Source organism: Halomonas sp. AOP13-D3-9, assembly GCF_052379125.1.
Lineage (GTDB): Bacteria > Pseudomonadota > Gammaproteobacteria > Pseudomonadales > Halomonadaceae > Vreelandella.
Map to the genome: position 1 here is coordinate 1 of NZ_JBQSYH010000008.1, position 57,671 is coordinate 57,671.

The following is a 57,671-nucleotide window of genomic DNA, read 5'->3' on the forward strand; positions in this document are numbered from 1 at the left end:
AAAAGCCTGCATCCTAAGATGCAGGCTTACTTACACAAGAACTAAAGTGCCCAGTACTTAGTGTGAGCGCTTAAGCGACGTCAAAGCGATCTGCGTTCATCACTTTCGTCCAGGCGGCGACGAAGTCTTTAACGAACTTCTCGTCGTTATCGTCCTGAGCGTAGACTTCTGCGTAAGAGCGCAGCAACGAGTTAGAACCGAACACCAGGTCAACACGGGTAGCCGTCCACTTCACGGCATCTGTTTGACGGTCGCGGATCTCATAGGCATTTTTGCCCACTGGCTTCCAGCTGTTGCCCATATCGGTCAGGTTGACGAAGAAGTCATTGGTCAACTGGCCTTCACGGTCGGTGAATACACCGTGCTTGGTGCCGCCGTAGTTGGTGCCGAGCACACGCATACCGCCCAGTAGCACGACCGTTTCGGGCCCTGTCAGCCCCATCAGTTGAGCGCGATCCAGCAGCAGCTCTTCCGGCTTAACTACGTACTCTTTCTTCTGCCAGTTGCGGAAACCATCCGCCAGCGGCTCTAGCGGCTCGAACGACTCGCCGTCGGTCATCTCGGCAGAGGCATCGCCACGCCCTTTCACGAAAGGTACGCGAACGTCATAACCTGCCGCTTTGGCGGCTTTCTCAATGGCGAAACTACCGGCCAGAACGATCACGTCGGCAAGGCTGGCGCCGGTGTCGGCAGAGATCTTCTCATACACTGCTAATACACTGGAGAGACGCGCAGGCTCATTGCCTTCCCAATCCTTCTGGGGCGCCAAACGAATGCGGGCACCGTTGGCACCGCCGCGCATGTCGGAACCGCGGTAAGTGCGTGCGCTGTCCCAGGCAGTGCTGACCATGTCACTGATGCTCAGGCCTGCTTCGGCGATTTTCTGCTTAACGACTTCTTCGCTGTAGTCGGTGCTGCCAGCCGGGATGGGATCCTGCCAGATCAGGTCTTCAGCGGGCACTTCCGGGCCGATGTAGCGCGATTTCGGGCCCAGGTCACGGTGGGTCAGTTTGAACCATGCTTTAGCGAAGGTTTGCTTGAAGTACTCCGGATCCGCCATGAATTTTTCACAAATGGCGCGGTAGGTCGGATCCATTTTCATGGCCATATCCGCATCGGTCATGATCGGATTGTGACGGATAGAGGGGTCGCTAGCGTCAACCGGCTTGTCCTCTTCCTTAATGTTCACCGGCTCCCACTGGTGAGCGCCTGCGGGGCTCTTGCGCAGTTCCCACTCGTGTCCAAACAGCAGGTCGAAATAGCCCATGTCGAACTGAGTCGGATTGGTGGTCCAGGCGCCTTCAATGCCGGATGTCACCGCATTGCTCGCTTTGCCACCCATGGTGGGGTTGCCCCAACCGAAGCCCTGATTTTCAACGTCAGAGGCTTCTGGTTCAGCAGCCAGCGCAGCCGCGTCGCCGTTACCGTGACACTTACCCACGGTGTGTCCACCGGCGGTTAGCGCAGCCGTTTCTTCGTCGTTCATAGCCATGCGTGCGAAGGTTTCGCGTACATGCTGAGCCGTCAGCAGCGGGTCAGGGACACCGTTAACGCCTTCGGGGTTAACGTAGATAAGCCCCATCTGTACGGCGGCTAACGGGTTTTCCATGGTTTCGGCATTTTTAACGTCACCGTAGCGCTCGTCAGAAGGCGCCAACCACTCTTTCTCATCGCCCCAGTAGATGTCTTTTTCTGGGTGCCAAATATCTTCGCGACCAAAGGAGAAGCCATAAGCGGGTAGCCCCATGGATTCATAGGCAACGGTACCTGCCAGGATCATCAGGTCGGCCCAGCTGATCTTGTTGCCATACTTTTTCTTGATAGGCCACAGCAGGCGACGCGCTTTATCCAGGCTGACGTTATCGGGCCAGGAGTTGAGCGGTGCAAAACGCTGGCTACCGGTACCACCGCCACCACGGCCGTCAGCAAGACGATAAGTACCCGCGGAGTGCCACGCCATACGGATCATCAAACCACCGTAGTGACCCCAATCGGCAGGCCACCAGGCTTGGCTGTCGGTCATCAGCGCATGGACGTCTTGCTTGAGCGCGTCAAAATCAAGCTTTCTGACCTCTTCCCGATAGTCGAAATCAGTATCCATCGGGTTTGTTTTGTGGTCATGCTGGTGCAAGATATCCAGGTTGATCCCTTCCGGCCACCAGTCTTTGTTCGACGTGCCCGTGGAGGTATTACCACCATGCATTACAGGACATTTACCACTCATAGCTCTCTCCCTTTTTTGCTTTTGTCTTGGTTGCACTCATCTTAAGCTACCAAGTCAACTGACGGTGAGCGCCCTTACGATAGTGCTATCGCTCTGCCTGCTGTGCAGGGAAAGGGCGTTTCACTCACTTGGTACTGTTTTAAAGCAGATCCTTCATAGGCACAATTTGCTTTTAGTGACCGATCTAATAGCTTTTATACATCGGCAGTCTGCTAGCGCTACAGTGGTTAAAATTCTTCGGTGTCGATATCTGCCTGCTGGGCCTCGCTGTAGCGGGCGCCTGCTACTTGGTCTGGCGTCATCATGGCATTCAACTGAGACAAGCTGGTGACATCAAGGTGCAGCGTTTCCGCTGCTAAGTTCTCGCGCATATGTTCAGGCGAGCGGGTACCTGGAATAGGGATAATATCCTCCCCTTGAGCCTTCAACCACGCCAGTGCCAGTTGCCCTGGCGTGACGCTTAAGGCCTGCGCCAGCGCCACCAGGCGGGCAAATAGCGTTAGGTTGTGTGGGTAGTTCTCGGCACTAAAGCGCGGCATATGTCGGCGCATATCGCCCTCTTCTAGGCGCGCCGGGTCTTTGATAGCGCCAGTTAAGAAACCTCGCCCCAGCGGGCTAAACGCTACCAGAGCAACATCCAATTCTCGACACGCATGAATCAACGCAATTTCAGGATTGCGCGTCCACAGCGAGTATTCCGACTGCACCGCGGCAATGGGATATTCGGTGACCGCGCGGCGCAGCGTTAGCGCAGAAATTTCAGATAACCCCACGCCACCAATTTTGCCTTCTTCCACCAGGCGCCCCAGCGCACCCACGCTCTCTTCAATGGGGACTTGGCGATCCATGCGGTGCAGGTAGTAGAGATCTAAATGGTCGGTACGCAGGCGCGCAAGGCTTGCTTCGCACTGCTTGCGCAGGGTTTCCGGGCGGCCATCAATGACCCGCTTGCCTGACTCAGGGTCCATCGCCATGCCGCATTTACTGGCCAGAAAGAGTTGGTGCCGCTTTCCCTCCAGGGCGCGCCCGACCACTTTCTCATTGGCCGTGGCGCCATACAGCGTGGCGGTATCGAAGTGGCGATAGCCCATATCAAAGGCCTCATCCAACGCCCGTAGGGCTGCGCTTTCCGGCACAATGCTGCCGTAACCGTGGGAGAGGTTCATACAGCCCAGACCAATCGAAGGGGCATTTACGGCATTAAGGCGCTGAAAGAAGCTCGACATCGATATTCCCATCATTAAAAGAACCGTTTTATAACGTTTCACCGCCAAACTGCAGCGCGGCTAAATGACGATAGAGCGCGCTGGTGGTGAGCAATTCCGCGTGAGTGCCCGCCGCTACCAGTTTCCCACCCTCAAGCACCAGCAGGCGATCAGCGGCGATGACAGTCGCCAGCCGATGGGCGATCACGATGCTGGTGCGCCCGACCATCAGCCGATCCAGCGCGTGCTGCACCAGCCGCTCACTCTCCGCATCCAAGGCGCTGGTGGCTTCATCCAACAGCAGTACCGCAGGATTTTTGAGCAGCGCCCGAGCGATAGCGAGCCGCTGACGCTGGCCACCAGAGAGCTGCACGCCACCGGGGCCTAGGGGTGTATCAAAACCTTGGGGTAGCGCATCGATAAAGTCCAGGGCGCTGGCATCCTGGGCGGCAATGCGTAATCTATCGATATCAGCCTCGGGGTCTCCGTAGCGTAGATTCTCGGCCACCGAGCCGCTAAACAGCACCGGCTCTTGTGACACCAACCCCATGGCCCTGCGTAAGGCGGCAAGATCTAGCGCACGGACATCCTTATCATCCAAGGTAATGCGTCCCTGGCTGGGGTCATAAAAGCGTAGCAGCAGCGCCAACAAAGTGCTTTTACCTGCCCCGGAAGGCCCCACCACAGCCACTCGTTCTCCCGGCTTAATATGCAGATCAAACCCTTCAAGCGCTGGGGTTTCCCGGCCGGGGTAGGTAAAGGTGACGTTCTCCAGGGTAATCTCACCACGCGAAGGGCTTAGCAAGCTCTGCGGATTTACCGGCGACTGGATAGCGGGCTGCGTATCGAGCAGCTCCAATAAGCGCTCGGCAGCGCCTGCCGCGCGCTGCACATCCCCGGCCACCTCGGCCAGGGTGGCAATTGCCCCTGCTGCCAGCACGGCGTAAAAGATAAACGCCGATAGCTCACCCGCGCTCATGGTGCCGTCTAGCACCGCCTGACCGCCCTGCCAGAGCATTAAGCCAACCGCGGCAAACACCACTAGCATAGCGACGCCGGTTAACCAGGCGCGCTGCTGGGTGCGCTCTACGGCGCTGCCAAAGGCTTGCTCCACGCGCTGGCCATAGTGGGTTTTATCCACCGCCTCATGGGTAAACGCTTGAATCGTTTTAATACCGCTTAGCGCCTCTTCGGCATAGCGGCCAAGCTCCGCTACGCGATCCTGGCTGGTGCGCGAAAGCCGCCGCACCCGTCGGCCGTACCACACGATGGGCAGCAGAGTGGCGGGGATGCCAATCAGCACCATTGCCGAGAGCCACGGTTGAGTGACCAGCATTAGCACCACGGCGCCCACCAGCATGACCAGATTTCGCAGCGCCAGCGAGACTGAAGAGCCAAATAGGCTCTGTAGCACACTGGTATCGGCGGTTAATCGTGAGGCAATTTCCCCCGCGGCGCGGCCGTCGCTTGCGCTCTCGAAAAAGCTTGGCTCCAAGGTGAGTAAATGATCAAACACCCGCTGGCGCAGGTCGGCGGCCAAGCGCTCGCCAATCCAGGTAACTTGGTAGTAGCGCAGTGCGGAGGCAAACGCCAGCACCGTGACGACGGCTAGCATTAAACCCAGTGTTTGGGCCAACGTTTGCTCATCCGCCGCCAAAAATCCGCGGTCGATGACTAAGCGCAGCCCGTTACCCAGCAGCAGCACGCTTCCAGAGGCCAATAACAGTGCCAGGCCTGCTAGGCCTAGACGTATGCGGTAGGGACGCAGTAGACCCAACAGGCGCAGCAGCACCCGGGGATTGGGGCGTTGACTCATAGTAGAAGGTGCTCAACAAAAGAGGCGGTAGCCGACCATAGCAGGAGTAGTGAAAGCATGCAGCCAAGGATGTATATGCCTCGACAAAAAAGCCCGCGAAATAATCGCGGGCTTAGTGTTAAGGCTAGCTATATCGCATTAACCTAGTCAATCAACGGCAGCAGCGTATTTAAGCTATCCCGGGCATCGCCGTAGAACATGCGCGTGTTGTCTTTGAAGAACAGTGGGTTTTCGATACCGGAGTAGCCGGTACCCTGACCGCGCTTGCTGACAAACACCTGCTTGGCTTCCCATACCTTCAATACCGGCATGCCAGCGATAGGACTATTGGGGTCTTCCTCGGCCGCAGGGTTCACGATGTCGTTGGAGCCAATCACGATCACCACGTCGGTGGTGGCGAAATCGTCGTTGATCTCGTCCATTTCCAGCACGATATCGTAAGGCACCTTGGCTTCTGCCAGCAGCACGTTCATATGCCCTGGCAAGCGGCCCGCGACCGGGTGGATACCGAAACGCACGGTCTTGCCCGCTGCACGCAGTTTACGTACCAAATCGCTCACTGCGGTTTGCGCCTGGGCCACCGCCATGCCGTAGCCCGGCACAATGATCACGCTATCAGCATCGTTTAGGGCACTCGCTACACCGCCAGCGTCGATGGCCACCTGCTCACCTTCAATCTCCGCCGCAGGCCCTTGGCTGCCGCCAAAGCCGCCTAGAATCACATTGACGAAGTTGCGATTCATCGCCTTACACATGATGTAAGAAAGAATCGCACCCGATGACCCAACCAGCGCGCCGGTGACAATCAGCAGATCGTTAGAAAGCGTGAAGCCGATAGCAGCCGCTGCCCAGCCGGAGTAGCTGTTAAGCATGGAGACCACCACGGGCATATCGGCACCGCCAATCCCCATGATCAGGTGATAGCCGATAAAGAATGCCAGCGCTGCCAGCACAATCAGCGTCCAGAAGCCAGCACCGTTCAGGTAGAGAATCGCCAGCAGCAGCGAGAGTACCGCCGCTCCGGCGTTAAGCATATGCCCACCGGGCAACTGACGAGGCTTACCATCCACTTTACCCGCCAGCTTGCCAAAGGCGACCACCGAACCGGTGAAGGTGACGGCGCCAATAAAGATGCCTAGCACCACCTCCACCTGCAGGAACATCAGCTCGTCGGGGGCTTTAGTGGCGACCAGAGCGGCAAAGGCGGAGAACTGGTCCAACGACGCCTCGGCGGCACGCGCAGCCATTACCCTGCGGCGCTCTAGGTCTGCGCTCCAAGCCACAAACACTGCCGCCAAACCCACAAAGCTATGCAGCGCTGCGACCAGCTGGGGCATTTCGGTCATTTCGACCTTGCCCGCCACATAGGCGCCAATTCCAGCGCCAATCAGCATCATCGGGATTAGCCACCAGTAGCCGCCAATACCAGGGCCGAGGGCAGTAAAGAATACCGCCACCGCCATGCCCACGATGCCGTACCATACGGCCCGCTTGGCTTTTTCCTGGTTACTTAAGCCGCCTAGCGACAGAATAAACAGTACGCTCGCCGCGATTGCCGCGGCAGATACGAATCCTTGACCTAACATATCGTCTCTCCGCCGCTTAGGATTTTTGGAACATGGCCAGCATCCGGCGTGTCACCAGGAAGCCACCCACGATATTGATTGACGCAATCAGCACCGAGATCGCCGCCAGCACACCCACCACCACGCTGCCGGAGCCAATCTGCAAAACCGCCCCTAGAATAATGATGCCAGAGATCGCATTGGTCACCGCCATCAGCGGCGTATGCAGCGAGTGGCTCACTTTCCAAATCACTTGGAAGCCGATAAAGCAGGCCAGTACAAAGACAATAAAGTGCTGCATAAAGGACGCCGGCGCCACTTGGCCCAGCAGCAGCATCAGTACGCCGCCAACCGCCAGTAGACTCACCTGCCGCTTGGTTTGCGCTTTGAAGGCGGCCAGCTCAGTGGCCTTTTTCTCTTCTGGAGTGGGCTCTTTCTCTTTCTTCTTCGGCTTAGCAGCAGCAATCGCTTTTACTTTGGGCGGCGGTGGCGGGAAGGTTATTTCGCCCTGGTGAGTCACCGTCGCGCCACGAATCACATCGTCTTCCATATTGTGATTGATAACGCCCTCTTTCTCGGGGGTGAGATCGGTCAGCATATGGCGGATATTGGTGGCGTAAAGCAGCGATGACTGGGTGGCCATGCGCGAAGGGAAGTCAGTGTAGCCAACCACCACAACGCCGTTATCCGATACTACCCGCTCGTCAGGCTTGGTCAGGTCGCAGTTGCCGCCCTTCTCGGCGGCTAAGTCGATCACCACCGAACCCGGCTTCATCGCTGCAACCATATCTTCCAGCCACAGCTTGGGCGCGGGACGGCCAGGAATCAGCGCCGTAGTAATGACGATATCCACATCGGCTGCCTGCTCACGGAAGCACTCAAGCTGTTTCTCGCGAAACTCCGGGCTTGAGGGCGAGGCATAGCCACCGCTTTCGGAACCGTCCTGGCTATCTTCAAAATCGAGGAACAGAAACTCTGCGCCCATGGACTCGATCTGTTCAGAGACCTCGGGCCGTACGTCAAAAGCGCGTACCACGGCGCCCAGGCTGGTGGCGGTACCGATCGCCGCCAACCCCGCCACGCCAGCGCCAATCACCAGCACCTTGGCAGGGGGCACTTTACCTGCTGCCGTTACCTGGCCGGTAAAGAAGCGGCCAAAGTTGTTGCCCGCCTCAATCACGGCGCGGTAGCCCGCGATATTGGCCATGGAGGAGAGCGCATCCATCTTCTGGGCGCGCGAGATCCGCGGCACCATATCCATGGCAATAACGGTGGCGCCCTGCGCCTTACACTTTTCCAGCATCGCTTCGTTTTGCGCCGGCCAGAAGAAAGCGATCAAGGTTTGCCCTTCCCGCAGCCGCTCGGCCTCTTCATCAGAGGGCTCGCGGACTTTAATGACCACCTCAGCGTCGTTCCAGAGCGTATCAGCCCCGTCCACGACGGTAACGCCTGCATCACGATAAGTGTCGTCATTAAAGCCCGCTGCCAAGCCAGCGCCGGTTTCTACCAAGCACTCGTGGCCCAGTTTTTGGATCTGCTTAGCGCTCTCAGGGGTCAGCGCGACACGCGCTTCCCCCCGGGCACTCTCTTTCGGTGCGCCTATTTTCACTCTTGTTCTCCCTTGCTTAACCTTATTGCAGTGCCGCAGTTGCTCAATGGGCCCTGCACCTTTAACGGCGTCCGTGATAACGCCTTAATAGCAGTCTAGGATCTAACGGGGTGGCTGCCAGATACTATTCAACCTTTGATACAACAGCGTTGTTTAATTACAACATCCATTAGTGTGCATGATGGTTCCCTTAACGTCTAAAGTCGTTAGCAAACTCAGTAAGCACCTGGTAGAGCCACCTGTTAGCAGGATCATTGGCATAGAGCCCATGCTGAATCAACGTCATTTTTAGTGCGGGGAGCTCTTTAGGCGGCTCCACCAAACGCACCGGCAGCATAGCAACGAACCGTTCAGCCATTTGACGTGGGAGCGTCATGATCGCTTCCGTCAGCGCCACCACCCGCGCCGCGGCGATATAGTTGAGGTTTTTAGAGATTACCCGGCGGGTTAAGCCGTGTTGAACAAGACAGCTATCGATATTGCTGGGGCGCAGGCCGCTAATATCCGCCAGCTCCACATGGAGCGCACCCGCAAACTGACCAATATTTAGCACATCGCCCACGCGATCATTGTGGGTAGCAGCCAGGCAGACCAGTTCCTCATCCATCCAGGGAGTCTGAATCACGCCACTGGGCAGCGCGCTTTGGCTATCCAACCCTACCACCATATCAATTTGGCGCTGCTCCAGACCCTCATTCAGTACGTCCGGGGTTATAAGTTCAATGGAAAAACTAATGCCCGGCGCATAAGCCAACAGCTGACTTAAAAAGAGCGGGTACATGACCTCTTCAAAGTAATCCGTGGTGGCGAGTGTAAAGCGGCGCGTGCTGTTGGCAGGGGTAAACATTGCGGGGGGCGCAAGACCTTGTCGCAGCATCGCTAGCGCCTGTTGCACCACGGGCAGCAGCGCGAGTGCCCGGGGTGTCGGCTGCATACCGTTTTCGGTACGCACTAGTAGCGGATCATCCAGCGATTCCCGTAGCCGTTTTAAGGCATGGCTCAAGGCGGGTTGGCTTAAATGCAGCGTTTCTGCCGCGCGAGTGACATGGCGCTCGCGCATCAGCGCTTCAAATACCAGCAGAAGATTTAGGTCGAAATGGCGTAGCGAGCGCATAGATCCTCATCATTCATGTAACGAATGATTAAATTCTAAACATTCATTTAATTTATCACCAGGAATTGCTTATTGTCTGCCGCTCATTCGCCCACCAGCGACTATCAGCGATAATCCAGTACGCAAGGAGAAGCACACCGGTGACCCACCCACTAACTCAGACCATGCCCAGCCTTTATGGCGATGTGATTTCTACCTTTATGGGCGTAGCAAAAGCAACGGATCCCAAGGCGACCGACGCTGACGTTGTGGTGAGTGGCGTTCCTTTTGATTTGGCCTGCTCAGGCCGTTCAGGCACCCGTATGGGGCCGAATGCTATTCGTCAAAGTACCGCTAACCTGATCTGGGAAGGCAAACGCTGGCCATGGGACTTCGCCTTGGAAGACCGTCTCAAGGTTTGCGATGCGGGCAACGTTGATTACGCCTATGGCGAGCCCGAAAGCCTGGTCGATAACCTGGAAACCCACGCCAACCGCTGGTTAAAAGCGGGTAAAAAAATGCTTACCCTGGGCGGCGACCACTATATTAGCCTGCCGCTGCTGCGCGCCCACGCCCGAGAGCACGGCCCGCTGGCGCTGATCCATTTTGATGCCCACACCGACACTTACGAGCAAGGCACCCGCTTTGACCATGGCACCATTTTTCACCACGCCCTCAAAGAAGGCCTAGTAGTACCCGAGCACTCGCTGCAAATCGGTATTCGCACCAGCTATGACCGCCACAACCACCCTTACGAGGTGCTGGATGCAGACTGGGTCAATGACCACGGTGCCGCAGCTGTGCTTGAGCGCATTCGTGCCCGCGTGGGTTATCACACGGCCTACGTTACCTTGGATATTGACGGCCTCGACCCCGCCTACGCCCCAGGCACCGGCACACCGGTGTGCGGCGGTATGTCTACTGACCTGATGCTAAAAGTCATTCGCGGCATGGTGGGCATGGAGTTAGTTGGCATGGACGTGGTGGAAGTGAACCCCGCCTATGACCACGGAGACATTACTTCACTTGCCGCCGCAACGCTGGGTTTAGAGTTTTTGTATACCCTGGCAGCGTCCAAAGGCGTTTGATAGTTAGCCCCCGCCGTCTCTTGGCTCTTACGGCATTGAGATGGCGGGGGCGAAACAGACTACCCTTGAGAGGCCGACAGCGCTTGATCAATATCCGCCAGCAGATCGTCGATATGCTCGATGCCGATTGATAGGCGCACCATATCCGGCGTGACACCAGCGGCTTTTAGTTCCTGCTCGTTGAGTTGGCGGTGCGTGGTAGAGGCGGGAATGGAAGAGCAGCTTTTGGCATCGCCGATATTGACCAGCCGCAGAATCAGCGCCAGCGCATCGTAGAAGCGCTCACCAGCGGCCTGCCCACCTTCAATGCCAAAACTAAGAATCCCCGAGGCATGGCCGTTCATATAACGCTGGGCCAGCGCATGATCGGAATGGTTTTCCAAGCCAGCATAATGCACCCAGGTGACCAATGGATGGCTTTCCAGATGCTTGGCAACCGCTAAGGCATTGGCACAGATACGCTCAATCCGTAGTGACAGCGTTTCCAATCCCTGGAGCAGGTTCCAGGCCGCTTGAGCAGAAAGCGCCGCGCCCATATTACGTAGCGGCACCACCCGGGCGCGGGCAATAAAGGCCGCATCGCCCACATCACGGGTATAGCTCACACCGTGATAGGAGACATCAGGCTCGTTGAGTAGCGGAAAGCGGCTGGCATTCTCGGCCCAGGGAAAGGTGCCTGAATCAACAATCACACCGCCCACCGTGGTGCCGTGGCCGCCGATATATTTGGTCGCCGAGTGGACAACGATGTCCGCTCCGTGCTCAATCGGCCGACATAAGAACGGCGTCGCCGTAGTGTTATCGACAATCACCGGCACTCCATGACGATGCGCCGCCTCAGCAAGCTTTGTTAGGTCGACCACGCCACCCGAGGGGTTACCAATGCTTTCACAGAAAACCGCTTTGGTTCGTTCGTCGATCAGCGCTTCGATGCCGTCGATATCGTCTTTATCGGCAAACCGCACCTGAATGCCTTGGCGCGGCAAGGTGTGGGCAAACAGATTGTAGGTACCGCCATACAGCTCGCTGATCGAGACAATGTTATCGCCCGCTTCGGCAATGGTCTGGATCGCATAGGTGATCGCTGCCATTCCCGATGCCACCGCTAGCCCAGCGATACCGCCTTCCAACGCGGCTACCCGCTGCTCCAACACGGCGCAGGTCGGGTTCATAATGCGCGAGTAAATGTTTCCTTCGACTTTCAGATCAAAGAGATCCGCCGCGTGCTGCGCGTTATCGAATGAAAACGACGTGGTTTGATGAATCGGCACCGCCACGGCGTTTTGTGAATCAGGCGAATAGCCATGGTGAAGAGCAATGGTTTCTGGCTTCATGAGGACGGCTCGCTATATTTTTATTGAGATCAGCTATTGATCCTAAACAAGCGCTGCACGGAAGGCCAATAATCGTTCGTCCTCTCCTACGCCAAGCAAGCCCATGCACGTTCACCAATTCCACTCACTGCACGCCACTGCGTTGTGGGCATCCGCCCTCGACATACACGACTTTAACTATGCATTGATGCCATGCCGCGTCTGAGGGTATTTCATAGCTGTACGTTATGTGTTGAGTTAAGGTTAAAAGTATCGTGGCTCTGACCATTTGATCTGCAATCCGGAAAGCTCAGGAGGGCTTTTGAATATTTAAGTAGGTAGAAATCACCATGATTAACCGTAAAAGCACTCATCAGCGATCAGACCAAGTGATAGACATCACTGGTTGGGATGTTCATGAAGATTACGACGTTTTCCCAGTAGGCGCTCGTGACAAATCACTTCGCGTTTGTCCCAACCCAACCCCCTATGATTTCTGTGTGCCTGGGCATCGCTATTTATTCAAGGAAGCTATTAAGAGCGCAAAGAGCTCTGAACCACGATATCCCGATCAATACTGGGCAGAAGTGATCGCATTTCAGATCGGTAGATTAATGGGGCTTACGCTACCACCGGTTTTTGTTGCCATTGACTCTGCTCGAAACGAGCCAGGTACCGTCAATGAGTGGTTCATTGGCTATGCCGATAGTAAGGAAGATCGCTATGTTGCTGGCGGGGATTACTTACAGAGGCTCATACCAGCGTTCGATATAGATAAAGGTAGGCAGCACAACTTAACAACCATTATCGAGCTCAGCCGTGTATTAGAAAGAGGCGGTTGGCTTGCTCATGACTGGAGGCAATACTGGGGGCTATGCCTGTGTTTTGATGCACTAATCGGCAATACTGACCGCCATCAGGAGAACTGGGGAGTGATTTGGGCAGAAAATGGCCCAAAGGCCCGTTACACGCCCTACTTTGATAATGGCACCAGCCTCGGACATGAGTTGCAGCCCCAGAAAATGCAGCGCATGATGCGCGACCATAACGAATTCAACGCCTACCTTAAAAGGGGACGGCACCACATGCGCATGACCAAAGACGACCAAAAGCGCCTGCCGCTTATTCAGGGCGTTACTCAGTATTGCCAGCAATTCCCTGCTATTCGACCAATACTGATAGAACGCTTACAACGTTGGTGCGATGATGATCTTAGAGAGCTACTTAGCCATTTGACCTTTTTTGATATCCCACACCCCTTTACCCAGCAACGTGCTGAGTTCGTTGCGTTTTTGACTCTGACAAGGAGAGAGCGCCTGTTACAGGCTCTGGAGAATTGATATGACCCGCTTAATCGAACACTTGGTGGAACCAGACCGGCTACTGCTTTATTGGCAGGCGCGCGAGAGCAAATTGCGCTCCCGCTACCTAGTGGCTGAGCTGGTCAAGCGGGACGATAAAGTGGTTCTGGTGTATGACCTAGACAGCCTGGAACTAGCAGAAGCAAAGCGCTTGGGCTTTCGAGGCTACCCGGCGTTTCCTATGAGGCAAGCTGAGCACAGCCACCAGGTACTAGAGGCATTTACTCGCCGCTTGCCACCACGTAGCCGTCGTGATTTTGGGCGCTACCTGGCGCTTCGAGCGCTTCCGGATAAAACTAAGATCAGTGATTTCGCCTTGCTGGGCTATAGCGGTGCCAAGCTGCCTAACGACGGTTTTGAACTTGTTCATCCTTTCGACAACCCACCTGAGGTCTTCGAAGTATTGATTGAGATAGCAGGCTTCCGTCATGAGTCACAGCTTGAAGTAACCGATTTACAGGCAGGCAGCAATGTGCAATTTGTACCTGAACCTGAAAACCCTGTCGATGCCAGTGCCATCCGATTAGAAAGCGGCGGGCGTAAATTAGGCTATGTACCTAGAGGACACCTAGACATGCTGCATCGCATGTTGGATGAAGGCGCCACTCTCGAAGGCGAAGTGTTCCGCATAAACGGAACAACAGAACGCCCGCTTGTTTATGTTTTGACGCGTATCTTAAAGGGCGACCTTCCCGTTCGCGCGCTGAAAATCCAGGCTTAGTTTTGGTCATGCCTTAAACCTACTCCCCCTTACCAACGTTTTGCATTGGCAAGGGGGCTCAACGTATTCTGCCTACCTATGCCACTCACTGCGCGCCACTGCGTCATGGGCATGCAGGCTCTCGGCATGCACGACCTTGAGCTGAAAACCGGCGACCCCCGGCGCTTGCCGCAAGGCTTTGTCTACCCGTCTTGCCGCATCTTCACAGAACATCAAATTCTGGCCGTTGGCGAGGGCAAAGGCCTGCTCATCAATGCGCTTCACGGCGGTTTGCAGTGCGGTGCCTAGCGCCTTTTCGATACGATCAATCGAACTCTCCAACCAAGCTGCAATGGGCAGTTCATCGTTTTCACCCTCGGCTAAACGCAGCGAGCACTCGACACTGCTGCGCTGGCTGTGGGGCGTGGCCAATATACCCTCTTCGCTGCCCAGCCATGCCGATACCGCCGATTGGGTTAGCGGGATTTCTGCAAAATCCTCTTCAAAGGCTTGCTGGATAGACTGCCGCGCTAGCGCCGCCGAGCAGGGGCAGGTGGACGAGTACCCTACCGTCAGCCCTAGTTCCGCCTGAAAACCCTCAGGGGTTAACTGGCAGCGCAGTGTAAAGGGGTAGCTTTTCCACCCAGCCAGTGGGCTGATCAGCGCTTCCCGCTTGAGTGGGAGCTCACCTTCCACATTAAGGTACGCATGCTGGGATAACCCTTCCTGGCTGGTTAAAAACGCATCCAATATTTCTTTAACCTTCGGTAAGGTGAGCGATGCGTCCTCAAGCGGTGCCAGTGCCAGGTAAAGCCGGGACATATGAATGCCGCGTGCCTCGGCGTCATCGAGGCTAACGCCCGCGTCCAGTTTGGCTGTCACGCTGCGAGTGCCCAGCTGGACAGGTAGCGCGATGCCCTCCATCCCCACCCAGGTCAACGTACTCGTTAAGCGAGTGGTTTGGCTGGCGACATCGGGTAAGGTTAAAACGGTCATTGGGCTACCTCTTGAGAGGAGTGGAAGAAGTTGTAGAGCTCGGCCACGGTTTCAGGCGCCACGTTTTGAGTAATAAACACAAAGCGTGATACCCGGTCGCTCACACTGTTGGCTGGCAGTGGCGCTGGGGGATGAAAAATATGCTGTACGCCATGTAGCGCGAGTGGCGTATCCCGATCAGTGAGATGCACAATAGCTTTAATGCGCAGCATTTTGTCGCCCATTAACGACATCAAAATGTCCAGCCACCCCTCCAGGGCATCAGGCTCAATAAGCTCGCTCACACTAAAACAGAAGGCATTAATGTTAGCGCCGTGATGAGAAAGCGCATCGGGCTGATGTGGGCTCAATGGCGAATTTTTCAGCGGAGCGGCAAAAGCAGACGGCTGACTATCGGCCTTGTGCAAGGCGTAGCTATCGGCTTTGAGCCACCGCTCCACCTGGAAACCCTTGGTATCGCCAACATGCAACCCCGCTCCCACCAGCAGATCCGCCGAGAGTTCGCCGTTAAGCACCTGCCACTGCTCCGCCGCCGGATTCAGCTTGGCCAGTTGATTGGCTAGTCGGGAAACGCCCTCTTCGCTCGCCAGGTCGGTTTTGGTGATTAATAGCTTGTCGGCAACCGCGACCTGCTGTTGCGACTCCTGGTGGGCATCCAGAGTCGCCAAGCCATTCGCCGCATCGACACAGCACACCACGCTGTCCAGCTTAAAGCGATGCGCAAGCCAGTGATCGGTCATCAGTAGGTGCAGCAGCGAGGTGGGTGCCGCCAGTCCCGTGGTCTCAATCACCACCCGGGAGGGCAACGCTTTCCCTTGTGCTTCCAAGTCTTCCATGGCTTGTTGCAGCGTACGGCTAAGATCGCCACGCAGTGTGCAACATAAACAGCCGCTACTCATTTCGATCACTGCTTGCTCATCGCTGTGGGTAATCAACTGGTGATCCAACCCAATGGCACCAAACTCATTGATTACCACCAGAGTGTTGTGCATGGAAGTTTGGTGAACCCAGCGGTTGAGTAGCGTGGTTTTGCCGCTGCCTAAGAAGCCGGTCAGTAGATTGACCGGTATTAATGACGGTTCCTGCATAACGCCTTACTCCCACCTCGCTTTGCGATAGTGATGCTCTTGTTGCTCCTGACGCTCTTTTGCCTCAATGCAGAGCTTCGCGGTGGGCCTAAACATCAGCCGGGCTAGGCCAATAGGCTCGCCGGTCTCTTCGCAGTAGCCATAGTCGCCTTTCTCAATGCGTTTTAAGGCTGACGCTATGTTGTTAAGCAGGCGGCTCTCGCGATCCGCTTGCCGCAATGCCAGGCGCAACTCCTCCTCAAAAGAGGCTTGATCCGATTCGTCGCTATCGCGCTCATGAGAAGCGATGACGTCCTTCATCTCTTTTAAGTGCGTTTCAATCTCGTCACGTTCGGCCAACAGGCGCTGCTGGAAAAACCTCAGTTGCTCGTCATTCATATAGTCGCTGGCGGGCATGCCCAGTAGCTTCTCTGCCCACGCTTTATCAGCAGCAACACGCTGTTCTTTGGCTTTTATGCCTAGGTCTTGCATAGATTGATCTCGCCCTAAATTTCACGTTATAACGTAACATAAAAGTCAGCAATGTCGCCCGTTATGCTCAACAGTTGTCAGCCGTTCAAGCAGACGCTGTTGAGCAGCACGGCACTCAAAGGCGTCCGGCGTTTGAACATGCTCTAACAGTAGCGCTACGGCTTGCTTAATAGGCAGTACGCCCAGGTCTTCGCCTTCTCGAGTGCGCAGGGCAATACTGCCTGCCTCACGCTCTTTGGCACCCGCTACCAGCAAAAAGGGAATACGCTGGAGGGTCTGTTCGCGAATTTTGTAACCTATCTTCTCGTTGCGTACATCCACCTCGGTGCGCACGCCTGCCCCGTTGAGTAGCTGCGCCACATCCTGGGCATAGGCAGCATGCTCGTCGGTGATCGACAGCACCACCGCCTGAACCGGCGACAACCAGACCGGTAGCTTGCCCGCGTAGTGTTCAATCAGAATGCCGATAAAGCGCTCCAGCGAGCCAAACAGCGCGCGGTGCAGCATTACGGGGCGCTTGCGCTGGCCGTCTTCAGCCACATACTCAATGCCGAAGCGCTCGGGCAGGTTCATATCCACCTGAAGCGTGCCGCACTGCCAGTCGCGGCCAATGGCGTCGCATAGCACAAACTCCAGTTTAGGGCCGTAGAAGGCCCCTTCTCCTGGGTTGAGCTGATAGGCTAGGCCCATACCCGTCAACGACTGCTCCAGCGCGCCTTCCAGCAGATCCCAGCTGGCATCATCGCCCATGCGGTTTTCCGGCCGGGTAGAGAGCTTGATGCGCACGTCCTCAAAGCCGAACTGGCGGTAGATATCCAGCACCAGGGCCACTACGTCCCGGCACTCGGCATCCATCTGGCCGGGGGTGCAGTAGATATGGGCGTCGTCCTGGGTAAATTGGCGCACCCGGAGCAACCCGTGGAGCGCACCGGAGGGTTCGTAGCGGTGCACCTTGCCAAACTCGCCCATGCGAATGGGCAGGTCGCGGTAGCTCTTTAAACCGTGGCGGTAGAGCAGCACGCTGCCGGGGCAGTTCATCGGTTTGAGCGCCAGGGAGCGGCCATCCTCGGTCTCGGTGGTGAACATATGCTCGCGATAATTGTGCCAGTGGCCGGAGATTTCCCACAGGCTTCGGTCCATCACATCGGGGGAGTTAACCTCCACGTAGCCCGCCGCCTGCTGGCGACGGCGCATATAGGCAATCAGCTCCTGGAAAACAGCCCAGCCACGGGGGTGCCAGAACACCGCGCCGGGGGCATCCTCCTGAAAGTGGAACAGGTCTAGGCCACGGCCTAAACGCCGGTGGTCGCGTTTTTCTGCCTCTTCAAGGCGCTGCAAGTACACCTTTAGCTGCTTTTTATCCGCCCAGGCGGTGCCGTAAATACGCTGCAACTGCTCGTTGTTGGCATCGCCCCGCCAGTAGGCACCGGCCAGCTTGGTCAGTTTGAACGCTTTCAGAAAACGCGTGTTGGGCACATGGGGGCCACGGCACATATCCACATACTCTTGGTGGATATACAGCCCCACACTGGTGACCTCCGCAGGCATCTCTTCGATAAGACGCTGCTTGTAGGTCTCACCGCGCGCCTTAAACAGCTCGGCCGCCTCATCCCGAGGTGTCATGCGCTTGACAACGTCATACTGCTGATCGATCAACTCGCTCATGCGCGCTTCAATGGCGGCGAGATCGCTGGGGGTAAAAGGCCGCTCATAGGCGATATCGTAGTAAAAACCATCGTCGATAACCGGGCCAATCACCATCATGGCGCTGGGGTAAAGCTGCTTAACCGCATGACCCACCAGGTGAGCGCAGGAGTGGCGGATGATCGCCAGCCCTTCATCATCCTTAGGGGTAATGATCTGCAGTTGGGCATCGTGATCAATCACTTCACAGGCATCGACCAGGCGACCATCGAGCCTACCGGCCAGGGTCTGTTTGGCAAGACCAGGGCCAATGGCGAGCGCCACTTCGGCGACACTAACCGGGTGGTTAAAGTCGCGCTTGGCGCCATCCGGCAGGGTGATAGTCACTGCCTGTTCTAAGGCGGCGGTAGTCATATCGTCTCCAGGGTGGGAATAAGCAAATCGCTATATCAACGACTAAGCGGGATCAATGCTCATCAGCAGCCGCTTACCTTCGCCATCTAACGCGGGACTTCTATGCACTAACCCCCGCTCTTCGCAGCCTACCCAGCCGCTTCCTTTGATTAACGCGATGTCCCCTGGTGAAAGGCGTTGAATAGCGCGGGTGTCCGTTACGATATCGGGTCGGTCAGGGTGCGGCGCGCCCAGGCCTTCACGGTTAATAGCGTACTCTGGCAGCCATTCACTGCCCGGGCCGAAATAGGTAGTTACCATGCGCACGGGGAGGTTATCGCAGTGAAAGCGCGGGCACATGGCACTATTAAGCAGGCGCAAGCGAATACCGACGGTTTGGGTATCGAACAGAAAGGCGACCGCTTCGGCAATCGTCGCCATATCCTCAACCAGCGGGGTTGCCGCCTCCGGGGCGGGCAGGTGGCGAAGCAGATCAGCGGCGAAGGCTTCATCAGGATGACCAAGCCAACTATATTGCCAGGCGCGATCCGTTTGGCACTGAGCCTGTGCGCTGAAGGCGGTATCGGCAGGCAAAGGGCGCTGGAAAATCGCGATATTAATGGCGTCTTCAAAGATGCGCGGCAACACGCTGATGTCATTATCACAAGCAGCATGCTCTGGCAGCGTCAATTGAGTAGTGGGGAGTAGTGAAGACATACGTGAAGACATAAATGACTCCATAAGCGTTCTTGAGATAGCCGTCATTGGATGCGCTGACGAAAGAGGCGCCAGCCTTGTGTCGTGATCGTCGCCAGGGTAAACAGCGCAGCGGCCAGCGTGACAATCGTCGGGCCGGTCGGCGTATCCATCACATAAGCGGTTCTGAGCCCCGCCGTCACCGCCAGCATGGCGACCCCGGCGGCGACAATCGCCATAACTTCTGGCGTGCGGCAAAACGGGCGCGCCGTGGCCGCTGGAATGATCAACAAGGCGGCGATCAGCAGCACGCCCACCACTTTTAGCGCCACGGCAACGACCATCGCCAGCGCTAGGGTGAGTACCAGCTGTTCGCGGCGCGGCTGGATGCCGCTGGCATGGGCAAGCTCATCGCTTAATGTCGCGGTCAATAGAGATGACCAGCGCCAGAAAAGCAGTATCAGCACCAGGGCTACACCGCCACCGATGATCCAGAGGTCGTTTTTGCCGACGGCCAAAATATCGCCAAATAGATAAGCATTGAGATCAATGCGCACCCCGGCAAGAAACGACACCGCCACCAGGCCGACGGCCAAGGCAGAGTGCGCCATCACACCCAGCAGGGTATCCATGGCATAGCCACGCCCACTGAGCAGTGACACACAGCTTGCCATCACCAGGGCAACTGTCAGCACCCCCAAGAAGATGGAGACGTTCAGTAACAGCGCTAAAGCGACGCCCAGAATGGCGGCATGCGCTGTCGCATCACCGAAGTAGGCCATGCGCCGCCACACCACGAAACACCCCAACGGTGCGGCAGCCATCGCCACCAGCACTCCGGCGAACATGGCGCGCCACATAAAATCATCCAGCATTGGCGGCCTCCTGATGCTGATGGCGGTAGAGGGCTAAGGTCTGGGCAGTCTGATCGCCAAACAGCGCCTGATAATCCGGTGATGAGGCAACATGTTCGGGCTTACCTTCGCAACAAATAACGCGATTAAGGCACAGCACGTGGTCGGCGGTGCGCATAACAACGTGGAGATCATGACTAACCATCAACACAGCGCAGCCGTAAGAGCGACGGACGGTTTCGATATGCTGATAGAACTCAGCGGTGCCCCGGTAGTCCAGCCCTTGCGTCGCCTCATCGAGAATCAAAATATCGGGCTTTACCAGCAGCGACCGGGCGAGCAGCACGCGCTGAAACTGGCCGCCCGACAGTTCGCTCATGGCCGCATGAATCAGCGCCTCGGCACCGGCATCTTCCAGCGCCTTGTGTACATCGCGATTCGCATGGCGATGCGGCAAGTTGATAAAGCGTTTGACCGTCATGGGCAAGGTGGGATCCAAGTGAAGCCGCTGCGGCACATAGCCGATGCGCTGCTGGGGTGAGATGGTCACCTGCCCCGAGGTCGGCGTGACCGCACCGATCAGCGTTTTCACCAGCGTGGATTTTCCCGATCCATTGGGGCCAATCAGGGTCACAACCTGTTCTCGATACAAGTCGAGATTGATGTTCTCAAGAATCTGCTGTCCACCGAAGCGAACGTTCAGTTGGCGAACGCTCAGGATCGCATCGCTCTCAGGAGGGTGAGCAAGCCGCATAGTTAACATTCACTCTTGACGTATCTGTTATGTTATAACATATGAGAGAAATGTAGGCGAGCCTCGGCTCACTGTTACGTTTATTCACCGTCACTTTTATCAGGAGAACCCATGAACAACCGTTTAGCTCGTTTATCATGGCCGCTACTGGCGGCTTTCCCCCTTGTGGCCGCCGCTGATGTGCCACGTGTTGCGGTGGATATTCCGCCCGTCTATTCGCTTGTCGCCAAGGTGATGGGTGAGCGCGGCAATCCTGAGCTATTTATTCAGCCCGGTGCTTCACCGCATGGCTATTCGCTACGGCCCTCTGAAGCGCAATCACTCGATGAGGCCGACCTGGTCATATGGGTAAGCGACGCGCTCACACCCTGGCTATCCGGCCCCATCGACAGCCTGGCCGGTGATGCACGCCATCTTGAGCTAATGGATGTGCCCGGGATCACCACATTGGAATACCGCGAAGGCGCGACCTTTGCGCTAAACGGCGCCGATGAACACGGCCACGACGGACATGACCACGACCATGGACATGATCACGGCGATCACGACCACCACGGCCATGAAGACAGCCATGACGAAAGTGGGCACGATCATGACCACCACGGCCATGATCATAGTCATACCGGCATGAATCCTCATGCTTGGCTGGATCCTGCCAATGCACGCCGTTGGCTTGATGCCATCGCCGAGCAGCTAAGTGAGATCGACCCTGATAACGCAGCGTACTATCGCGAAAATGCCGCCCAGGGCAAAGAGGAGTTAACTAGTCTTCAGGCGCATATCCAGGGTCGCTTGGCCAACAGCGCCGACACACGCTTTATTGTCTTCCATGATGCTTACCAGTATTTCGAGGAGGCCTTTGACGTGCACGCAGCAGGCGCCATTTCCATTGGCGATGCCTCTTCACCGAGCCCCGCGCGTATTGAGGAGCTGCAAACGCTGGTGAATGATGAAAATATCCAGTGTGTCTTTAGTGAACCCCAGTTCAATCCGCAGATGGTCAATAATGTCTTTGGAGATACGTCGGCTTATATCGGCGTCATGGATCCTTTGGGTGTGGGTCTGACGGTGGATGCTGGCCTTTACGATGCGCTACTGGAACAGCTGGCTAATGAGATTGCGCGCTGCACCGATGCCTAAACAGCTTTTTTCTTAAACAGCTTTCCAAGTTGATAAAGGTCGTGCATATACATATCAAACTTTGAAACAAGCAGCGACATAAAGATAAAGGCATAAATAACCAGCATGATGATCAGGGGGTCGTTAAGCCAGGCCAGAAAAGGAGTCGATATCGGATAGCTAATCGTGTAGACAGTCATGGCTGCTAATAGCTGAACCAGAAAACAATTAACAATCACCAGGGTAATCAACGCTGCTCGTATATTCACATTCGGCAGCGTTGTTTTCCAAAACGGCAAGTGGCGTACTTTTATGCGGTTTCTCTCCGCTCCTTCTCTAACGCCGTTAAAACTCAATCTTTTTTTACGCCGCAGTAAGGGGATTGCATAGCTGCCTGCCTCCTCTTCAGAAAACGCTGCCAAGGCGATATCCCGATTGAATTCAGAGCCCAAGGCATTGGCCGCCACTTGATCGAAATCTGCCCACGCATGGTTTTGTTGAGTGGTTTTAGCTTGGTCAGAAAGCGTTTTTAAGCGGTTTTTATCGGCCTTAGACAACTTCTTATCATTACCGACGTTTATATTGTAATGAATTTCGTACACCTGATATAAAGCAATGGTCACACCCACAAAAATCATCAAAAACACAATGTATATCAACATATTAACGGGCACCTCCTAAACAAAACCGAACCAGCTAGGCGACAAATAGCTTTGTTAGCGTTCAAACTAACTTAACGACTATGCCTGCGCACAGCTGACAAGTACAGGCTCAGAAAGCCTCAAAAAAGCCGGATCAGACTACGGATCGCAAAAATCAGCTACCCGTACCCACTACTCCCCTGAAGGCCCCAGGAAACGTGTTTCACTGACCTTCGTGATGGAAGGGTCATCTAATGCGATAAAGCGCAGCTCGATAGGATGGCTAGGCTGTGACAGATCATCCCCATCGGCGGTGAGTGCGAGGCGTAGGCTGCGTGTTTCAAACGCCGCCACCTCTAAGGTATCCACTCCCTGCAGACGAAGCCCTGGCATCCCCGCGGCTGATACCGCGTAATGATGGGTTTGGCCATCTTGATTGCGCAGCGTCACGTTGTAGTAATTGATAATGCGACCCTCTGCCGTGCTTTCAAACAACGCCTGACGGTCACGGGCAATCTCTACATCAATGGGTACCCGGGCGTTCAAGAAACCGACTAACAGCACCACCATGGAGAATAACGCCGCCGTATAAGCCAACAGCTGGGGGCGCCAGAAACGGGGCGCTTTACCTTCCAGAGCACGCTCGGTTGTGTAACGAATCAGGCCAAGCGGTTTATCGATCCGCGCCATAACGCTGTCGCAGGCATCGATACACGCCGCGCAGCCAATACACTCGTATTGCAGCCCATCGCGAATATCTATGCCGGTAGGGCATACCTGAACGCAGAGTTCACAGTCGATACAGTCACCGATCTGAGTTTCCTCAACGCCCTTTTGAGGAGAGTTCCGACGCGGCTCGCCGCGGGCGGCATCGTAGGAAACAATCAGCGTATTGGCGTCGAACATCGCCGACTGGAAGCGCGCATAAGGGCACATATGCAGGCATACCTGATGGCGGAGCCAACCGGCATTCAAGTAGGTAAACAGGGTAAAGAAACCGATCCAGAACAGCGCTAAAGGGTGCATGTCCAGGGTAAACATATCCACCACTAACGCTCTGATTGGCGTGAAGTAACCGACAAAGGCAACCCCCGTTGCCACCGCAATCAGCAGCCAAGCCGCATGTTTGGCGGTTTTGCGCCATAGCGTATCCAGTCTACCTGGCGCTTTATCACGCCGAATGCGCCGGTGCCGCGGCCCTTCCAGGCGATGCTCGAACCAGATAAACAGAAACGTCCACACGCTTTGCGGGCAGCTGTAGCCACACCACACTCGCCCAGCCACTACCGTGATCAAAAACAACCCAAAAGCGCACAGCACTAGAATCCAGGTGAGCAAGATAAAGTCCTGTGGATAAAACGTCGCCGCAAACAGGTGGAACTCCTGGGCTGAGAGGTCAAACCACACCAGCGGCCGATCACCCCAATTGATCCACGGCAAGCCGAAATAGAGCGCCATCAACAGCCAGTTAGAAAAGCGCCGGATACGCTGAAAAAAACCGCTTATTTCTCGCACATAAATATGTCCGAGCTTCGGTGGCTTGCTACTGGGAGACTGAGAATTGGGCGACTTAGACGGAGGAGTATGGTGTTCAACCGCCGCCTCAGTAGTCATGTCTTGCAGTGGAATGCGTTGCGTCATACCGATATCCAAAAAAGAAAGAATGGAGGCTTATGCGGTCGAGGGGCGTCGCGGGGCAGATGATTAAGCATTTGTTAGAAGGCGCGACTTTTAAGTTAGCCGCTACTATGCTCATACAGGGATGGCACAAACAGATGCAGTTTTAGAGAAATAAGGCGTATCAGTTAGCACTAGCCTCTCACACCGCTGCTTTCTGATATGCTGTTTATTACTATATTTGAGTCTGTTTTACGCTTCGCACATGCGGCACAGTGGTGCTTTCTATAAGCAGAGATCCGCGCTGTGCCAGCTAACACTGTGATGGAGCATTCGGGCGTTTTAATCAATACACCGACGGTTTATCCCATGAAACGCTACGAACAGTTTGCCGATGAGATAGCGACGCTGATTCGCCAAGGTGTGCTTGGCCCAGGGGAACGAATCCCCTCGGTGCGCCAGGCTAGCCGCCATCACGGCATTAGCCCTTCTACGGTGTTCCAGGCTTACTATTTACTTGAGAACCGTGGGCTTATCACTGCAAGGGCACGCTCGGGGTATTTTGTGCGTGAACACGCCCGGCGCCTGCTGGACGAACCGCGTGTAACGCTGCAGCCCACCGACCCAGCAGAGGTAGAAGTCAGCGAGTTGGTGTTCTCAGTGCTTGGCTCGCTTCAGGATGACCGCACGGTGCCCTTTGGATCGGCCTTTCCCAGTCCTGAGCTGTTTCCGCTTTCGCGCTTGAGTATCAGCATGACGCGGGGGTTGCGGGCGCTTTCGCCTCAACAGGTGGTGGCTGACATGACCACCGGGCATACCGATCTGTGTCGGCAGATTGCCCTGCGCTACATGCTGGGCGGCATTCAACTGCCGATGGAAGAGCTGGTGATTACCAATGGTGCTCTGGAGGGGCTTAATCTAGCGCTGCAGAGTGTTACCCAGCCGGGCGATCTGGTGGCGATTGAGTCGCCGGCGTTTTATGCCAGCCTGCAGGTATTGGAGCGACTAAAACTTCGCGCCGTAGAGGTTCCGGTTCACCCACGGGAGGGAATCGACCTCGACGTGTTGGCAGAGCGACTAGAGACACTGCCCATCAAAGCCTGCTGGTTTATGAGCCATTTACAGAACCCAATCGGCGCCAGCATGAGCAGAGAGCGCAAACAAGCCCTCTATCAGCTGATAAAACAGCACCAAGTGCCGATGCTAGAGGATGATGTATATGCCGAGCTGTACTTTGGCAGCACCCCACCCGCGCCCGTAAAAACCTTCGATGATGAGGGGTTGGTCATTCACTGCAGCTCCTTCTCAAAGTGCTTGGCACCCGGCTACCGGGTCGGTTGGGTAGCGGGCGGCCGCTATGCACAGGCCATCTCGCGGCTAAAACTGATGACCACAATCTCGCCCTCCGTGCCCGCTCAGGCAGCCATCGCTGACTATTTGCAGCACGGCGGTTATGACCGCCATTTGCGCAAACTCCGCCACGCCTTAGAAGCCCAGCAAGGCAGCATGTTAGCGGCGGCGGATCGCTACTTTCCTACCCATACTCGCATCACCCGCCCAGCGGGCGGCTACTTTTTGTGGGTGGAGTTTCCCGAGCAGGTGGATTCGCTGCGGCTATTTAATACGGCGCTCGACCATGGCGTTAGCTTAGCGCCAGGCCCGATTTTTTCCGCGACCCAGCAGTTTCGCCACTGCGTGCGCCTAAGCTATGGCCACCCCTGGACGCCACGCAGCGAGCGCGGTATGGAAACGTTGGGGCAGTTATTAACGCTTTTCTGACTATCTTTCCTGACCAATTATGTAAAGCCGCTATTAGTACCTCAGTGCTTAACCCAGAGCAACTGATCTGGTTTTTTAGTGAAAAACTGAGTCTGTTATGAAATACAGCAAGCGATAGACTGTTCCGATGAAGCCATACAGCGGCTATACCGGCCCACTATTTAGTTAAGACAGTGGCTGTCATCGGAGGAAGCGCCATGCTCGGAATCGCGGCCATTGATTTGGCCAGGGTGCAGTTTGCCTTTACTATTTCCTTTCACATCATTTTTCCCGCCATCACTATCGGTTTAGCCAGCTACCTGGCCGTGCTGGAAGGGCTGTGGCTAAAGACCCAGCGGGATACCTATCGCCATCTATACCACTTCTGGTCAAAAATCTTTGCCGTCAACTTTGCCATGGGCGTGGTCTCGGGCATTGTGATGGCCTACCAGTTTGGCACCCATTGGAGCGGCTTTTCTGCCTTTGCGGGGAGTGTCACAGGGCCATTGCTCACCTACGAAGTGCTCACAGCTTTCTTCCTGGAAGCCGGCTTTCTAGGGGTGATGCTATTTGGCTGGGAGCGCGTTGGCAGGGGCCTGCACTTTTTTGCCACCTGCATGGTCGCGCTCGGCACCCTCATATCGATGTTTTGGATACTCTCCTCCAACAGTTGGATGCAGACCCCGCAAGGCCACGACATCATCAACGGTGTGGTGATTCCCGTTGATTGGATGAAGATTGTCTTTAATCCCTCTTTTCCCTACCGCCTTGCCCATATGGCACTGGCTGCTTTCTTAAGTACAGCGCTATTTGTCGCCGCCTCCGCCGCTTGGCTGCTACTAAGGGGCAAGCACTCCCCTGAAGTACGCACCATGCTCTCCATGGCGCTGATCATGCTGGCCATCACTGCCCCGCTTCAGGCCGTGGTGGGTGACATGCATGGTCTTAATACTCTGGAACACCAGCCTGCCAAGATCGCCGCTATCGAAGGGCACTGGGATAACAGTAGCGGTGAACCCACCCCGCTGATCCTGTTCGGCTTACCCGATATGAACCGCGAAGAGACTCGCTTCAAAGTGGAGATTCCCGTGTTGGGCAGCCTGCTGTTACAGCACAGCTTGACCGAGCAAATCCCCGCCCTTAAGGAGTTCGCCCCGGAAGACCGCCCCAATTCGACTATCGTGTTCTGGAGCTTTCGGTTAATGGTTGGGCTTGGGGTGTTAATGATTCTGCTTGCCATCGTGGGCAACACCCTGCGCATCAAAGGGCGGCTATATACATCCCGCCGCTTTCTACTGTTCACGTTAGGCATGGGCCCAGCGGGGCTAGTGGCTTTACTGGCGGGCTGGTTTACCACCGAAGTAGGCCGCCAACCTTGGGTCGTCTACGGATTACTGCGCACCGCCGATGCCGCTTCAGCGCACAACGCTGTGCACCTCAGCATTAGCTTGGCGGCCTTTGTGGTGGTCTATCTGGCCGTCTTCGGCACCGGCGTTATCTACATGATGAGCTTGGTCAATAAAGGCCCAAGCGATTCCCCTTCGCACACCTTAGGTGGCCCAGGCCATCAACACACGCCCGCACGGCCGCTCTCGGCGGTTAACGACACACTGACGACTCACTACTAGATTGGGGTGCACTATGGGCATTGATTTATCACTTATCTGGGCCATTATCATCCTGTTTGGTGTGATGATGTATGTGGTCATGGATGGTTTTGACTTAGGCATTGGCCTGCTTTTTCTAAGCGTTCATGACGAGCAGGAGCGCGACATTATGATGAACACCGTGGCGCCCGTGTGGGACGGCAACGAAACCTGGCTAGTGTTAGGCGGCGCGGGACTATTCGCCGCCTTCCCTCTCGCCTACGCTGTGGTGTTGGAAGCACTGGCGATTCCGCTAATCGTGATGTTGCTGGGGCTAATTTTTCGCGGCGTCGCCTTTGAGTTTCGCTTCAAGGCCTCCCCCCAGCGGCGCCATGTATGGGACAAAGCCTTTATCGGCGGCTCGCTGCTGGCGACCACTGCACAAGGCGTTGCCTTGGGCGGCTATATTCAGGGGATCGCCTTCGATGGCATTCATTTCAGCGGTGGCTCGCTGGACTGGCTCACACCTTTTTCGCTGTTTTGCGGCGTCGGCCTGCTGTTTGCCTATGCCCTGCTAGGCAGCACCTGGCTGATAATGAAAACCGAAGGCGCCCTGCAACAGCGGATGTACCGGATCACCAAACCGTTGACGCTCGGGCTGCTGGTGATGATCGCCCTGGTCAGTGTATGGACACCGCTGGCTTACCCGAATATTGCCGCCCGCTGGTTTTCGCTACCCAACCTGCTGTGGTTTTTACCGGTACCGCTGTTAGTCATGCTGGTAGGTTGGTGGCTATGGCGTGCTATCGCCTTTCAAGACACCGCCCTGCCCTTTGTGTTGGTCTTGGCGCTGGTATTTTTAGGCTACAGCGGTCTGGGCATTAGCCTGTGGCCAACGATTATACCGCCCGATGCCTCTATCTGGCAGGTCGCCGCCCCCGCCCAAAGCCAAGGCTTTGCCTTAGTAGGCACGCTGTTTATTCTGCCGATTATCTTGATGTACACCGCCTGGAGTTACTACGTCTTCCGCGGCAAGGTGAAACCTGGCGATGCTTATCATTAACCCCCCTATCCCCCTGTGTATTGAGGAGTAAGACAATGAAGCCTCTCGCCAAGCGCCTGGGCTGGTTAGTCACCATCTGGCTTTCGAGTGTGGGTGTTCTCTTGCTGATTTCATTGGGACTTAAGTTTGTGATGGGAATGGCGGGATTGACCAGCTAACGACCTCTTTTGCACCCATAGCTCAAAAAGAGAATGCTGAATCCCTTCTCAGCAAGAATCCAGCACTTACATCTACTCCAGCAGGCGCTTTTCTAACACTCAATAGCATTCACAGCTAAGCCACCTTTGGATGTCTCTTTGTACTTATCCAACATGTCTCGGCCGGTATCGCGCATGGTACGAATCACCTTGTCCAACGAGATAAAGTGCGTGCCATCACCCCGCAACGCCATCTGGGCGGCATTGATCGCCTTGACCGTTGCAATGGCGTTGCGCTCAATACAAGGGACTTGAACTAGGCCACCGACAGGGTCGCAGGTTAATCCTAAATTGTGCTCCAACCCGATTTCGGCCGCATGCTCTACTTGTTCGGGCGTTCCGCCCATCACATCCGCCAAGCCAGCGGCTGCCATGGCACATGCCGATCCGACTTCTCCTTGGCAGCCCACTTCGGCACCGGAGATCGAGGCATTTTTCTTGCAGAGAATGCCAATAGCGCCTGCCGCCAGCAAAAAATCCACCACGTTTTTCTCGCAGGCGTTGGGCTGAAACTTCATATAGTAGTGTAAGACGGCGGGGATGATGCCCGCGGCGCCGTTGGTGGGGGCCGTGACCATGCGCCCGCCCGCGGCGTTTTCTTCGTTGACGGCGAGGGCAAAAATATTCACCCACTCCATCGCGGAAAACGTCGAGGCTATGAGGCAGTCATTCTGCTCGGCTGCTTGAAGGCGCTGGTGAAGGAGCTTGGCCCGGCGTTTTACTTTTAATCCGCCCGGCAGTATCCCTTCGTGGGTTAGCCCATTGTCGATGCATTCACACATCACCTGCCAGATACGCCACAGTTCGTTTCTGACCTCCTCCTCCGTCCGCCAGACTTTCTCATTTTCCAACATCAGCCGGCTGACACTTAGCTGCTCTTTTTTACATAGCGCCAAGAGCTGGTCAGCGGTGTCAAAGTTGTAAGGAAGGGTAACGCCACCCAAATCGTCTAGCGGCATATCCACTTGGGCTTGTTCAACCACAAAGCCGCCGCCCACCGAGTAATAGGTATTTTCATATACCAATTCGCCCTGGTGCGTAAAAGCTGCCAGCTTCATGGCATTTGGATGGTGCGGCAAACTCTCTTCATGAAAATAGAGGTCACTCTCCCAAACAAACGTCACTTCTTTTTGGCGGCCAAGCGCTAATGACTGGCTCTCTTTAAGCGTCTGAATGGCGGGCTCAATAATCGAGGGGTCTATTGTGCTAGGGCGTTCACCCATCAAGCCCATAATAATCGCATGATCAGTAGCATGACCTACCCCAGTCGCTGATAGCGAACCATATAGATGCACCTCAAGGTGCTCCACTTCATCGAGCAGGCTGTTTTCGCGCAGGGTGGTAACATACTTAAAAGCCGCCTGCATGGGCCCGACGGTATGGGAACTGGAGGGGCCTACTCCAATCTTAAAAAGGTCGAAAACACTGATAGGCATTGGAGCACCTCTTGACGTATAAACAGGGGAAAATCAGGCGGTGCCTGACAATTTCAATAAGTTATTGATGTGATGGTAAATAAAACTAATCTATCTTTTATTGATGATATTTTTATATTTATAAAATCATACTTTTAGGCACGACTTATCACATACAACTTCTCACATATAACAAGGGGTTACATATCGCTCTGGGAAAAGCTTAGCAACGACAGCAACCCAGTTATAAAAGCGCGCTCAAACTGTTTGCGTTTATTAACAAAAGCACCAGGTAACAAGCATTAGTTACAAAAAGACTAGTTACCAAAAACGACTGTGCGCCCTGAATAAAAGAACACGCGGCGTTCCAAGTGGTAGCTAATCGCTCTCGCCAGCGTTAGGCACTCGATATCCCGTCCCTTGGCAACCAGATCCTCTGGGTAGTGGGTGTGATCCACAGGCTCGACCCCTTGGGCAATAATGGGCCCTTCATCAAGGTCGTTATTAATGTAGTGGGCCGTGGCGCCGACTAGCTTAACTCCTTTCTCATAGGCCTGATGATAAGGCTTGGCGCCTTTAAAACCGGGCAGCAGCGAATGGTGAATATTGATGGCCCGGCCAGCTAATAGCTCACACATGGAGGGCGAAAGCACTTGCATATACCTTGCCAGCACCACCAGTTCAGCGTTGGTATCCGCGATGATTTCGCGTATCTGCGCTTCCTGCTGCAATTTCGTCTCGGGCGTGATCGGCAGGTAGTGGTAGGGCAAATCGTGCCAGGCTGCCAACGGCTCCAGATCGGGATGATTGGAAATCACTGCTTTGATATCCAGCGGAAGCTGGCCCGTCCGATAACGGTAGAGCAGATCATTCAAGCAGTGATCGGCCTTGGAGACCATAATCACGGTGCCGGTGCGTTTGCCCGGCGCCGTCAGTTCAAACTGCATGTCGAATTCGCTCGCCCGCGCTGCAAAATCGGCGTGAAAGCGCTCTTCATGAAACTCATCTTGCTCTGGGCGAAACTCGGCGCGAATGAAAAAGCGTCCGCCCAGCCGGTCATCGAAAGAGTTGAGTTCAGTGATATAGCACTGCTGCTCTTTTAGAAAGCGGGTGACGACATCCACCGTTCCCAAGCGGCTGGGGCATTGGGCGGCAAGTATCCAGGTATCACTCATTCGGCTCATAGTGCATCTCTAGTAGCGGCAGATCGTCGCGAAAGATCGTAGCGGCCGAAACAGTGTTCCGGCCTGCCAGCTTATTGTTCTACGTTAACGCCGTACTCTGACCCGGCATCCAGTAACCAGCGATAGCAGTAGTCGGCAAAGCTGCGCCGTACCACTAGCTCCCAGCGCTCTTCACTAGGGCGACGAAGGATAGTGGTCGCCTTGGCAAAAACGGTAGTGACGCCTTTCCCCACCGGGAAATTACTGGGGTGAACATCGTAGATCACCGTTTTCATCAACAGCTCACGGGCTGCCTCGCCGGAAAGCTCCAGCACTGTTTGTCCACCACTAACGTCGCTAATGGCGAAGTGGGCATCTCCCAGACGCTCACGCAGCTGCGTCTCCAGCGGGAACTCTTCCCCACCGGGCACAATCACCAGCCACTCGTCCGGGGAAAGCCACTGAATGGAGCGCTCGCCGCTGGCATCGTGCACCAGCGCCTGGGGTTTGCCAGGCAGGCTGATCCCCAGTACCTCGCGCACCGCCTCATCAAGCACGATGGCGCCACCACGCAGGATCAGATGCCCCTGCATTGCCCGCTCGCGTAGCTTAAGACGGTAACCGCTGCCCCGAGGAGCGCCACTGTGACGGTAGCTGTAGGCCAGCGGGGACTCTACCGGGATCGCGGTATCAGTACGTGTGTCGAAAGTAGCCGCGTTAGACATGCTGGCGCTCTCCCTTGGGGTCGTAGAAAACAGTGCTGACGATTTCAGCTTCATGGGTCTGGCCGTCTGCCATGGGCAGGTAAACCGTTTCACCCAACTTCTGATGGCCACCCTTAACCACCGCTAGCGCAAACCCTGAATCCAGAATCGGGCTGTAGTAGCTGGAGGTAACATGCCCCACCATCGGCATAGGGATCGCATGCTTGGGATCAAGCACGATCTGGGCCCCCTCTTCGAGGATCACCTTTGGATCCTTGGGCCGGAGCCCCACCAACTGCTTGCGGTTTTCGCGTTTGGTGTCACTGCGCGTCAGGGCTCGCTTGCCAATCCACGAGTAGGGCTTGTCGTAGCCTACGCACCACTGCATCCCTAAGTCTTCCGGCGTCACCGAGCCGTCGGTTTCCTGCCCCACGATGATAAAGCCCTTTTCAGCCCGCAGAACGTGCATGGTTTCGGTGCCATAAGGCGTCAAGCCGTACTTCTCGCCATGTTTGAACAGGGTTTGCCACACGTGCATGGCATAATTGGCTTGCACGTTGATCTCGAAGGTCAGCTCGCCGGTAAAGGAGATGCGAAAGACCCGTGCCGGCACCCCCGCCACTTTCCCGGAGCGCCAATCCATGAACTTGAAGCTATCGCGGTCAAGGTCGATATCACTGATCTCGGCGAGCAGCTTGCGCGCTTCTGGGCCAGTGATGGTCATGGTGGCCCAGTGGTCAGTCACTGAAGAGAAGTAGACATCCAGTTCCGGCCACTCGGTTTGATGCCATAGCTCCAGCCATTCCAGGATCGCAGCAGCGCCACCGGTAGTGGTGGTCATCAAAAAGTGATTTTCAGCAAGACAGCTGGTCACGCCGTCATCGGTGACCATACCGTCATCTTTACACATCAGGCCGTAGCGGCACTTGCCGACTGCCAGCTTCTCCCACTTGTTGGTGTAAATCCGCGCCAGGAATTCACGCGCATCCGGCCCCTGGATATCGATCTTGCCAAGGGTCGAGGCATCGAGGATACCGACCTTCTCGCGCACGGCCAGACACTCGCGAGCCACTGCCTCGTGCATCGTCTCGGTCTTTCCATTCACCTTCTCTGGGTAGTACCAGGGACGCTTCCACTGACCAACGTCCTCGAACTCGGCGCCGCGCTCCACGTGCCATTGGTGCAGCGCGGTGTAGCGCTCGGGGTCGAACAGGTCACGGCAGTGGCGACCAACGATGGCGCCGAAGGTGACCGGGGTGTAGTTAGGACGGAACACCGTGGTGCCCACCTCAGGAATGGAGCGACTCAAACAACGGGCGGCAATCGCCATGCCGTTAATATTACCCAGCTTGCCCTGGTCAGTACCGAAGCCCATCGCGGTATAGCGCTTAATGTGTTCGATGGACTCAAAGCCCTCTCGAGTCGCCAGCTCGATACCCGCCGCGGTGACGTCGTTCTGCAGGTCGACGAACTGCTTGGGGCCACGCAGGGTGGGCTTCTCATGGGGCACTTGGAAGAGTGCCACCGCAGGCCCCTGCTGGAGACATTCCGTACTGGGTAGGTTGACCGGCTGGGCAGCGTGCCCTACGGCAGCCGACGCTCTGATGCCCGCTTCGACACCCTCAGCGAGCACATCCCCCAACGCATAGATGCCATTAGTACCACCACATGCCTGAACGCCCTTCACCAGCCCCGGCACAAAGCCGAGAATATCGTCACGCCAGGTAGGCCGCGCGCCGGTGTGAGAAGCCAGATGAATCACCGGGCTGTAGCCGCCGGAGCTGGCAATAGTGTCGCAGGCCAGTTCCTGAACCGGGCCGCTCACTTTGAAAGCGTCAATATCGATTTTGGCGACCCGTGCCGCGGTGACCCGATTGCTGCCCTTCGCCTCGATCACAGCACTGCCGGTAATGATGTTGATGCCCTGGGCGCGGGCGGCATCCACCCAGTCACCTGCCGGTGCTTCGCGGGCATCCACGATAGCCACTACCTTACAGCCGGCCTCTTTCCAGTCCAGGGCAGCGCGGTAGCCATAATCGTTACTGGTGGAGAGCACCAGTTTGCGGCCCGGCGCCACGCCATAGCGGCGAATGTAGGTCGACACAGCGCCAGCCAGTAGGTTGCCCGGCACGTCATTGCCCGCGTATACCAGCGGACGCTCGTGGGCGCCCGTGGACAGGATCACCTGACCAGCGCGTACCCGGTGCAGGCGTGCGCGTACCTGACGGTGGCCATTTTCCACCGGCGCCGTATCGCCCAGGTGTTCGGTGCGCCGCTCATGCAGGGTAACGAAATTGTGATCGTGATAACCGTTGGCCGTAGTACGCGGCAGCAGCGTGACGTTCTCGCAGCCCGCCAACTCGTCCATCACCCGGACAACCCACTGATCCGCTGGCTTGCCTTCCAGGGTTTCACGACTGGCCAGCAACGAGCCGCCCATTTCGTCCTGCTCATCGGCAACGATCACCCGAGCGCCGCTGCGCGCGGCGGCCAGCGCTGCCGCCAGACCCGCGGCGCCTGCGCCGACAACCAGCACATCGCAGTGCTGATTGAAGTGATCATAGCTGTCCGGATCGGCTTCCATGGGGCTGCGACCCAGGCCCGCCGCCTTACGGATATATTTTTCGTAGGTCAGCCACATTGAGGCCGGCGCCATGAAGGTCTTGTAGTAGAAGCCAGGCGGCATAAACTGCCCCCCCAGCTTGCCGATCAGCCCCATCAGGTCGCGCTGGACGTTTGGCCAGCCGTTGGTGCTACTGGCGGTCAGTCCCTCATACAGCGCCTGCTGGGTGGCGCGCACGTTGGGCACCTGGCCAGCCTCGCTGCTGCCCAGCTGCACGATGGCATTGGGCTCTTCGGCACCCGCAGCGACGATGCCGCGGGGGCGCGAGTATTTAAAGCTGCGGTTAACGATATCCACACCGTTCGCCAGCAGGGCCGAGGCCAGGGTATCCCCGGGGTGCCCTTGGTAACGCTGGCCGTTAAAGGTAAAGCTCAACGTGCGGGAGCGATCGATACGGCCGCCTGTGTTAAGGCGGTACACTTGTTGCTTAGACTGGCTCATGCCCGCACTCCTTCTTGTTGGCTGACCGCGGCCGCCTCGCGAGTCTGATTCTGGCTGTCGGCGGTAATCGACGGCTGCTCACCCATTTTGTAAGTCTCGAGAATCTCGTAGCTCACGGTGTGACGCGTCACGTTGAAAAACTTGCGGCAACCCACCGCGTGCACCCACATTTCATGGTGAACGCCACGGGGGTTGTCACGGAAGAACAGGTAGTCACCCCACTCTTCGTCACTACACGCCTCGGGCTCCTTGGGGCGCTCGATATGCGCCTGGCCCTTGGGGTGGAACTCCTCTTCCTCACGGTGTTCGCCGCAGTAGGGGCAGTAGATATAGAACATGCGGATATTCCTCTCGTATGAACCCTAGTGGGCCACGCCGGCAGCGCCGTGTTCGTCGATCAGCGCACCGCTATGGAAGCGGAACATGGAGAACGGCTCGGCGATGGGGTGCATTTCACCCTTGGCCAGGCTGGCAGCGAAGACATGCCCCGACCCTGGTGTGGCTTTGAAGCCGCCGGTACCCCAGCCGCAGTTGAAGTACAGACCCTTCACCGGCGTTTTGGAGATAATCGGGCAGGCATCCGGGCAGGTATCAACAATACCGCCCCACTGACGGTTCATGCGCACCCGCGAGAAGATCGGGAACATCTCGACGATCGCCTGAAGCGTGTGCTCTACGGTGGGGTAGCTGCCGCGTTGACCATAGCCGTTGTAGCCGTCGATGCCCGCACCGATTACCAGGTCGCCCTTATCGGACTGGCTGATGTAGCCATGCACCTGGTTCGACATCACCACCGTATCGAGAATCGGTTTGATCGGTTCAGACACCAAGGCTTGCAGCGGATGGGACTCCAACGGCAGGTTAAAGCCCCCCATCTTGGCCAGCACGCTGGAGTTACCGGCAGTCACACAACCGACGGTTTTGGCTTCAATATCGCCACGGTTGGTGTGTACACCATAGATCTGGCCATCACGAATCTTGAAGCCGGTGACTTCGGTCTGCTGCAGAATATCCACACCATGGGCATCGGCACCGCGGGCATAGCCCCAGGCCACCGCATCGTGGCGCGCCACGCCAGCACGCGGCTGCCAGGAAGCCCCCATCACCGGATAGCGAGCGTTCTTGGAGCAGTCCATAATTGGCACCAGCTCCTGCACCCCTTTGGCGTCTAACACTTCGCCGTCAATGCCATTCAGCCGATTGGCATTCACCCGACGCTGGATATCGCGCATATCCTGCAGGGTATGTCCTAGGTTAAGAACGCCGCGCTGGGAGAACATGACGTTGTAGTTTAGATCCTGGGAAAGCCCTTCCCACAGCTTCATGGCGTGTTCATAGAGAGCGGCCGATTCGTCCCACAGGTAGTTGGAACGCACGATGGTGGTATTACGGGCGGTGTTACCACCGCCCAGCCAGCCTTTTTCGATCACCGCCACGTTCTTGACGCCGAACTCTTTGGCCAAGTAGTAGGCCGTGGCCAAGCCGTGACCGCCACCACCGACGATGATGACATCGTACTGTTTCTTGGGTGTGGGGTTGCGCCACTGGCGCTCCCAGTTCTCGTGGTGGCTCAGCGCGTGCTTGACCAGGCCGAAGCCGGAATAGCGTTGCATAGTGGTCTCCTCAGTTCAGCCGCGCCGGGCCCTGCCGGCAAGCCGATTCAAGCAATGGATTCGACGGCTTCAACGGCGGACTCAGCGTAAACAGGGTGCTGGGCACACACGTCGGTCACTTTGGCCTGCACCTCGGCTTCAATGGCAGTCGTGTCTTTGCCTGCCGCCAGCTCGTCCAGGATGTCGCAAATCCAGCCCGCTAGTTCGCTACACTCCTGGCTATCGAAGCCGCGAGTGGTGACCGCTGGGGTGCCGATACGCAGGCCGGAAGTTACGAAGGGGCTTTGGGGATCATTAGGCACCGTATTCTTATTAACGGTGATATACGCGCGGCCAAGGGCTGCATCCGCATCTTTACCGGTAATGCCCTGGCGGATAAGCGAAACCAGAAAAAGATGGTCGTCGGTACCGCCAGACACCACGTCGTAGCCACGCTCCATAAACACTTTGGCCATGGCCTGGGCGTTATCGATCACCTGCTGCTGGTAGCGCACAAACTCCTGGTTCATGGCCTCCTTAAACGCCACCGCCTTAGCAGCGATCACGTGCATCAAGGGGCCACCCTGCTGACCGGGGAAAACTGCGCCATTAAGCTTTTTATACAGCGCTTCGTCGCCATGAGCGGAGAGAATCAAACCACCCCGCGGGCCGCGCAGCGTTTTATGGGTGGTGGTGGTAACCACATGAGCGAAGGGAAGCGGGCTTGGATAGAGGCCCGCGGCCACTAATCCAGCGACGTGGGCCATGTCGACCATCAACCAGGCGCCCACCTCATCGGCAATAGCGCGAAAACGGCGCCAGTCCACCACACGAGAGTAAGCGGAGAAGCCCGCGATGATCATCTTCGGTTGGTGCTCGCGAGCCAAGCGCTCGACTTCTTCATAATCGATCTCGCCGGTTTCCGGCTTAAGGCCATACTGCACAGCGTTGTAATGCTTGCCCGAAAAGTTGGGTGCAGCACCATGGGTTAAGTGGCCGCCGTGGGCCAAGCTCATACCCAGTATTGTATCTCCCGGCGATACCAGTGCCATAAACACAGCGGCGTTGGCCTGGGCCCCCGAATGCGGCTGCACATTGGCATAGTTGGCACTAAAAAGGTGGCAGGCTCGCTCAATGGCCAAGGCTTCAACCTTGTCCACGAACTCACAGCCGCCGTAATAACGGCGACCTGGATAGCCTTCTGCATACTTGTTGGTCAGCTGTGTACCTTGCGCTTCCATAACAAGTTTGCTGGTGTAATTTTCGGAGGCGATTAATTCAATATGTGCTTCTTGGCGAACCGTTTCTTCAGCAATTGCTTCAGCAAGCAACGTGTCGTAACTGGCCAAACGGGCATTGGGGGAAAAATTATTGTGAAGCATTAACGCCTCCTCATTAGTCACTTTCTTATTAAGTGCTGACATACCTTTAATGCTGATAAACCCAGGTCGCTTTCAACCAAAGTCCCTATCAACGCGTTGTTACCGCGATACTATCGTTGGTTTCCGAGCCCAAGATGCTTGCCGACGTCACCACTCGATGCATTTGCGACATCAGCAACATTTAGGCTGATGCTGACGAGAAAGGACCGGAAAAACCGCCGAAAAAGCCCCATCCCAGCAGGATAAAACCAGTGGTGAATGCTTACTTATTAGTGACCAGTGCTGTCTAAGAGGGAGGATTATTGGTTATCACCAAAACCAAAACGCCCTTTACAGCCATAACCATAAAGGGCGTTTTGCGACAGGTAGTAAAATGGCTGCCAGCGCTAGAAATCCACCACTAGATCCCCTTTAGGACGGCTGCAGCAAGACAGGATATAGCCTTCTTCGACATCCTCATCCGTGATACCGCCGTTATGCTCCATTTCCACCTCACCCGATTTGAGCTCTACACGGCAAGTACCACAAATCCCCATACCACAGGCCTTGGGAATATGCAGACCCAGCTTGGCTGCCGCCGCATGAACCGTCTCACCCGGCTGAATGCGCACACTTTTCCCTGAAGAGGCAAACTCAATGCTGTGCAATTCGCTGGTATCGACATTTTCGGCGTCGACCTCTGCCTGCTCAGCCAGCTCAAGGACATCTTCACGTACCTCAACCGGCGTCGCGCCAAACGACTCCTCATGGTAGTGATCCATGTTGAAGTTGTTGGCACGAAGAATATTTTTGATGGCGTTCATGTAGGGGGTCGGGCCGCAGCAGAATATCTCCCTTTCCATGAAGTCCGGCACAATGAGTTCGAACAGCGGCTGGGTAAGGTAGCCACGGTAGCCGGCCCAGGCTTCACCAATATCTTCCTTACTTTCGCAGATGATATGCAGCTTGAACTCAGGAATGCGCGAAAACATATGCACCAGCTCACGATGATAAATCACATCACGAGGGGCTCGAGCGCTGTGTATGAACTCAACGTCAACAGCGGCGTTGGTATCAAACAGCCAGCGCGTCATGGACATCAAGGGCGTAATGCCCACCCCGCCAGAGAGAAACAGCACTTTCTCGGCTGGGAAATCGATAGAGTTAAAATTGCCTACCGGCCCGTGCACCACCAGCTCGTCGCCCACCTTTAAATTAGCGTGCAACCAATTAGACACCTTACCGCCCGGCACTTGTTTAACGGTGATTGAAAAGCTGTAAGGGATAGAGGGAGAGCTGGAAATCGTATAAGAGCGCATGATCGGCTGATGATCAATCTCAAGCTCCAGCGTCACGAACTGACCGGGCTTGAAAAAGAACAGTACAGGCTGCTCGGCCATAAAACAGAACGTGCGCACATCCTGGGTTTCCTGGATGACCTTAACACAACGTACCTGGTGGCGGCCGTTGGTCCAGGTTTGGGTCGTGACCGGATTGAAGAAATTGGTTGTCATTATCGCCTCTGCCTGACCAGCCTTTATCACTATGCATCACCGAACCGTAATCGCTATACGGCCAGTACCGTTGAGATGCATTCTGGGGATGCGCCTGCTAGCCGACTTACCTGACAACGACGCGCACTTACCTCGTGCCACTCTTTATCGTTTAGAAAGCGCTTTTTTAGTCGCCGCTACGCCACCTAATGTCGCGGGCAGATAACTGGCAGGGAGTAGCCTGCAACACAATCTGTCACTGACGTCAGACCACATTTAAATAAAACGCCAGGTTACGCAACAGCGCAACAAGATAAACAATCTTGACTAACGGCCGACTCGCAGCCCTAGAGGGGAAAGCGGTGGTTTACGAGGATACTGGTATGGAAAAAAGTGTTTCTAATCTAATGGACGACCCACTTGCAGCGGCTCGTGAGTCAACGACCCAAATGTTGCAGGCAAGGGGGCGTACTTTTTCGCTTCCACAACCGTTTTATAACGATGCCCGCCTGTTTGCCATTGATATGCAAGAGGTGTTTGAGAAAGAGTGGCTGTTCGCAGGAATGACATGCGAGATCCCCACCAAGGGTAACTTCATGACACTGGATATCGGTGACAACCCCATTGTCATCGTACGCGGTGGTGAAGGCACCATTCATGCCTTTCACAATGTCTGCCGCCACCGCGGTTCGCGACTTTGCGTAAAGGATAAGGGCAAAGTGGCAAAACTGGTCTGTCCGTATCACCAGTGGACTTACGAGCTTGATGGTCGCTTGCTGTTTGCTGGCAGCGATATGGGCACTGATTTCAACCTTGATCAGTTTGGCCTCAAGCCGGTCAGCATTTGCACCGCTGGCGGTTTCATCTTTATCAACTTAAGCGACAACCCGCCCCCTATGGATGACTTTCTGGAAACGCTTGAGCATTATCTTGAGCCCTACCAGATGGACAACGTCAAGGTCGCCGTAGAGTCCAGTATCGTCGAGCAAGCCAACTGGAAGCTGGTCATCGAAAACAACCGCGAGTGCTATCACTGCAACGGCGCACACCCTGAGCTGCTGAACTCATTGCAAGAGTTTGATGACACCGACGATCCGCGCGCAACGCCCGCCTATAAAGAGCTGGTGGCATGCAAACAAGCGGATTGGGATGAGGAGCAAGTGCCCTATCAGTTGAAGCGCTTTGGCAAACGCAATCGTCTGACCCGCACGCCGCTGCTGGATGGCATTGTCTCCATGACAATGGACGGTAAGCCCGGCTGTAAGAAGCTAATGGGCCGCTTAACAAGCCCTGATATGGGCTCGCTGCGCATCCTGCATCTGCCTAATTCATGGAACCACTTCATGGGCGATCACGCGGTGGTATTCCGCGTACTTCCCCTTGGCCCGCAGCAAACTGTGGTGACCACCAAGTGGCTAGTTCACAAGGATGCCGTGGAAGGCATTGACTACGATCCCGAGCAGCTCCGCCGCGTATGGGATGCTACCAACGACCAGGATCGCCAGCTCGCCGAAGAGAACCAGCGCGGGATTAACTCCAAGGCTTACCAACCCGGCCCTTACTCTGAAACTTATGAGTTTGGTGTTATCGATTTTGTCGACTGGTACGCCGCCCTAATGCTTGAGAATTTAGGCGAAAACACCCCTTCACTACAGTTAGCGCAAGGGTAAAATCTGGAAAGTCTAAAGGCAGCGACGGTCACCGACTATAGGATTCAGCCAGCGGAACTGACAACGTGTACACACAAGAGACACCTGTGTACACTTTGCCGCAACATTCCTAGAGACGAGTTTGATGCCACCCTCCGATACTCCCACTGCCAAGGGTTCCCAAGACGTCTGGCTCGACGCGGCATTTGAGCTGCTACTCGAATCCGGCGTCGATAGCGTACGCATTCTTCCCCTGGCCAAACGGCTAAAGCTTTCTCGCACCAGTTTCTACTGGTTCTTCAAGGATCGCGAGGCGCTGCTGGAGGCCCTGATCGCACGCTGGCGTGAAAAGAATACCCAGGGTCTGGTGCAGCAGACCGAAGCCTATGCCGAGAATATCGTCGAGGCAATGCTCAACGTCTTCGACTGCTGGCTGAACCCCCATCTATTCGACTCACAGCTAGAGTTCGCCATGCGTAGCTGGGCGCTGCAGTCGCACGCCGTGGTGGGTGAGATTGATGCCGCCGACGGCACGCGCATTGATGCCCTAGCAAGCATGTTCGAACGCTACGGCTATGATCCGCTAGCGGCCAACGTGCGTGGTCGCACCATCTACCTAACCCAGATCGGCTATATCTCGATGAACACCCAGGAACCACTTGAGGTGCGCATGCAGCGCATCCCCGCCTATGTCGAGATATTCACCGGCCAGCCCACTGGTTCCAAAGAGCTACAACGTTTCCATGCCCGCCATGGATATTCTCCAGCCAGCAGCGACTAGTCCACAACAAGGCTGATAGGCGATCACCCCCCATCCCGCCGCCGTATTGGCGATTGAACATGCTCGCCCCGCAATGTACATCGATGAACATTATATTGACAACAGTGAACATAGGCGCCTAGATTTATCCAATACACAACAAAATGGCGTCCTGTCCATGCTTAACGATCCGCTACTGCAGCCCTTTCAGCTAAAGCACCTGACCCTGAAAAACAGGCTCATGGTGACAGCCCATGAGCCCGCTTATCCTGAGGACGGGATGCCCAAAGCACTCTACCGTGCCTACCACGTCGAGCGCGCCAAGGCAGGCCTTGGCCTGACCATGACCGCCGGGTCTGCGGCGGTGGCCAAGGACAGCCCGCCAGTGTTCAACAACATCCTCGCCTACAAGGATGAAGTCGTGCCGTGGATGCGCGAGCTGACCGACGCCTGCCACGAACACGGCACCGCGGTGATGATCCAACTGACCCACCTGGGTCGGCGCACCCGTTGGGACAAGGGCGATTGGCTGCCAGCAGTATCGTCTTCGCATCGTCGCGAGGCGTCCCACCGCGCTTTTCCCAAGCAGGTCGAGGATTGGGATATTGAGCGCCTGATCCGCGACTACGCCGATGCCGCTGAACGCATGCACGCCGCCGGCCTTGATGGCATCGAGCTGCAGGCCTATGGCCATCTGATGGATCAGTTCTGGTCGCCGCTGACCAATACCCTTGAGGGGCCTTATGGCGGGGATCTCGACAACCGACTGCGTTTCACTTTCGAGGTGCTGCGCGCCATTCGCCAGCGGGTTGGCGAGGCATTCATCGTCGGTGTGCGCTACACCGGCGACGAGATGCTGCCGGGTGGGCTGACCTCCGGCGATGGAATGGAGATATCACGGCGCTTGAAGGAGAGCGGCCTGGTCGATTTTCTCAACGTGGTTCGCGGCCACATCGATACCGATGCAGGGCTCACCGACGTGATTCCCATCCAAGGCATGCCCAGCGCCCCACACCTGGATTTCGCTGGCGAAATACGCCGCGAGATCGACTTTCCCACCTTCCATGGCGCCAAGATCCAGGATGTCGCCACTGCTCGTTATGCCATCGCCTCGGGCAAGGTCGATATGATCGGCATGACCCGTGCCCACATGGCCGACCCGCACATCGTGCGCAAGATCGCCGAAGGGCGAGAGGAAGAGATTCGCCCCTGCGTCGGTGCCAACTACTGCCTTGATCGTATCTACCAGGGGGGCGCCGCCTACTGCATCCACAACGCCGCTACCGGGCGCGAAACCAGCATGCCCCATACTATTCCCAAGGCGGCACAGCAGCGGCGAGTGGTGGTTATCGGCGCCGGTCCGGCGGGGTTGGAAGCTGCCCGAGTCGCCGGCGAGCGAGGCCATTCGGTGGTGGTGCTGGAAGCCGCCAGCGATGCCGGTGGACAGGTGCGCCTCACCGCTCAGAGCGAGCGCCGCCGCGAGATGCTGGGCATCATCGATTGGCGCCTGGCGCGCTGCGAAGCGCTCGGCGTCGAGATCCGCTACAACGTCTGGGCCGAGGTGGAGGAGGTACTCGCCGAGCAGCCGGACGTGGTGATCGTGGCCACCGGCGGCTATCCCATGGAAGATCAGCCTGAGGTCGGGCACGATTTGGTGGTCAACACCTGGGACATCCTGTCCGGCCATGTGCCACCGGGCAAGCGGGTACTGCTGTTCGACGATGCTGGCGACCATGCCGCCCTGCAGGCGGCGGAGATCATTGCCGCCGCGGGGGCCGAACTGGAGATTATGACGCCGGATCGCACCTTCTCTGCAGAGATCATGGCCATGAACCTGGTGCCCTATATGCGCTCCCTGCAGCGACCCAACGTCACCTTCACAACCACTTACCGACTGAAGTCCGTGGCACGCGATGGTGGCGAGCTACTGGCCAAGATCACCAGCGACTACATGGATCTTGAGCACGAACGGCGCATCGACCAGGTAGTGGTCAACTACGGCATCACGCCCATGGCCGACATCTATTTCGAGCTCAAACCGCACGCCAGCAATGGCGGCGAGGTGAACTACGATGACCTGATCGTGGGCAACCCTCAGCGCGTCATCAACAATCCGGATGGCCGTTTCCAGCTGTTCCGGATTGGCGATGCCGTCGAGTCCCGGAACACCCACGCGGCCATCTACGACGCTCTCAGGCTGGTCAAGGACATATAGCTTTTGCAGTAAACCAGTGCGGCATTAGCGCTATTTGGGCTCAATCGGGCGAGAGGCCCCTTAGCCGCTCACTACGCCGGCGTAGCAGCTCGAGGGTCGTCAGCAGCAGCATCGAGAGCAGCACCAGCATGGTGGCTACGGCGAGGATCGTCGGGCTGATCTGCTCACGAATGCCTGACCACATCTGGATCGGCATGGTGCGTTGTTCGGGGCCTGCTATGAACAACACCACCACCACCTCGTCGAAGGACGTAATAAAGGCGAACAGTGCCCCCGAGACCACACCCGGCGTGACCAACGGCAGCACCACCTTGAAGAAGGTTCGAGTCGGATTCGCGCCAAGACTATGCGCAGCACGAATCAGCGTGGTATCGAAACTCGATAGTGTGGCAGTCACGGTGATGACCACGAAGGGAATGCCTAGCGCTGTGTGGGCCAGAATTACGCCCAAATAGGTCTGGGCGAGATTGACCTTGGAAAAGAAGAAGAACATCGCCGCCGCGGAGATGATCAGCGGCACGATCATCGGCGAAATCAGCAACGCCATGATCGCGCCACGCGCCGGCATATGCCGACTCGACAACCCCAGCGCCGCCACGGTTCCCAGTACCGTGGCCAGAAAGGTGGAGGCAATACCGATGATAAAGCTGTTCTTGATGGCATTGAGCCATACACTCGAGGTGAAGAAGTCCTGATACCAGCGCAGCGAGTAGCCAGCCGGGTCGAAGGACAGCATCGCCTTGCTGAAAGTGAAGTAGGGCTCGGCATTGAACGACAGTGGGATGATGATCAGCAGCGGTCCGATTAGGAACAGAAAAACCAGCCCGCAGATACCCAGGAATAGGTAGTGCCAGATGCGCTCGCCACGGGTGGCATAGGAAGGAATGGCCATCGTTTACCCCAGCTTAACCTTGTCGACGCCGATCAGGCGATTGAATACCAGATAGCAGATAATCACCACGAACAGCAGAATTGAGGCTATAGCAGCCGCCAGACCCCAGTTGAGCGATGTCTGCATATGGTAAGCGATATAGTTGGTAATGAAGCGCCCCGACTGACCGCCCACCAGCGCCGGTGTGATGTAGTAGCCGATGGACAGGATGAACACCAGGATGCCGCCGGCGGCAATGCCCGGAATCGTCAGCGGGAAATAGACCCGGCGGAAGCTCAGAAACGGCTTGCCCCCCAGTGAGCGTGCCGCCCGCATGTAGCTGGGCGGGATGGTCTTCATTACCGAGTAGAGCGGCAGGATCATAAAAGGCAATAGGATGTGCGTCATGGCGATGATGGTGCCCATCTTGTTGTGAATCATCTGCCATCTGGCCTCATCAGCAATCACCCCAAGAAATACCATTATATCGTTCAACACGCCCTGCGATTGCAGGATGGCGATCCAGGTGGTGGTGCGCACCAGCAGCGAGGTCCAGAACGGCAGCAATACCAGAATCATCAGCAGGTTGGAGTGACGCGCCGGAAGGCTCGCCAGCAGGAAAGCGACCGGGTAACCGAGCAGCAGCGTCAGGCCGGTGATGACAGCACTCATCCACAGCGTTCGCCAGAACAGGGTGGCGTGGATTCGCATGTGCTCCGGCACCTTGACGATCTCGCCGTCTGGGCTCAACTGGAGGTCGACCGCCGCCAGGTAATACGAAATCGTATAGGGAGACGCCTCACGCTGGATCAGCTTCCACGTATCGAGCTCTCCCCAGGTGTCATTGACCTCGATGAGGGACTCGCGATAGGGCGGCTCCAATGTGCCAACACGACGCGCCGTGCGACTGATGGTCGAGCGCATGCCCGACTTCTCATAGTTGAGTCGGCTGGACAACAGGCCCAAGTTTCGTTCCTGCTGGCCTTCGCGAAGATCCTCGGCCAAGGCCGCAAAGGCGGCTTCACCGGGTAACGACTCACCGTTCCAGCCATCTAGCGCTGAAACGGTACGCGATAGGTGGGTGGATACTTCAGGGTTATCGACACTGCGCCATAGCATTTCGAACAAGGGCATCAGGAAGGCGATGAACAGAAATGTCAGCAGTGGCGCGACCAGCAACAGCGCCTTGATTTTCGAGCGTCGCACGGTACGACGCAGACTGACCTTGAGCGGCACACCATCGGCCGTTCTCAAAGGGGCTGCAGGAGATTCGGACACGTAGGTCTCTCCATCAGGCGAAAGAAGCGATCAGCAACGATCGGCTATCGACATACCGCCGCCCGGTTTTCACCGGACGGCGGCGGCAAAACCTTACTGGGACAGCCAGGCGTTGAAGCGCTGGGTCAACTCATCGTTGTAGTCGGCCCAGAACAAATCATCTTTCTGCAGCGCCGTTGCGAAGTTGGGCTCGTAGGTCGGCATGTGCGGCGTCATTTCGATACCGGTTTCGGCATGGGTCGAAACCAGCTCAGAGGAAGAGAGGCGTGCCGGGCCGTACGAGATGTATTGCGCCTGATCAGCGAGTCGTTGGGTATCGGTGGCGAAATAGAGATAATCCTTCACCTTGTCGAGTTTACCGGTGGGCACAACCCAGCCATCCAGTTCGAACACCTGGGCGTCCCAGATGATCTCGAAGGGCTGGTCTTCAGTCACCATGGCATTGAAGATCCGGCCATTGTAGGCGGAGGCAAAGGCAACTTCCTGATCGGCTAGCAACTGAGGCGGCTGTGCGCCCTCTTCCCACCAGATGACTTCGTCTTTGATGGTATCGAGCTTGTCGAAGGCACGCTGCACGCCTTCTTCGGTCTCAAGCATCGCGTAAACCTCTTCGCGATCAACGCCATCGGCGATCAAGGCCCATTCCATGTTGTTGATCGGCTTGCGCAGCAGGGCGCGCTTGCCGGGATAGTTTTCCAGGTCGAAGACATCCTCAATGGTGCTGGGCTGGTCATCTTCGGGGAACATCTCGCTATTAAAAGCGACGATATTGGAATAGACGATGGATGCCACAAAGCAGTCACCCAAAGCGCCGTCGACGAAGTCCTCACTGGGCGGCGTACCATCCGGGGCGTCGGCCAGCAGTTCATCGTGATCAAGTGGCTCGATAAGCCCTTCGGCACAGGCGATCATGGCATCGGCAGGGAGCATATCAACCAGATCCCAGGTAACGTTGCCAGCCTGGGATTGAGCGCGCAGACCGGCAAGCGCGTTACCGCTGCGGTCGATATTGACGATCTCATCGCCGGTCTGCTCAATCCAGGGCTTATCATAAGCCTCGTGCTGACTCATGCTGTAAGCACCGCCCCAGGAAACAATGTTCAGCGTCTGCTGGGCATGGGCACTGACCGCCACGGCGAGTGACGATAGCCCCACCACAGCGATGCCTGCCTTGAGAACGCGCTTGCGGATAATGGTCTTCATAGAGATTCTCCGGTTGTTGTGACACTTGCCGCCGACACCATGGGATGCCGCGATACGGCGATTTCGACTGCCGTCCTACTCAGGCATCCAGCGCGCGGCAATCGGCACTCGACCAGCCGACCTGAATCTGCTGGCCAGGGCGCATAACGCCAACGCCTTGGGCATTGGGCGTCTTGAGGATGAAATCATCGTTACCGCACACCGCCACCCGCGTACGCAGGTGGTCGCCAAGATAGATGACCTCCTGCACGGTAGCGGTAAACTGATTGTCGAACCGCTCTGCGGCATCGTCGCGCAGGATGCTGACTCGCTCGGGGCGCAACGATAGCGTCGTTCGCGACCCCACGTCGCCTACCGCCACCGGTTTGGCTATCACGGTGTCGCCGCTATCGAGGCGTACTTTGCAGTCATCGCCGCGGTACTCGCTGACCTCGCCAAGCAGTCGGTTATTCTCCCCGATAAAATACGCCACAAAGGCATTTTCCGGTCGCTCGTATAGCTCATCTGGGGACGCCAACTGCTGCACCACGCCGTCATTGAATACCGCGATACGGTCGGACATGGTGAGTGCTTCGGTCTGATCGTGGGTGACATAGATCATGGTCACCCCAAGGCTGGCGTGGATGCGCTTTATTTCGTACTGCATCTCTTCACGTAGATTCTTGTCCAGCGCGCCTAGCGGTTCGTCCATCAGCACCAACTCAGGCTCAAAGACCAACGCTCGAGCCAACGCCACGCGCTGTTGCTGACCGCCGGAGAGCTGCGCCGGGCGACGGTCACCAAACTCCTCCAGGCGCACCATGGCCAGTGCCTTATCAACCTTCTCTTTGATCTGGGCTTTGTTGAGATGACGTACTTCGAGCGGGAAGGCGAGGTTCTCGGCCACTGTCATGTGCGGGAACAGCGCATAGTTCTGGAACACCATGCCAATGCCGCGGTTGTGCGGGGGCAAGCCGTTGATCGGCTCGTTCTTGAGCAGGATCTCACCGTGGGTGGGGGTTTCAAAGCCCGCCATCATCATCAGGCAAGTGGTCTTACCGGAGCCCGAAGGGCCCAGCAGGGTGACGAATTCACCCTTGCGGATGTCTAGGTTGAAACCCTTGACGACCAACTCGACACCGTCATAACTCTTTTGAACATTGACGAAGCGGGCAAAACACGACGACGCGTCTGTCGTCGAGGCCGTTTCCTCCCCAGCGTCTGCAAGGGTCTCATTCATGCAAATTCCCCGTTGACAGTCCCGTTGCGGCGAAGCGAGTACGCAATCCAACACGCACACACACCGACACGCATCCCCTGGAACCTGATTGATTTATATTTTTTTCTTAATGCTTGTTAACGACCATAAGGGTTGCTCGTGGCGCATTACAATTTTCGTCGGGACAATTAGCGTTGAATATCAACATGCCACAGGCACAGCAAAGTCAACTACGTCCGGGGTCCTTTAACGTCGATTCACGACATCGCCCATGGAAGTTTCTCCATGGGCGATAGGTCGTTGCCATTGATCAGGCCGCACCCGCAGGGCTCAAATGACAGGCGGCATACTTGAACTCCGGAATCTTGCCAAAAGGATCCAGCGCCGGATTGGTTAACAGGTTCGCCGCTGCCTCCCCGTAACAGAAAGGCACGAACACCATGCCCTCGGGCATCCCCGGATCCGTCCTTGCTTTGAGAGTGATGGAGCCCCGCCGGGTGGCGATGGTCAGGTCATCGCCCGGCGCCATTCCCAGACGAATAAACTCAGCGGGGGCCAGGCTCGCTACGGCTTCCGGTTCCAGGTCATCAAGCACTTTGGCGCGCCGGGTCATCGAACCGGTATGCCAGTGCTCTAACTGGCGCCCGGTGGTCAGTACTGTTGGGTAGTCGTTGTCGACCGGCTCATCCGGTGGCAGCGGGCGCGTGGGGGCGAACTTCGCCCGGCCGCTGGCGGTGGGAAACGCATCGCTGAAGACCACGTCGTGCCCCGGCGCGTCCTCCGCTGGGCAGGGGTAGGTCACCGACTGCTCGCGCTCCAAACGCTCCCAGGAAATATGGTCGAGAGAGGCCATGCCTTGCTTCATCTCGGCGAAGACGTCCCGTGGGTGCTGGTAATCCCACCCCAGACCAAAACGTTTGGCGATTTCCTGGATAATCCACCAGTCCGGCTTGGCCTGGCCCGGCAACGGCAGCGCCGCACGTCCCATCTGCACTTGCCGATTGGTGTTGGTGACGGTGCCGTTTTTCTCCGGCCAGGCGGAGGCCGGCAGGATGACATCGGCAAACTGGGCGGTCTCGGTGACAAACAGATCCTGCACCACCAGATGTTCCAGCTTGGCCAGGGCGACCCGGGCATGGGCCAGATCCGGGTCGGACATCGCCGGGTTTTCACCCTGGATATACATGCCGCGAATGGTGCCCGCGGTGATAGCGTCCATAATTTCCACCACGGTGAGACCCGGCGTGGGATCCAGTTTGGTATTCCACAGTTCTTCGAACGCCGCACGAACTTGATCATCATTGACCGGCTGGTAGTCGGGCATAACCATGGGAATCAGCCCGGCATCAGAAGCCCCCTGAACGTTGTTCTGCCCCCGCAAAGGATGCAGGCCGGTGCCGGGGCGACCGGTCTGGCCGCAGGCCAATGCCAGCGAGATCAGGCAGCGGGCGTTATCGGTACCGTGGGTGTGCTGGGAAATGCCCATGCCCCAGAAAATCATTGCCCGCTCGGCGTTGGCGTAGAGCCTGGCCACTTCGCGGATGGTCTCGGGCTCAACGCCGCACAGGCCGCTCATCGCTTCGGGGGTCATGTCCACCGTGTGCATTTTAAGGGCCTCAAAGCCCTCGGTATGCTCGGCGATATAGGCCGTGTCATAAAGCTCCTCGCTGATGACCACATTGAGGATGGCATTGAACAGCGCCACATCAGCCCCCGGTGAAAAGCGCACGCTCAGGTGGGCGTAGGCATCCAGCGACTGACCACGGGGGTCGATTATCACTATCTTGGTACCGCGCTTGGCGGCCTGTTTAAAGAAGGTGGCCGCCACCGGATGGTTCACCGCGGGATTACAGCCGGTAAGAATCACCACATCGGCCTGGCTGGCCTGCATAAAGGAGGCGGTTACCGAGCCCGAGCCAATACACTCCATGAGTGCCGCCACGGAGCTTGCGTGGCACAAGCGGGTACAGTGATCCACATGGTTGGAGCCAAAGCCGGTACGCACCAGCTTCTGGAACAGCCACGCCTCTTCGTTGGAGCACTTGGCGCTGCCGAACCCAGCCAGGGCGTCAGGGCCATGGCTCGCTTTAAGGTCGACAAGTCCGCTGGTAGCAAAATCCAGGGCCTCATCCCAGCTCGCCTCGCGGAAATGCGTCAGGGGCTGGGCGGGGTCGAAGTCCGGGTCGATCCCCTTTGCGACACCCTCGCGACGAATCAGCGGGGTAACAAGCCGGGATGGATGGCGCGGATAGTCATAGCCGAAGCGGCCTTTAACACATAGCCGGTTCTCGTTAGAGGGGCCGTCGCGGCCCTCCACATAAAGGATCTCATCGTCCTTGATATGGTATGTAAGCTGGCAACCCACCCCGCAGTAGGGGCATACCGAGTCCACCTTACGGTCAGCTACGGCAGAGTCGCCGTGGCCCGCCTGATCAACCAGGGTAGCAGGCATCAGAGCGCCGGTGGGGCAGGCTTGAACACACTCGCCACAGGCCACGCAGGTGCTATCCCCCATAGGGTCGTCGAAATCAAACACGATCTTGGACGCCGCACCGCGATGCGCCAGGCCGATAACGTCGTTGACCTGGACTTCGCGACAGGCACGCACACACAGGTTGCACTCGATGCAGGCGTCAAGGTTGACGCGCATGGCTGAGTGGCTGCTGTCCTGCGCCAAGCTGTCTGCCCGGGAAGCCACATGGTGCACGGTGGGCGCCGCGCGCTCGTCGCGCCTGGGCAGCTTGCGACGCACCGCCGTGGCATCAATGGCCAGCTGGTCAGCCATGGCCCAGAAATGGCTTGAGCTGTCGGGGCTCTCTTCCCGCTCAGGCTGGTCGACCAGCAGCATTTCCATGACCATCTTGCGGGCCGTGTGCGCGCGTTCAGAGTTGGCGCTCTTGACCACCATACCGGGGGCCGCTTCGCGCAGACAGCTGGCGGCCAGGGTACGCTCGCCCTCGATTTCCACCATACAGGCGCGGCAGTTGCCGTCGGCGCGGTAGCCGCTTGTGTCCTTAAAACACAGGTGGGGAATGGTCTCGCCGGCGCGCTTGGCCACCTGCCAGAGGCTTTCGCCTGGCTGGGCACTCACTTCGATGCCATCCAGGGTCAGGGTAAAGCTTTGGTTTAAGCTCTGTTCACTCATGCTCATCTCCCTTATCCCTTGACGATGACGTTCTGGGCGGCAAGTTCACCGCGAAAATCCTTGAGCAGCCCCAGCACCGGGTTAGGCGCCGCCTGGCCGAGCCCGCAAATGGAGGCATCGATCATTACCTGGGAGAGCTGCGTCATCAGCCCGGCATCCCACTCGTTGCGTTCGAGCAGCGTGAGCATTTTTTCCGTGCCCACCCGGCAGGGTGTGCATTGGCCACAGGATTCATCGGCAAAGAAGGCCAATAGGTTGGTAGCCACCCCGCGCAGATCGTCCTGATCGGAAAGCACGATCACCGCAGCGGAACCGATAAAACAGCCGTGCTCCTGAAGAGTGTCGAAGTCGAGGGGAATATCGGCCTTGGTAGCGGGCAGAATGCCGCCGGAGGCGCCGCCGGGCAGGTAGGCCGCCAGGCGGTGGCCGTCGGCCATGCCGCCGCAATACTCGTCAATTAATTCCTGTAGTGTTATCCCCGCGGGCGCCAAATACACACCGGGCTGCTTGACCCGACCCGAGACCGAGAAACTGCGTAACCCTACGCGGCCGTGGCGACCCTGGCTGGAGAAAGCCTCAGCGCCACGCTGCCAGATCATGGGGATCCAGTAGACGGTCTCGACGTTATTGACCAGCGTCGGCCGATCAAATAGCCCTTTTTGAGCCACGAAGGGAGGTCGATGACGGGGCTTGCCAGGTTTGCCTTCCAGCGACTCGATCATCGCTGACTCTTCGCCGCAGATATAGGCCCCAGCACCACGACGCAGTACGATATAACCCGGCGCCACCAGACCAGCGGCCTCCAGTTCGTCAATGGCCTCGCGCAGTACGCCGTGTAACGCCGGATACTCATCGCGCAGATAGATATACAGCGCCTCGGCCTCTACCGCCCAGGCGCTGACCAAGGCACCTTCAAGAAACTGGTGCGGCGAATTTTCCAGGTAATAGCGATCCTTGAAGGTACCGGGCTCGCCCTCGTCGGCGTTGATCGCGCAGTAGCGTGGGCCAGTTTCCTGGCGCACGAACGTCCACTTTTTGAAGGTAGGGAAACCCGCGCCACCCAGGCCGCGCAGATTGGCCTGCTGCATCGCCTCCATCAGCGCTTCCACCGTGACCTCTCCCTCGCGACAGGCTTGCAGTAGCGCGAAACCACCCTCGCGGCGATAGTCGTCCAGTCGCTGCCAATCGACGGGGTCGGGGTGAAAGTGCGCCTCCTCGATCACCGACGCGATACGCGCCTGAGTAGCGAACGGCACATGATAGTGCCCCACTTCCGCCACCGGCGCGGTGTCGCAGCGCCCCATGCAAGGAGCGCGCAGCACTCGCACCTGCTCGATATCCACGTTCGCTTCCAGCTGTGCCTTTAGCGCCTCGGCTCCGGCCAATTGGCAGGTTAGGGAGTCGCAGACGCGAATGGTCACCGCGGGCGGCGGCAACTGGTCGTCGTGAATGACATCGAAGTGGGCGTAGAAGGTGGCGGTTTCGTAAACGGCCGCCATGGGCAGGTTCATATAAGCCGCCAGAGCACGCAGCTCCGCCAGCAGCAGATGGCCGCGGTTATCCTGAAGGGCATGCAGGTGTTCAATCAGTAGGTCGCGGCGGCGCAGCGTGGCGTCCTGGCGTTCGTCGCCCAGCAGCTCACGCAACGCCTCAAGAAGATGGGGGTCGAGTTCACGGCCGCGGGGCTTGCCGCGGAAGCGGCGCTTGGGGATCACGGTCTGGACGGTCATGGGTTACTCATTATTATCTTGATCAGCTTTTTGCCAAATGAACAAAGACGGCACCCCGCGGGGCGCCGTCTAGGGTCGCACTAACCTGCCCTCAGGCAGGGGTCAGGGCTTGTTGCTCAGTACTTATTAAATAAGCTATTAAGCCACGCTGCCATGGGGGTCAATAACGAATTTCTTGGCAGCGCCGCCATCGAAGTCGGCATAGCCCTGGGGCGCCTGATCCAGGTTAATCATTTGGACATTAACCGCATCGGCAATATTGACCTTGCCGAACAGAATAGCCTGCATCAATGGGCGATGGTACTTCATCACCGGGCACTGTCCCGTATGGAAACTGTGTGACTTGGCCCAGCCGAGGCCAAAGCGCATGCTCAGCGCGCCCTGCTTGGCAGCCTCGTCTTCTGCGCCGGGATCTTCGGTCACGTACAGGCCTGGGATACCGATCTGGCCACCCGCGCGGGTCAACGACATCGCAGAGTTGAGCACCGTCGCAGGCGCTTCTTTGCCGTGATTGCAGCCACAGGCGTGGGCTTCAAAGCCTACGCAGTCGACAAAGGCATCGACCTCACGCTCGCCGAGGATCACCTCGATCTTGTCGGCCATGTCACCGTCCTGGGTCAGGTCGATGGTCTCACAGCCAAAGCTGCGCGCTTGGGCCAGGCGCTCTTCGATCATATCGCCGACGATCACGCAGGCCGCACCCAGCAGCTGAGCGGAAACCGCAGCAGCCAGCCCCACGGGCCCAGCACCGGCGATATAGACGGTGCTCCCCGGGCCGACACCGGCGGTCACGCAGCCGTGGAAACCGGTGGGGAAGATATCGGAGAGCAGGGTCAGATCCTTGATCTTCTCCATGGCCTGATCGGCATCCGGGAACTTCAGCAGGTTAAAGTCGGCGTAGGGTACCATGACATATTCAGTCTGGCCGCCGACCCAGCCGCCCATATCCACATAGCCATAGGCGGCGCCAGGGCGAGCTGGATTAACGTTGAGACAGATACCGGTGCGGCCTTCCTTGCAGTTGCGGCAGCGGCCGCAGGCAATATTGAACGGCACCGAGACCAGATCGCCCGGCTTGATGAATTCAACATCGCGGCCGGCCTCAATCACCAAACCAGTGATTTCGTGGCCGAGTACCAGGCCTGATGGAGCGGTCGTGCGGCCGCGTACCATATGCTGGTCGCTGCCACAGATATTGGTGGTGACTACTTTGAGAATCACGCCGTGCTCGCATTTGCGATTGCCGAGGGCGAGTTCAGGATAGGCGATGGACTCAACGGCGACCTCACCCGGCCCCTTGTAGACCACTCCGCGGTTGGCTGCATTCATGGCTGGCTCCTGTGGCTTATTGTTCTGTTCATGATGGTTGATTGCGCTTTCCCACCCTATCCCCTCCGCGCTTAAGGACTTACCCGAATAAGGCACTCACGTATCTATTCAAGACATCCTAGCCAAGACGAATAGATAGAGGTCGCTTTCACGACATTCCCTCTTTGCAACAGGCCCAACAATTCATAGCGTCGGCAATGGTGACGCATATCCGACGTCTAACAAGAGCCACCAAGGAAACCTGATGAAGAACAACGACGACCCGGCCCTGTCACCCGGACAGGACAATACTCAGATTTTGGGGTTGGACTTTCATAACCCCGTCTTTCCGCTTTCCGCTCTCGCCATCCTACTGTTTATTATCTACGCGCTGGTCTATCCAGATGCTGCTAATACGCACTTGGGGCTTGCCAAGAACTGGTCGATCGAACACTTCGACTGGCTGTTTATGATTGCAGGCAATATTTTTGTGGTGTTTTGCCTTGTACTGATCTGCTTGCCACTCGGGCGGATTCGGCTAGGCGGCAAGGATGCAAAACCGGAATACTCGCGCACCTCCTGGTTCGCCATGCTGTTTGCGGCGGGCATGGGTATCGGCTTGATGTTCTGGAGCGTTGCCGAACCGGTGGCCTATTACACCGACTGGTACGGTACGCCCTTAAACACGCCAGCGGGCACCCCAGCAGGGGCCAGTGCCGCGATGGGGGCAACCATGTTCCACTGGGGCCTGCACCCCTGGGCGATCTACGGTGTAGTCGCGCTGTCACTGGCCTTCTTTGCCTATAACAAGGGCCTCCCCCTTACGCTTCGCTCTGCCTTTTACCCGATTTTGGGCGAGCGGACCCGCGGCTGGGCAGGCCATATCATCGATATTCTTGCCGTACTCTCCACCATTTTTGGCCTGGCTACCTCGCTTGGTTTTGGTGCTACCCAAGCGGCCAGCGGGCTTGCCTATGTGTTCGGCATTCCCAATACCATCGGCACCCAGTTGGCGATTATCGTGGTGGTCACGGTGATCGCGCTGTTCTCTGTATGGCGAGGACTCGACGGTGGCGTCAAGCTATTCTCAAACATCAACATGGTCATCGCCGCGGCGCTACTGCTGTTTGTGTTCATCGCCGGGCCAACCCTGATGATTCTGAACGGCATTGGCACCACCGCGATGGATTATGTGGGTCACCTTCTGCCGCTGTCGAACTGGATTGGCCGCGACGACGACGTCTGGTACCACGGCTGGACCATCTTCTATTGGGCGTGGTGGATCTCCTGGTCCCCGTTTGTGGGCATGTTTATCGCCCGTGTATCCCGGGGCCGTACAGTGCGTGAGTTCCTGATCGCGGTGCTGCTGGTACCCACGCTGGTCACGCTGGTATGGATGAGTGCCTTTGGTGGAACGGCACTTTATCAGGCTTCAAACGGCGTTGGTGAACTGGCCAACGGCATTGGCGACGTCTCACTCGCCATGTTCCACATGCTGGAGCAACTCCCTCTGACCAGCATCACCTCGACACTGGCGATTATTCTGGTGCTGGTATTCTTCATTACCTCTTCAGACTCCGGCTCGCTGGTGATTGATAGCATCACCGCAGGCGGCAAGACCGATGCGCCCAAGGGTCAGCGAGTGTTTTGGGCAGCGTTGGAAGGTATTATTGCGGGCGTGCTGCTCTACGGCGGTGGAAGCACGGCACTCAGCGCGCTGCAAGCGGGTGCGGTAGCCACGGGACTACCCTTTACGCTGGTGCTTCTGGTGATGTGCTTTAGCCTTTACAAAGGGCTTCACAAGGAGTGGCAGCAGATCAACGCGATGCCAAAAGTCGCTAGTTAATCACCTCTAAACCGCCCGCCTATCCGGCGGGCGGTTTTCTTTTTTTTGCCAGCAGGGAGTCACAACAATGCAGGCAACCCCTTACCAGCGCGGTCTGCTTATAGTCATCCTGGGCGTGGTGTTTCTCAGCTTCGACGGTCTGTTGATACGCCTGGCCAATACCGATGGCTGGACCATCGTATTCTGGCGCGGTTTATTGATGTTCTGCGTGCTCGGGGTGCTGTGTAGTGCTGGCAAACGGTTGGCGACACTGAGAAACAGCCCCTTTTCCTCGCTAGCCTCGGCCTTGCTGCTGGGTCTGATATCCAGCCTGTTTGTGCTGGCGGTCATGAACGCCAACGTGGCCAATGTGGTGGTGATCCTAAGTACAGCGCCGCTGTTTGCCGCGCTGTTTTCAAGGATTTTCCTGGGTGAAAGAGTCGCACAACGAACGCTGGTGGCCATTGCCGTCTGTATGCTGGGGATGGGCCTGGTATTCATGGGCGAAGGCGCCATGGGGATGCTGGCAGGTAACCTGTATGCCTTGGCAGCTGCAGCGGCCATCGGCGGTAACCTGACCCTGCTACGCCGCTATCCAGTGATTGACCCTATGACGGTGATTGCCGGCGGGGGGCTCCTTTCGGCGGCCATTGCCCTGCCCATGGCGTCACCACTCTCGCTTGATGCCCAGCGCTATGGCGTACTGGCACTAATGGGGCTGGTGCAGATGCCCTTGGCCACAGTGCTGATCAATAGCGCCACCCGTTACCTGTCGTCGACGGAAGTGGCGCTGTTTTATCTGGTCGAAACCGCACTGGGCACGCTGTGGGTGTGGTGGTTATTGGG

The 57,671-nt window shown here is 56.9% G+C and carries 44 protein-coding genes (1 of these 44 running past the window's edge); 13 read left to right on the forward strand and 31 right to left on the reverse strand.

Features of this window, described 5'->3' with window-relative positions; all coding sequences use genetic code 11:
- Positions 1-70: 70 nt before the first annotated feature.
- From katG to ACT3UM_RS10175, 6 genes are all read right to left on the reverse strand, one after another.
- Positions 71-2,224: a catalase/peroxidase HPI gene (gene katG, locus ACT3UM_RS10150; RefSeq protein ID WP_498898414.1), complete on the reverse strand. Its 2,154-nt coding sequence runs from the start codon at positions 2,222-2,224 to the stop codon at positions 71-73.
- Positions 2,225-2,451: 227 nt separating this feature from the next.
- Positions 2,452-3,450: an aldo/keto reductase gene (locus tag ACT3UM_RS10155; protein WP_498898416.1), complete on the reverse strand. Its 999-nt coding sequence runs from the start codon at positions 3,448-3,450 to the stop codon at positions 2,452-2,454.
- Between the two features lie 28 nt (positions 3,451-3,478).
- Entirely contained in the window at positions 3,479-5,245 is a 1,767-nt protein-coding gene (locus ACT3UM_RS10160) for an ABC transporter transmembrane domain-containing protein (protein WP_498898418.1), read from the reverse strand.
- Positions 5,246-5,388: 143 nt separating this feature from the next.
- Positions 5,389-6,831, reverse strand: a complete 1,443-nt coding sequence (locus tag ACT3UM_RS10165) for an NAD(P)(+) transhydrogenase (Re/Si-specific) subunit beta (protein WP_498898420.1) — start codon at positions 6,829-6,831, stop codon at positions 5,389-5,391.
- 16 nt (positions 6,832-6,847) lie between these two features.
- Positions 6,848-8,419, reverse strand: a complete 1,572-nt coding sequence (locus ACT3UM_RS10170; RefSeq protein ID WP_498898421.1) for a Re/Si-specific NAD(P)(+) transhydrogenase subunit alpha — start codon at positions 8,417-8,419, stop codon at positions 6,848-6,850.
- A 190-nt stretch (positions 8,420-8,609) separates the two neighbouring features.
- On the reverse strand, positions 8,610-9,533 hold the full coding sequence (locus tag ACT3UM_RS10175; protein WP_498898423.1) for a LysR family transcriptional regulator: 924 nt from the start codon (positions 9,531-9,533) through the stop codon (positions 8,610-8,612).
- Between the two features lie 164 nt (positions 9,534-9,697).
- On the opposite strand from ACT3UM_RS10175, the gene speB reads away from it, so the two are divergent.
- Positions 9,698-10,600, forward strand: a complete 903-nt coding sequence (gene speB / locus ACT3UM_RS10180) for an agmatinase (RefSeq protein WP_498898766.1) — start codon at positions 9,698-9,700, stop codon at positions 10,598-10,600.
- A gap of 59 nt (positions 10,601-10,659) precedes the next feature.
- On the opposite strand, the gene ACT3UM_RS10185 is transcribed toward speB, so the two are convergent.
- Positions 10,660-11,934, reverse strand: coding sequence for an O-acetylhomoserine aminocarboxypropyltransferase/cysteine synthase family protein (locus tag ACT3UM_RS10185; RefSeq protein WP_498898425.1), 1,275 nt, complete (start codon positions 11,932-11,934; stop codon positions 10,660-10,662).
- Between the two features lie 329 nt (positions 11,935-12,263).
- On the opposite strand from ACT3UM_RS10185, the gene ACT3UM_RS10190 reads away from it, so the two are divergent.
- Both ACT3UM_RS10190 and ACT3UM_RS10195 read left to right on the forward strand, forming a co-directional pair.
- Positions 12,264-13,253, forward strand: coding sequence for a HipA domain-containing protein (locus tag ACT3UM_RS10190; protein WP_498898427.1), 990 nt, complete (start codon positions 12,264-12,266; stop codon positions 13,251-13,253).
- Position 13,254: 1 nt separating this feature from the next.
- Complete coding sequence (locus ACT3UM_RS10195; RefSeq protein WP_498898433.1) at positions 13,255-13,995, forward strand: HIRAN domain-containing protein; 741 nt, start codon at positions 13,255-13,257, stop codon at positions 13,993-13,995.
- A 72-nt stretch (positions 13,996-14,067) separates the two neighbouring features.
- Here ACT3UM_RS10195 and folE2 read toward each other — a convergent pair whose 3' ends face one another.
- From folE2 to ACT3UM_RS10230, 7 genes are read right to left on the reverse strand one after another with little or no spacing between them, the layout of a single operon-like run.
- Entirely contained in the window at positions 14,068-14,970 is a 903-nt protein-coding gene (folE2, locus tag ACT3UM_RS10200; protein WP_498898435.1) for a GTP cyclohydrolase FolE2, read from the reverse strand.
- Positions 14,967-16,058, reverse strand: a complete 1,092-nt coding sequence (locus ACT3UM_RS10205) for a CobW family GTP-binding protein (protein WP_498898437.1) — start codon at positions 16,056-16,058, stop codon at positions 14,967-14,969. Before ACT3UM_RS10205 ends, folE2 begins: the two co-directional genes overlap by 4 nt.
- Before the next feature lie 6 nt (positions 16,059-16,064).
- Positions 16,065-16,529 carry an RNA polymerase-binding protein DksA gene (gene dksA, locus ACT3UM_RS10210; RefSeq protein WP_386080712.1) on the reverse strand — a complete coding sequence of 155 codons (465 nt, stop codon included), beginning with the start codon at positions 16,527-16,529 and terminating at the stop codon, positions 16,065-16,067.
- Positions 16,530-16,574: 45 nt separating this feature from the next.
- Positions 16,575-18,587, reverse strand: coding sequence for a threonine--tRNA ligase (thrS, locus tag ACT3UM_RS10215; protein WP_498898439.1), 2,013 nt, complete (start codon positions 18,585-18,587; stop codon positions 16,575-16,577).
- Between the two features lie 42 nt (positions 18,588-18,629).
- The gene (locus ACT3UM_RS10220) at positions 18,630-19,295 is read right to left on the reverse strand and encodes a DUF1826 domain-containing protein (RefSeq protein ID WP_498898441.1); all 666 of its coding nucleotides are present in this window, start codon (positions 19,293-19,295) and stop codon (positions 18,630-18,632) included.
- 32 nt (positions 19,296-19,327) lie between these two features.
- Positions 19,328-20,137: a metal ABC transporter permease gene (locus ACT3UM_RS10225; protein ID WP_498898443.1), complete on the reverse strand. Its 810-nt coding sequence runs from the start codon at positions 20,135-20,137 to the stop codon at positions 19,328-19,330.
- Entirely contained in the window at positions 20,127-20,870 is a 744-nt protein-coding gene (locus ACT3UM_RS10230; protein ID WP_498898445.1) for a metal ABC transporter ATP-binding protein, read from the reverse strand. Before ACT3UM_RS10230 ends, ACT3UM_RS10225 begins: the two co-directional genes overlap by 11 nt.
- Positions 20,871-20,981: 111 nt before the next feature.
- Between ACT3UM_RS10230 and ACT3UM_RS10235 the strand changes: the two genes are divergently transcribed.
- Positions 20,982-22,010, forward strand: coding sequence for a zinc ABC transporter substrate-binding protein (locus ACT3UM_RS10235; protein ID WP_498898447.1), 1,029 nt, complete (start codon positions 20,982-20,984; stop codon positions 22,008-22,010).
- On the opposite strand, the gene ACT3UM_RS10240 is transcribed toward ACT3UM_RS10235, so the two are convergent.
- Positions 22,007-22,651, reverse strand: a complete 645-nt coding sequence (locus ACT3UM_RS10240; protein WP_498898449.1) for a hypothetical protein — start codon at positions 22,649-22,651, stop codon at positions 22,007-22,009. The two genes, ACT3UM_RS10235 and ACT3UM_RS10240, sit on opposite strands and share 4 nt — an antisense overlap.
- A 171-nt stretch (positions 22,652-22,822) precedes the next feature.
- Complete coding sequence (gene ccoG / locus ACT3UM_RS10245) at positions 22,823-24,271, reverse strand: cytochrome c oxidase accessory protein CcoG (protein WP_498898451.1); 1,449 nt, start codon at positions 24,269-24,271, stop codon at positions 22,823-22,825.
- Between the two features lie 345 nt (positions 24,272-24,616).
- Here ccoG and mapR point away from each other — a divergent pair, with 345 nt between their 5' ends.
- From mapR to ACT3UM_RS10265, 4 genes are all read left to right on the forward strand, one after another.
- On the forward strand, positions 24,617-26,026 hold the full coding sequence (gene mapR / locus ACT3UM_RS10250; protein WP_498898453.1) for a GntR family transcriptional regulator MpaR: 1,410 nt from the start codon (positions 24,617-24,619) through the stop codon (positions 26,024-26,026).
- Between the two features lie 197 nt (positions 26,027-26,223).
- On the forward strand, positions 26,224-27,633 hold the full coding sequence (locus ACT3UM_RS10255) for a cytochrome ubiquinol oxidase subunit I (protein WP_498898455.1): 1,410 nt from the start codon (positions 26,224-26,226) through the stop codon (positions 27,631-27,633).
- A 13-nt stretch (positions 27,634-27,646) separates the two neighbouring features.
- The gene (cydB, locus tag ACT3UM_RS10260) at positions 27,647-28,654 is read left to right on the forward strand and encodes a cytochrome d ubiquinol oxidase subunit II (RefSeq protein WP_498898457.1); all 1,008 of its coding nucleotides are present in this window, start codon (positions 27,647-27,649) and stop codon (positions 28,652-28,654) included.
- A gap of 35 nt (positions 28,655-28,689) precedes the next feature.
- Positions 28,690-28,812 carry a DUF2474 family protein gene (locus ACT3UM_RS10265; protein WP_082116842.1) on the forward strand — a complete coding sequence of 41 codons (123 nt, stop codon included), beginning with the start codon at positions 28,690-28,692 and terminating at the stop codon, positions 28,810-28,812.
- Between the two features lie 92 nt (positions 28,813-28,904).
- Here ACT3UM_RS10265 and ACT3UM_RS10270 read toward each other — a convergent pair whose 3' ends face one another.
- The 8 genes from ACT3UM_RS10270 to gbcB form a co-directional block, all read right to left on the reverse strand.
- On the reverse strand, positions 28,905-30,287 hold the full coding sequence (locus ACT3UM_RS10270) for an L-serine ammonia-lyase (protein ID WP_498898459.1): 1,383 nt from the start codon (positions 30,285-30,287) through the stop codon (positions 28,905-28,907).
- Between the two features lie 296 nt (positions 30,288-30,583).
- On the reverse strand, positions 30,584-31,450 hold the full coding sequence (purU, locus tag ACT3UM_RS10275) for a formyltetrahydrofolate deformylase (RefSeq protein ID WP_386080739.1): 867 nt from the start codon (positions 31,448-31,450) through the stop codon (positions 30,584-30,586).
- Between the two features lie 71 nt (positions 31,451-31,521).
- A complete protein-coding gene (locus ACT3UM_RS10280; protein ID WP_498898462.1) occupies positions 31,522-32,154 on the reverse strand; it encodes a sarcosine oxidase subunit gamma in 633 nt (210 codons plus the stop codon).
- The gene (locus ACT3UM_RS10285; RefSeq protein ID WP_498898464.1) at positions 32,147-35,197 is read right to left on the reverse strand and encodes a sarcosine oxidase subunit alpha family protein; all 3,051 of its coding nucleotides are present in this window, start codon (positions 35,195-35,197) and stop codon (positions 32,147-32,149) included. Before ACT3UM_RS10285 ends, ACT3UM_RS10280 begins: the two co-directional genes overlap by 8 nt.
- Positions 35,194-35,535: a sarcosine oxidase subunit delta gene (locus ACT3UM_RS10290; RefSeq protein ID WP_386080746.1), complete on the reverse strand. Its 342-nt coding sequence runs from the start codon at positions 35,533-35,535 to the stop codon at positions 35,194-35,196. Before ACT3UM_RS10290 ends, ACT3UM_RS10285 begins: the two co-directional genes overlap by 4 nt.
- A gap of 24 nt (positions 35,536-35,559) precedes the next feature.
- Positions 35,560-36,810, reverse strand: a complete 1,251-nt coding sequence (locus ACT3UM_RS10295) for a sarcosine oxidase subunit beta family protein (RefSeq protein ID WP_009286043.1) — start codon at positions 36,808-36,810, stop codon at positions 35,560-35,562.
- A 47-nt stretch (positions 36,811-36,857) separates the two neighbouring features.
- Positions 36,858-38,171, reverse strand: a complete 1,314-nt coding sequence (glyA, locus tag ACT3UM_RS10300; protein WP_498898467.1) for a serine hydroxymethyltransferase — start codon at positions 38,169-38,171, stop codon at positions 36,858-36,860.
- 386 nt (positions 38,172-38,557) lie between these two features.
- A complete protein-coding gene (gene gbcB, locus ACT3UM_RS10305) occupies positions 38,558-39,664 on the reverse strand; it encodes a glycine betaine monooxygenase reductase subunit (RefSeq protein WP_498898469.1) in 1,107 nt (368 codons plus the stop codon).
- A 362-nt stretch (positions 39,665-40,026) separates the two neighbouring features.
- Between gbcB and gbca the strand changes: the two genes are divergently transcribed.
- The 3 genes from gbca to ACT3UM_RS10320 all read left to right on the forward strand — a co-directional run bounded on the left by gbca (position 40,027) and on the right by ACT3UM_RS10320 (position 44,267).
- Positions 40,027-41,313, forward strand: coding sequence for a glycine betaine monooxygenase oxygenase subunit (gene gbca, locus ACT3UM_RS10310; protein ID WP_498898471.1), 1,287 nt, complete (start codon positions 40,027-40,029; stop codon positions 41,311-41,313).
- 124 nt (positions 41,314-41,437) lie between these two features.
- Positions 41,438-42,073, forward strand: a complete 636-nt coding sequence (locus ACT3UM_RS10315; protein ID WP_498898473.1) for a TetR/AcrR family transcriptional regulator — start codon at positions 41,438-41,440, stop codon at positions 42,071-42,073.
- Positions 42,074-42,230: 157 nt separating this feature from the next.
- Positions 42,231-44,267 (forward strand): oxidoreductase, encoded by a 2,037-nt coding sequence (locus ACT3UM_RS10320; protein ID WP_498898475.1) that lies wholly within the window; start codon positions 42,231-42,233, stop codon positions 44,265-44,267.
- Between the two features lie 40 nt (positions 44,268-44,307).
- Here the strand turns inward: ACT3UM_RS10320 and ACT3UM_RS10325 are convergent, their stop codons facing one another.
- The 7 genes from ACT3UM_RS10325 to fdhA form a co-directional block, all read right to left on the reverse strand.
- Positions 44,308-45,159: an ABC transporter permease gene (locus ACT3UM_RS10325; RefSeq protein ID WP_498898477.1), complete on the reverse strand. Its 852-nt coding sequence runs from the start codon at positions 45,157-45,159 to the stop codon at positions 44,308-44,310.
- A 3-nt stretch (positions 45,160-45,162) separates the two neighbouring features.
- Positions 45,163-46,416, reverse strand: a complete 1,254-nt coding sequence (locus tag ACT3UM_RS10330) for an ABC transporter permease (RefSeq protein WP_498898479.1) — start codon at positions 46,414-46,416, stop codon at positions 45,163-45,165.
- 93 nt (positions 46,417-46,509) lie between these two features.
- The gene (locus ACT3UM_RS10335; RefSeq protein ID WP_498898481.1) at positions 46,510-47,619 is read right to left on the reverse strand and encodes an extracellular solute-binding protein; all 1,110 of its coding nucleotides are present in this window, start codon (positions 47,617-47,619) and stop codon (positions 46,510-46,512) included.
- A 79-nt stretch (positions 47,620-47,698) separates the two neighbouring features.
- A complete protein-coding gene (locus tag ACT3UM_RS10340; RefSeq protein WP_498898483.1) occupies positions 47,699-48,838 on the reverse strand; it encodes an ABC transporter ATP-binding protein in 1,140 nt (379 codons plus the stop codon).
- Between the two features lie 289 nt (positions 48,839-49,127).
- Positions 49,128-51,962, reverse strand: coding sequence for a formate dehydrogenase subunit alpha (gene fdhF / locus ACT3UM_RS10345; protein WP_498898485.1), 2,835 nt, complete (start codon positions 51,960-51,962; stop codon positions 49,128-49,130).
- A gap of 11 nt (positions 51,963-51,973) precedes the next feature.
- On the reverse strand, positions 51,974-53,692 hold the full coding sequence (locus tag ACT3UM_RS10350; RefSeq protein WP_498898487.1) for an NADH-ubiquinone oxidoreductase-F iron-sulfur binding region domain-containing protein: 1,719 nt from the start codon (positions 53,690-53,692) through the stop codon (positions 51,974-51,976).
- 138 nt (positions 53,693-53,830) lie between these two features.
- Positions 53,831-55,021 (reverse strand): formaldehyde dehydrogenase, glutathione-independent, encoded by a 1,191-nt coding sequence (fdhA, locus tag ACT3UM_RS10355; RefSeq protein ID WP_498898489.1) that lies wholly within the window; start codon positions 55,019-55,021, stop codon positions 53,831-53,833.
- Between the two features lie 244 nt (positions 55,022-55,265).
- Here fdhA and ACT3UM_RS10360 point away from each other — a divergent pair, with 244 nt between their 5' ends.
- Positions 55,266-56,846 (forward strand): BCCT family transporter, encoded by a 1,581-nt coding sequence (locus ACT3UM_RS10360; protein WP_498898491.1) that lies wholly within the window; start codon positions 55,266-55,268, stop codon positions 56,844-56,846.
- Positions 56,847-56,913: 67 nt separating this feature from the next.
- On the forward strand, positions 56,914-57,671 hold the 5' portion of the coding sequence (locus ACT3UM_RS10365; RefSeq protein ID WP_498898493.1) for a DMT family transporter. The gene runs 130 nt beyond the window's last position; the window shows 758 of its 888 coding nt (coding positions 1-758); the start codon lies at positions 56,914-56,916; the stop codon falls past the right edge of the window.

What these genes read in the sequence shown, in the direction of transcription:
- ACT3UM_RS10340 (WP_498898483.1), bottom strand. Translation starts at nt 48,838, where the DNA reads ATGAATGAGACCCTTGCAGACGCTGGGGAGGAAACGGCCTCGACGACA.
- folE2 (WP_498898435.1), bottom strand. Translation starts at nt 14,970, where the DNA reads ATGACCGTTTTAACCTTACCCGATGTCGCCAGCCAAACCACTCGCTTA.
- fdhF (WP_498898485.1), bottom strand. Translation starts at nt 51,962, where the DNA reads ATGAGTGAACAGAGCTTAAACCAAAGCTTTACCCTGACCCTGGATGGC.
- ACT3UM_RS10265 (WP_082116842.1), top strand. Translation starts at nt 28,690, where the DNA reads ATGAAGCCTCTCGCCAAGCGCCTGGGCTGGTTAGTCACCATCTGGCTT.
- ACT3UM_RS10230 (WP_498898445.1), bottom strand. Translation starts at nt 20,870, where the DNA reads ATGCGGCTTGCTCACCCTCCTGAGAGCGATGCGATCCTGAGCGTTCGC.
- ACT3UM_RS10320 (WP_498898475.1), top strand. Translation starts at nt 42,231, where the DNA reads ATGCTTAACGATCCGCTACTGCAGCCCTTTCAGCTAAAGCACCTGACC.
- ACT3UM_RS10315 (WP_498898473.1), top strand. Translation starts at nt 41,438, where the DNA reads ATGCCACCCTCCGATACTCCCACTGCCAAGGGTTCCCAAGACGTCTGG.
- speB (WP_498898766.1), top strand. Translation starts at nt 9,698, where the DNA reads ATGCCCAGCCTTTATGGCGATGTGATTTCTACCTTTATGGGCGTAGCA.
- ACT3UM_RS10165 (WP_498898420.1), bottom strand. Translation starts at nt 6,831, where the DNA reads ATGTTAGGTCAAGGATTCGTATCTGCCGCGGCAATCGCGGCGAGCGTA.
- ACT3UM_RS10205 (WP_498898437.1), bottom strand. Translation starts at nt 16,058, where the DNA reads ATGCAGGAACCGTCATTAATACCGGTCAATCTACTGACCGGCTTCTTA.
- purU (WP_386080739.1), bottom strand. Translation starts at nt 31,450, where the DNA reads ATGAGCCGAATGAGTGATACCTGGATACTTGCCGCCCAATGCCCCAGC.
- ACT3UM_RS10235 (WP_498898447.1), top strand. Translation starts at nt 20,982, where the DNA reads ATGAACAACCGTTTAGCTCGTTTATCATGGCCGCTACTGGCGGCTTTC.
- ACT3UM_RS10270 (WP_498898459.1), bottom strand. Translation starts at nt 30,287, where the DNA reads ATGCCTATCAGTGTTTTCGACCTTTTTAAGATTGGAGTAGGCCCCTCC.
- ACT3UM_RS10280 (WP_498898462.1), bottom strand. Translation starts at nt 32,154, where the DNA reads ATGTCTAACGCGGCTACTTTCGACACACGTACTGATACCGCGATCCCG.
- ACT3UM_RS10350 (WP_498898487.1), bottom strand. Translation starts at nt 53,692, where the DNA reads ATGACCGTCCAGACCGTGATCCCCAAGCGCCGCTTCCGCGGCAAGCCC.
- fdhA (WP_498898489.1), bottom strand. Translation starts at nt 55,021, where the DNA reads ATGAATGCAGCCAACCGCGGAGTGGTCTACAAGGGGCCGGGTGAGGTC.
- ACT3UM_RS10155 (WP_498898416.1), bottom strand. Translation starts at nt 3,450, where the DNA reads ATGTCGAGCTTCTTTCAGCGCCTTAATGCCGTAAATGCCCCTTCGATT.
- ACT3UM_RS10290 (WP_386080746.1), bottom strand. Translation starts at nt 35,535, where the DNA reads ATGTTCTATATCTACTGCCCCTACTGCGGCGAACACCGTGAGGAAGAG.
- ACT3UM_RS10325 (WP_498898477.1), bottom strand. Translation starts at nt 45,159, where the DNA reads ATGGCCATTCCTTCCTATGCCACCCGTGGCGAGCGCATCTGGCACTAC.
- glyA (WP_498898467.1), bottom strand. Translation starts at nt 38,171, where the DNA reads ATGCTTCACAATAATTTTTCCCCCAATGCCCGTTTGGCCAGTTACGAC.
- ACT3UM_RS10185 (WP_498898425.1), bottom strand. Translation starts at nt 11,934, where the DNA reads ATGAAGCCAGAAACCATTGCTCTTCACCATGGCTATTCGCCTGATTCA.
- dksA (WP_386080712.1), bottom strand. Translation starts at nt 16,529, where the DNA reads ATGCAAGACCTAGGCATAAAAGCCAAAGAACAGCGTGTTGCTGCTGAT.
- ACT3UM_RS10160 (WP_498898418.1), bottom strand. Translation starts at nt 5,245, where the DNA reads ATGAGTCAACGCCCCAATCCCCGGGTGCTGCTGCGCCTGTTGGGTCTA.
- ACT3UM_RS10360 (WP_498898491.1), top strand. Translation starts at nt 55,266, where the DNA reads ATGAAGAACAACGACGACCCGGCCCTGTCACCCGGACAGGACAATACT.
- cydB (WP_498898457.1), top strand. Translation starts at nt 27,647, where the DNA reads ATGGGCATTGATTTATCACTTATCTGGGCCATTATCATCCTGTTTGGT.
- ACT3UM_RS10190 (WP_498898427.1), top strand. Translation starts at nt 12,264, where the DNA reads ATGATTAACCGTAAAAGCACTCATCAGCGATCAGACCAAGTGATAGAC.
- mapR (WP_498898453.1), top strand. Translation starts at nt 24,617, where the DNA reads ATGAAACGCTACGAACAGTTTGCCGATGAGATAGCGACGCTGATTCGC.
- ACT3UM_RS10175 (WP_498898423.1), bottom strand. Translation starts at nt 9,533, where the DNA reads ATGCGCTCGCTACGCCATTTCGACCTAAATCTTCTGCTGGTATTTGAA.
- ACT3UM_RS10255 (WP_498898455.1), top strand. Translation starts at nt 26,224, where the DNA reads ATGCTCGGAATCGCGGCCATTGATTTGGCCAGGGTGCAGTTTGCCTTT.
- ACT3UM_RS10335 (WP_498898481.1), bottom strand. Translation starts at nt 47,619, where the DNA reads ATGAAGACCATTATCCGCAAGCGCGTTCTCAAGGCAGGCATCGCTGTG.
- ACT3UM_RS10225 (WP_498898443.1), bottom strand. Translation starts at nt 20,137, where the DNA reads ATGCTGGATGATTTTATGTGGCGCGCCATGTTCGCCGGAGTGCTGGTG.
- ACT3UM_RS10220 (WP_498898441.1), bottom strand. Translation starts at nt 19,295, where the DNA reads ATGTCTTCACGTATGTCTTCACTACTCCCCACTACTCAATTGACGCTG.
- ACT3UM_RS10240 (WP_498898449.1), bottom strand. Translation starts at nt 22,651, where the DNA reads ATGTTGATATACATTGTGTTTTTGATGATTTTTGTGGGTGTGACCATT.
- ACT3UM_RS10285 (WP_498898464.1), bottom strand. Translation starts at nt 35,197, where the DNA reads ATGAGCCAGTCTAAGCAACAAGTGTACCGCCTTAACACAGGCGGCCGT.
- thrS (WP_498898439.1), bottom strand. Translation starts at nt 18,587, where the DNA reads ATGACTACCGCCGCCTTAGAACAGGCAGTGACTATCACCCTGCCGGAT.
- ACT3UM_RS10195 (WP_498898433.1), top strand. Translation starts at nt 13,255, where the DNA reads ATGACCCGCTTAATCGAACACTTGGTGGAACCAGACCGGCTACTGCTT.
- katG (WP_498898414.1), bottom strand. Translation starts at nt 2,224, where the DNA reads ATGAGTGGTAAATGTCCTGTAATGCATGGTGGTAATACCTCCACGGGC.
- gbca (WP_498898471.1), top strand. Translation starts at nt 40,027, where the DNA reads ATGGAAAAAAGTGTTTCTAATCTAATGGACGACCCACTTGCAGCGGCT.
- gbcB (WP_498898469.1), bottom strand. Translation starts at nt 39,664, where the DNA reads ATGACAACCAATTTCTTCAATCCGGTCACGACCCAAACCTGGACCAAC.
- ACT3UM_RS10295 (WP_009286043.1), bottom strand. Translation starts at nt 36,810, where the DNA reads ATGCAACGCTATTCCGGCTTCGGCCTGGTCAAGCACGCGCTGAGCCAC.
- ccoG (WP_498898451.1), bottom strand. Translation starts at nt 24,271, where the DNA reads ATGACGCAACGCATTCCACTGCAAGACATGACTACTGAGGCGGCGGTT.